Annotated in this window: 55 protein-coding genes, 1 tRNA gene, 3 pseudogenes and 2 riboswitches (2 of these 61 only partly in view); of the genes and pseudogenes, 10 read left to right on the top strand and 49 right to left on the bottom strand. The window is 38.7% G+C overall.

The genetic code is table 11. The annotated features are described in order from the left end of the window. From NSQ71_RS05895 to NSQ71_RS05865, 9 genes and pseudogenes are all read right to left on the bottom strand, one after another. Positions 1 to 463: the 5' end (the start) of a DUF2326 domain-containing protein gene (locus NSQ71_RS05895; protein ID WP_340733304.1), read on the bottom strand. 1145 nt of this gene lie to the left of the window's left edge; the window shows 463 of its 1608 coding nt (coding positions 1–463); its start codon is at positions 461 to 463; its stop codon lies off the left edge, out of view. Continuing rightward, positions 441 to 680 carry an ABC-three component system middle component 7 gene (locus NSQ71_RS05890; RefSeq protein WP_340733302.1) on the bottom strand — a complete coding sequence of 80 codons (240 nt, stop codon included), beginning with the start codon at positions 678 to 680 and terminating at the stop codon, positions 441 to 443. The genes NSQ71_RS05895 and NSQ71_RS05890 overlap by 23 nt, the downstream gene beginning before the upstream one ends. Next, complete coding sequence (locus NSQ71_RS05885; protein ID WP_340733300.1) at positions 680 to 1441, bottom strand: ABC-three component system protein; 762 nt, start codon at positions 1439 to 1441, stop codon at positions 680 to 682. Before NSQ71_RS05885 ends, NSQ71_RS05890 begins: the two co-directional genes overlap by 1 nt. A gap of 117 nt (positions 1442 to 1558) precedes the next feature. Beyond that, the gene (locus tag NSQ71_RS05880; protein ID WP_311066339.1) at positions 1559 to 2740 is read right to left on the bottom strand and encodes an IS701 family transposase; all 1182 of its coding nucleotides are present in this window, start codon (positions 2738 to 2740) and stop codon (positions 1559 to 1561) included. A gap of 361 nt (positions 2741 to 3101) precedes the next feature. Further along, positions 3102 to 3413, bottom strand: coding sequence for an AAA family ATPase (locus NSQ71_RS18495; protein WP_445684705.1), 312 nt, complete (start codon positions 3411 to 3413; stop codon positions 3102 to 3104). Positions 3414 to 3679: 266 nt separating this feature from the next. Continuing rightward, positions 3680 to 3898, bottom strand: a complete 219-nt coding sequence (locus NSQ71_RS18490) for an AAA family ATPase (RefSeq protein ID WP_445684704.1) — start codon at positions 3896 to 3898, stop codon at positions 3680 to 3682. Between the two features lie 88 nt (positions 3899 to 3986). Then, entirely contained in the window at positions 3987 to 4211 is a 225-nt protein-coding gene (locus NSQ71_RS05875; RefSeq protein ID WP_340733298.1) for a hypothetical protein, read from the bottom strand. A 16-nt stretch (positions 4212 to 4227) separates the two neighbouring features. Next, positions 4228 to 5265: a HEPN domain-containing protein gene (locus NSQ71_RS05870; RefSeq protein ID WP_340733296.1), complete on the bottom strand. Its 1038-nt coding sequence runs from the start codon at positions 5263 to 5265 to the stop codon at positions 4228 to 4230. Between the two features lie 390 nt (positions 5266 to 5655). Next, a pseudogene (locus tag NSQ71_RS05865) lies at positions 5656 to 6887 on the bottom strand (IS110 family transposase). A 123-nt stretch (positions 6888 to 7010) separates the two neighbouring features. On the opposite strand from NSQ71_RS05865, the gene NSQ71_RS05860 reads away from it, so the two are divergent. After that, positions 7011 to 8369, top strand: a complete 1359-nt coding sequence (locus NSQ71_RS05860) for a transposase family protein (RefSeq protein ID WP_094245205.1) — start codon at positions 7011 to 7013, stop codon at positions 8367 to 8369. Positions 8370 to 9355: 986 nt separating this feature from the next. Here NSQ71_RS05860 and NSQ71_RS05855 read toward each other — a convergent pair. The 16 genes and pseudogenes from NSQ71_RS05855 to moaA form a co-directional block, all read right to left on the bottom strand. Beyond that, positions 9356 to 10537, bottom strand: a complete 1182-nt coding sequence (locus NSQ71_RS05855; protein WP_063388773.1) for an IS701 family transposase — start codon at positions 10535 to 10537, stop codon at positions 9356 to 9358. A 124-nt stretch (positions 10538 to 10661) separates the two neighbouring features. Then, the gene (locus tag NSQ71_RS05850; protein WP_340733294.1) at positions 10662 to 11237 is read right to left on the bottom strand and encodes an HXXEE domain-containing protein; all 576 of its coding nucleotides are present in this window, start codon (positions 11235 to 11237) and stop codon (positions 10662 to 10664) included. A gap of 51 nt (positions 11238 to 11288) precedes the next feature. Then, complete coding sequence (locus tag NSQ71_RS05845; protein ID WP_340733292.1) at positions 11289 to 11417, bottom strand: hypothetical protein; 129 nt, start codon at positions 11415 to 11417, stop codon at positions 11289 to 11291. Positions 11418 to 12278: 861 nt separating this feature from the next. After that, positions 12279 to 12635, bottom strand: a complete 357-nt coding sequence (locus NSQ71_RS05840; RefSeq protein WP_340733291.1) for a hypothetical protein — start codon at positions 12633 to 12635, stop codon at positions 12279 to 12281. Positions 12636 to 13567: 932 nt separating this feature from the next. Beyond that, entirely contained in the window at positions 13568 to 13873 is a 306-nt protein-coding gene (locus tag NSQ71_RS18485) for a TIGR04104 family putative zinc finger protein (RefSeq protein ID WP_066248242.1), read from the bottom strand. A gap of 408 nt (positions 13874 to 14281) precedes the next feature. Further along, positions 14282 to 15428, bottom strand: a protein-coding gene (locus NSQ71_RS05835; RefSeq protein ID WP_445684684.1) for an IS3 family transposase whose coding sequence is annotated in 2 segments (ribosomal slippage) — positions 14282 to 15158 and positions 15157 to 15428 — 1149 coding nt in all. Because the reading frame shifts where the segments join, the coding sequence is not laid out codon by codon here. Positions 15429 to 15953: 525 nt separating this feature from the next. Then, positions 15954 to 17291, bottom strand: a complete 1338-nt coding sequence (locus tag NSQ71_RS05830; protein ID WP_340733287.1) for an MFS transporter — start codon at positions 17289 to 17291, stop codon at positions 15954 to 15956. Positions 17292 to 17382: 91 nt separating this feature from the next. Further along, positions 17383 to 18171, bottom strand: a complete 789-nt coding sequence (locus tag NSQ71_RS05825) for an enoyl-CoA hydratase/isomerase family protein (RefSeq protein ID WP_340733286.1) — start codon at positions 18169 to 18171, stop codon at positions 17383 to 17385. Between the two features lie 30 nt (positions 18172 to 18201). Then, the gene (locus tag NSQ71_RS05820; RefSeq protein WP_063387540.1) at positions 18202 to 19761 is read right to left on the bottom strand and encodes a class I adenylate-forming enzyme family protein; all 1560 of its coding nucleotides are present in this window, start codon (positions 19759 to 19761) and stop codon (positions 18202 to 18204) included. Between the two features lie 7 nt (positions 19762 to 19768). After that, positions 19769 to 20260 carry a (2Fe-2S)-binding protein gene (locus NSQ71_RS05815; protein WP_063387539.1) on the bottom strand — a complete coding sequence of 164 codons (492 nt, stop codon included), beginning with the start codon at positions 20258 to 20260 and terminating at the stop codon, positions 19769 to 19771. Beyond that, a complete protein-coding gene (locus NSQ71_RS05810; RefSeq protein ID WP_340733285.1) occupies positions 20247 to 21134 on the bottom strand; it encodes an FAD binding domain-containing protein in 888 nt (295 codons plus the stop codon). Before NSQ71_RS05810 ends, NSQ71_RS05815 begins: the two co-directional genes overlap by 14 nt. 586 nt (positions 21135 to 21720) lie before the next feature. Continuing rightward, positions 21721 to 22176, bottom strand: coding sequence for an SRPBCC family protein (locus NSQ71_RS05805; protein ID WP_063387537.1), 456 nt, complete (start codon positions 22174 to 22176; stop codon positions 21721 to 21723). Further along, the gene (locus tag NSQ71_RS05800; RefSeq protein WP_339194778.1) at positions 22173 to 24590 is read right to left on the bottom strand and encodes a xanthine dehydrogenase family protein molybdopterin-binding subunit; all 2418 of its coding nucleotides are present in this window, start codon (positions 24588 to 24590) and stop codon (positions 22173 to 22175) included. The genes NSQ71_RS05805 and NSQ71_RS05800 overlap by 4 nt, the downstream gene beginning before the upstream one ends. Before the next feature lie 520 nt (positions 24591 to 25110). Next, positions 25111 to 26199 (bottom strand): XdhC family protein, encoded by a 1089-nt coding sequence (locus NSQ71_RS05795; RefSeq protein WP_340733282.1) that lies wholly within the window; start codon positions 26197 to 26199, stop codon positions 25111 to 25113. 11 nt (positions 26200 to 26210) lie between these two features. After that, on the bottom strand, positions 26211 to 26963 hold the full coding sequence (locus NSQ71_RS05790) for a response regulator transcription factor (RefSeq protein ID WP_063387533.1): 753 nt from the start codon (positions 26961 to 26963) through the stop codon (positions 26211 to 26213). A 148-nt stretch (positions 26964 to 27111) separates the two neighbouring features. Further along, positions 27112 to 28130 (bottom strand): annotated as a pseudogene (gene moaA, locus NSQ71_RS05785) (GTP 3',8-cyclase MoaA). 467 nt (positions 28131 to 28597) lie between these two features. Here moaA and NSQ71_RS05780 point away from each other — a divergent pair. The 3 genes and pseudogenes from NSQ71_RS05780 (at position 28598) to NSQ71_RS05770 (ending at position 31374) form a co-directional block, all read left to right on the top strand. Further along, positions 28598 to 28670: transfer RNA gene (locus NSQ71_RS05780), tRNA-Val, on the top strand. Positions 28671 to 30007: 1337 nt separating this feature from the next. Further along, a pseudogene (locus NSQ71_RS05775) lies at positions 30008 to 30835 on the top strand (ComEC/Rec2 family competence protein); the annotation flags it as partial. Between the two features lie 323 nt (positions 30836 to 31158). Further along, a complete protein-coding gene (locus NSQ71_RS05770; RefSeq protein WP_094245372.1) occupies positions 31159 to 31374 on the top strand; it encodes a DUF3006 domain-containing protein in 216 nt (71 codons plus the stop codon). Positions 31375 to 32199: 825 nt separating this feature from the next. Here the strand turns inward: NSQ71_RS05770 and NSQ71_RS05765 are convergent. The 8 genes from NSQ71_RS05765 to NSQ71_RS05730 form a co-directional block, all read right to left on the bottom strand. Next, entirely contained in the window at positions 32200 to 34125 is a 1926-nt protein-coding gene (locus NSQ71_RS05765; protein ID WP_340734407.1) for a TRAP transporter permease, read from the bottom strand. A gap of 37 nt (positions 34126 to 34162) precedes the next feature. Continuing rightward, positions 34163 to 34681 (bottom strand): DUF1850 domain-containing protein, encoded by a 519-nt coding sequence (locus NSQ71_RS05760; protein ID WP_340733279.1) that lies wholly within the window; start codon positions 34679 to 34681, stop codon positions 34163 to 34165. A gap of 74 nt (positions 34682 to 34755) precedes the next feature. Continuing rightward, a complete protein-coding gene (locus NSQ71_RS05755) occupies positions 34756 to 35763 on the bottom strand; it encodes a TAXI family TRAP transporter solute-binding subunit (protein ID WP_340733277.1) in 1008 nt (335 codons plus the stop codon). A 169-nt stretch (positions 35764 to 35932) separates the two neighbouring features. Further along, positions 35933 to 37096 (bottom strand): cystathionine beta-lyase, encoded by a 1164-nt coding sequence (gene metC / locus NSQ71_RS05750; RefSeq protein WP_340733275.1) that lies wholly within the window; start codon positions 37094 to 37096, stop codon positions 35933 to 35935. Next, entirely contained in the window at positions 37089 to 38204 is a 1116-nt protein-coding gene (locus NSQ71_RS05745) for a methionine biosynthesis PLP-dependent protein (protein WP_063387527.1), read from the bottom strand. Before NSQ71_RS05745 ends, metC begins: the two co-directional genes overlap by 8 nt. Positions 38205 to 38320: 116 nt before the next feature. Further along, a riboswitch (SAM riboswitch) is annotated at positions 38321 to 38458 on the bottom strand. Positions 38459 to 39792: 1334 nt separating this feature from the next. Then, positions 39793 to 40803 (bottom strand): aliphatic sulfonate ABC transporter substrate-binding protein, encoded by a 1011-nt coding sequence (locus NSQ71_RS05740; protein WP_063387525.1) that lies wholly within the window; start codon positions 40801 to 40803, stop codon positions 39793 to 39795. 17 nt (positions 40804 to 40820) lie between these two features. Next, positions 40821 to 41579 carry an ABC transporter permease gene (locus NSQ71_RS05735; protein WP_094245366.1) on the bottom strand — a complete coding sequence of 253 codons (759 nt, stop codon included), beginning with the start codon at positions 41577 to 41579 and terminating at the stop codon, positions 40821 to 40823. Beyond that, positions 41563 to 42348 carry an ABC transporter ATP-binding protein gene (locus NSQ71_RS05730; protein WP_063387523.1) on the bottom strand — a complete coding sequence of 262 codons (786 nt, stop codon included), beginning with the start codon at positions 42346 to 42348 and terminating at the stop codon, positions 41563 to 41565. The genes NSQ71_RS05735 and NSQ71_RS05730 overlap by 17 nt, the downstream gene beginning before the upstream one ends. Before the next feature lie 175 nt (positions 42349 to 42523). On the opposite strand from NSQ71_RS05730, the gene NSQ71_RS05725 reads away from it, so the two are divergent. The 4 genes from NSQ71_RS05725 (at position 42524) to NSQ71_RS05710 (ending at position 45166) form a co-directional block, all read left to right on the top strand. After that, positions 42524 to 43255: an alpha/beta hydrolase gene (locus NSQ71_RS05725; RefSeq protein WP_063387522.1), complete on the top strand. Its 732-nt coding sequence runs from the start codon at positions 42524 to 42526 to the stop codon at positions 43253 to 43255. A 61-nt stretch (positions 43256 to 43316) separates the two neighbouring features. Next, positions 43317 to 43835, top strand: coding sequence for a YjcG family protein (locus tag NSQ71_RS05720; RefSeq protein ID WP_063387521.1), 519 nt, complete (start codon positions 43317 to 43319; stop codon positions 43833 to 43835). Beyond that, positions 43835 to 44269: a GNAT family N-acetyltransferase gene (locus NSQ71_RS05715; RefSeq protein ID WP_144596591.1), complete on the top strand. Its 435-nt coding sequence runs from the start codon at positions 43835 to 43837 to the stop codon at positions 44267 to 44269. Before NSQ71_RS05720 ends, NSQ71_RS05715 begins: the two co-directional genes overlap by 1 nt. A gap of 222 nt (positions 44270 to 44491) precedes the next feature. After that, the gene (locus NSQ71_RS05710) at positions 44492 to 45166 is read left to right on the top strand and encodes a DUF421 domain-containing protein (RefSeq protein WP_311067052.1); all 675 of its coding nucleotides are present in this window, start codon (positions 44492 to 44494) and stop codon (positions 45164 to 45166) included. Between the two features lie 7 nt (positions 45167 to 45173). Here NSQ71_RS05710 and NSQ71_RS05705 read toward each other — a convergent pair whose 3' ends face one another. The 6 genes from NSQ71_RS05705 to NSQ71_RS05680 form a co-directional block, all read right to left on the bottom strand. Further along, a complete protein-coding gene (locus NSQ71_RS05705) occupies positions 45174 to 45374 on the bottom strand; it encodes a hypothetical protein (protein WP_327874061.1) in 201 nt (66 codons plus the stop codon). 129 nt (positions 45375 to 45503) lie between these two features. Then, a complete protein-coding gene (locus NSQ71_RS05700) occupies positions 45504 to 45761 on the bottom strand; it encodes a stage VI sporulation protein F (protein ID WP_327874060.1) in 258 nt (85 codons plus the stop codon). A gap of 169 nt (positions 45762 to 45930) precedes the next feature. Next, positions 45931 to 46062, bottom strand: a complete 132-nt coding sequence (locus NSQ71_RS05695) for a YjcZ family sporulation protein (protein WP_063387516.1) — start codon at positions 46060 to 46062, stop codon at positions 45931 to 45933. 136 nt (positions 46063 to 46198) lie between these two features. Next, positions 46199 to 46405: a hypothetical protein gene (locus tag NSQ71_RS05690; protein WP_339229405.1), complete on the bottom strand. Its 207-nt coding sequence runs from the start codon at positions 46403 to 46405 to the stop codon at positions 46199 to 46201. Beyond that, positions 46386 to 46538 (bottom strand): hypothetical protein, encoded by a 153-nt coding sequence (locus tag NSQ71_RS05685; protein WP_161939805.1) that lies wholly within the window; start codon positions 46536 to 46538, stop codon positions 46386 to 46388. Before NSQ71_RS05685 ends, NSQ71_RS05690 begins: the two co-directional genes overlap by 20 nt. 73 nt (positions 46539 to 46611) lie before the next feature. After that, positions 46612 to 47079, bottom strand: a complete 468-nt coding sequence (locus tag NSQ71_RS05680) for a hypothetical protein (protein ID WP_063387514.1) — start codon at positions 47077 to 47079, stop codon at positions 46612 to 46614. 252 nt (positions 47080 to 47331) lie between these two features. On the opposite strand from NSQ71_RS05680, the gene NSQ71_RS05675 reads away from it, so the two are divergent. Then, positions 47332 to 48051, top strand: a complete 720-nt coding sequence (locus NSQ71_RS05675; protein ID WP_063387513.1) for a hypothetical protein — start codon at positions 47332 to 47334, stop codon at positions 48049 to 48051. A gap of 336 nt (positions 48052 to 48387) precedes the next feature. Continuing rightward, positions 48388 to 49422 carry a hypothetical protein gene (locus NSQ71_RS05670; RefSeq protein WP_340733265.1) on the top strand — a complete coding sequence of 345 codons (1035 nt, stop codon included), beginning with the start codon at positions 48388 to 48390 and terminating at the stop codon, positions 49420 to 49422. 921 nt (positions 49423 to 50343) lie between these two features. Here NSQ71_RS05670 and NSQ71_RS05665 read toward each other — a convergent pair. The 10 genes from NSQ71_RS05665 to NSQ71_RS05620 all read right to left on the bottom strand — a co-directional run. Continuing rightward, the gene (locus tag NSQ71_RS05665) at positions 50344 to 50685 is read right to left on the bottom strand and encodes a DUF1360 domain-containing protein (protein ID WP_339199969.1); all 342 of its coding nucleotides are present in this window, start codon (positions 50683 to 50685) and stop codon (positions 50344 to 50346) included. A 94-nt stretch (positions 50686 to 50779) separates the two neighbouring features. Then, positions 50780 to 51166 carry a CotO family spore coat protein gene (locus NSQ71_RS05660; RefSeq protein ID WP_339194752.1) on the bottom strand — a complete coding sequence of 129 codons (387 nt, stop codon included), beginning with the start codon at positions 51164 to 51166 and terminating at the stop codon, positions 50780 to 50782. A gap of 279 nt (positions 51167 to 51445) precedes the next feature. Next, entirely contained in the window at positions 51446 to 52222 is a 777-nt protein-coding gene (fabI, locus tag NSQ71_RS05655; RefSeq protein ID WP_063387507.1) for an enoyl-ACP reductase FabI, read from the bottom strand. Positions 52223 to 52320: 98 nt separating this feature from the next. Then, positions 52321 to 53133 (bottom strand): bifunctional hydroxymethylpyrimidine kinase/phosphomethylpyrimidine kinase, encoded by an 813-nt coding sequence (gene thiD, locus NSQ71_RS05650; protein ID WP_340733261.1) that lies wholly within the window; start codon positions 53131 to 53133, stop codon positions 52321 to 52323. 14 nt (positions 53134 to 53147) lie between these two features. Further along, positions 53148 to 54161: a ThiF family adenylyltransferase gene (locus NSQ71_RS05645; protein ID WP_311067326.1), complete on the bottom strand. Its 1014-nt coding sequence runs from the start codon at positions 54159 to 54161 to the stop codon at positions 53148 to 53150. Then, complete coding sequence (locus NSQ71_RS05640) at positions 54158 to 54925, bottom strand: thiazole synthase (protein ID WP_063387504.1); 768 nt, start codon at positions 54923 to 54925, stop codon at positions 54158 to 54160. Before NSQ71_RS05640 ends, NSQ71_RS05645 begins: the two co-directional genes overlap by 4 nt. Positions 54926 to 54931: 6 nt before the next feature. Next, the gene (gene thiS, locus NSQ71_RS05635; protein ID WP_063387503.1) at positions 54932 to 55135 is read right to left on the bottom strand and encodes a sulfur carrier protein ThiS; all 204 of its coding nucleotides are present in this window, start codon (positions 55133 to 55135) and stop codon (positions 54932 to 54934) included. Positions 55136 to 55142: 7 nt separating this feature from the next. Beyond that, entirely contained in the window at positions 55143 to 56255 is a 1113-nt protein-coding gene (thiO, locus tag NSQ71_RS05630) for a glycine oxidase ThiO (protein WP_144596599.1), read from the bottom strand. Next, on the bottom strand, positions 56242 to 56856 hold the full coding sequence (gene tenI / locus NSQ71_RS05625; RefSeq protein ID WP_340733260.1) for a thiazole tautomerase TenI: 615 nt from the start codon (positions 56854 to 56856) through the stop codon (positions 56242 to 56244). The genes thiO and tenI overlap by 14 nt, the downstream gene beginning before the upstream one ends. A 139-nt stretch (positions 56857 to 56995) precedes the next feature. After that, positions 56996 to 57104: riboswitch (TPP riboswitch) on the bottom strand. 54 nt (positions 57105 to 57158) lie between these two features. Continuing rightward, positions 57159 to 57671: the 3' end of a monovalent cation:proton antiporter family protein gene (locus NSQ71_RS05620; protein ID WP_340733259.1), read on the bottom strand. 1341 nt of this gene lie beyond the right edge of the window; the window shows 513 of its 1854 coding nt (coding positions 1342–1854); the start codon falls outside the window, past its right edge; it ends in the stop codon at positions 57159 to 57161.

Raw genomic sequence — 57671 nt, 5'->3', positions numbered from 1 at the left:
TTTCATTACTTACATTATGTAGGGGCCTAGCCACATTATAATTATTTTTTCCCCAAACTCTTGAAAACAAGCTAACTGCTGATCTAAAAGTTAAATTATTTGATTGTAATCTATAATACTCTTTTAAAGTTTTGCAATAATCTTCTAACTTAATACTTGTCAGTATTTTATAATCTTGTGAACACTTAAAAACAACATCTGTTTTTTCTGTATCTCGACAGAAGTAAAAGAGTTCATTATTAAATTCAAATGTAAAAAAGAATTTATGATGTCCCAAATGCTCAACAACATCAATATTATGTCTAATGTAGGTATTACCACCAAAAACAAAATCAATTATCATCAATAAGTTCGATTTGCCAATTGAATTTGATCCCAAATTATCCCCTAACACAACATTTAGACCATCATGAAATTTAATTTCCTTTTCCAGAAAAATTTCACTTTTGATCTCTTTTAACATATTTTACTACTCCTTTATCAAAATCCACTTCAATTGTATAAAGTATATATAAAACATCTAAAGAAAGAATAAATTCATCAATTTCTTCAAAATATTGTTGCGTTCTTCTATATAATTCCGCAATCGAAATATCTTTTTCCTTTAAAATAGTTAGTATACATGTCATCTTACCTATTATTGATTCATTAAAACTAGTTACCTTATTTGGAACAATCATTAAAACACCTCACAGTTCTGTATAAAGAATGAAATGATAATGCCACACACATACTTTGAACTATTCTGTGTTTTTTTAGATAACCATTCCGTCATTTGTTCATAAATTTCTTCTTGGGATTTTACATTTTTTTTTAGTGCTTTATAAAAGGTATTCACCTGCGAGGCTATTAAATCAAAAGAATCTGATTTTGTTTGTTTATCAAGTAACTGGAATTGTTGTTTTATATATATGTAATATTCCCTTATTTCATTTCTAATTTTGTGTTTTGTAAAAGTTTCTAATGATCCATCTGATTTTTCATCAAGGTTTAATGCTTCCATACTAAGTGGGATTATATCGGAGTCTTTGAATTCTACGCTTAGCTTAAAAATAATATGCCTAATTTCATCCTCAATTTGATAATCATGATATTTTTCCCTTGCTTTAGATCTGGCAATTATTTTTTTCTTTAGATTAAGTAAATTCCTATATTCCTCAACAGTTCTAGGATGGTCAAACTCTTTATGGCAATTTCTACAAAGAGCAATGAAATTACTTATGTCATTCACATCTTCGCTTAATCTCGTCTCATTCTTTAATAATTCAATTTCTTCAGAGGTCGGATTTAAAGGATATATGTGTGCTGCTTCCCAACGTTTATGCCATCTCCCTTGTTTCTTATATATTAGAGTTTTATTACAAATGGGGCATAAGCCATCAACCTCAGATAAAAGAATTGCCTCTTCATTATTTGAAGGAGTTCTTCTGGAATTTGACATAAAAACACCTCTATAATTAAAACTTCTAAATTAGGTCAAAAATTCCATAATATTACTGTAGATGAGCAATTTTCATAACAATAATTACCATACCAAAAGAGACAAACAGGGTACCCCTTATGCCACATGGAGCTGTTTTTTGACAACATCAATGGGAATATCTTGCTTCGCTGCATGGTAAATGAACTCGACGAGACTATGCCCTTTCTTCGTTCGGAGAAGATCAAGCCCAGTAGAGAAATCCCGGTTGGACTCGACCATACTGTACACATAAGCGAGTTGCACCAAGATCCAATACCGTTTCACCGCCCGACGTTGACGAACGCGGTACCCATCGAGCTTCAGCTGGTCTTTCGCTTGTCGAAAAAAGCATTCGATCGACCAACGTTGGGCATAGTAGCGCAAGATCTCTTCATCGCTTAGCTCCCGGTCGGTGCTCAAGACGCAGTGAAGATGTTCGGGTGTCATCGGCTGATCGGCTTTCCAAGCCAACAACACAACGGCATCATCGAGACCTTTCAGCGATCCCTCGTAGCGATACACGCGATAACGCTCTTCTCCCACCGTGACGAGATGGGTGTCGTTCGGTTCGATATAGCGGGCAAACTGTTTGGCTTGGATGGCGATGCCTTTCGGATAGAGAATCCGGTTCGTTTTGAGCATCGCGATGACGTGAAATCCTTTTTTCAGACAGGCTTCCACGAGCGCTTGCGATGGATACCACGAATCCATCAGCACATAAACGGGACGGCGTACATCCAAAGAAGAAAGCATCTCGATCGCGAGTTCCCCCTTGCTTTTCCCAGCCGCCTTGTCGTAGAGGCGGAACGCAAAGGGAAAAGCCTGGGTCATCGTATGAACCATGAGCCAAACAAGAGAATGTCCCCAGATCGACTTTTTCTCTGTGTGAGAATAGTGCCAATCACACCCTTGAATGGCGTGCGTTGCCCGTGACGAAGGCTTGATTTTTTGGCAAATCGTATCATCGATCGAAACAAAAAGGGGTTGATTTTTCTGTTTGGCGATCCGTTCGACACGATGAAGCATCCATTGCTGGAGTTTGCGAAGCAGCGTCTCTTCATCCCAAGGGCTTTTCGTGAAAAAATGGCTGAGTGTCGTTCGATGATTGGGGTGAAAGCTCCAATGATGAAGATCGGTCAACGTTCCAGAAAAGCCTTTCGTGATCATCGCATCCACGATATGAACGAGATGCTTCATGACAGGTTTTGAAAAATAAAGTGCCAACCCCAACATCGTGAAAAACTTGTGGATTCCTTGATGATGTGCTAATCTATTCATGAGACATGAACCTCCTTGTGTGAATGGTTTGTTGGCACATCTATTCTAACCAAGGAATCGGGTTCATGTCTCCTTTTTTGTTTCGATGTAAATTTATGTTAGTGATTTTGCTCATCTACAGAATATTACTTATTCCGCCAAACGAAATAATTACCTTTTTATTTACACTTTTAATAAATATTTAAAAGATCATAAATTAGTAAAGATTTTTATAAACCAATAATTAACGGAGAAAAACATCCTAAATGAGAAGTCTTATTATGCAAGCTTATAACTGTCGGTTGGACTTAATTAACCGTACCCCCACTATTAACTGGAATATTTTCCTCTTGTTGATTCACCACATCATGTGGTAATGAATCTATACTTCCCAGAAATGCATAATACTGTTCTTCATCATTTCGTCGAATAGAGTCAAGAATAATAATTGCATTTTTTTGAATTCCGGGATGTCGATTGGTTTAAATAGTTTATCTGGTTGATTCTCCCCATATGAAAATTCATTATTAATTCGATTTAAAAACGAAACGAAATCCAGTTTTCCACCAAAGAACTCGCGTATTCTTTTATCATTTTTCATATTAAAATCAGGGTACTTAAAAAACATATAAGTTTCTATAAATTTACGAGCTGTATTAGGAAATGAATAAAATACTTGATAATTTCGTCTGATTGATCTTCTGTTGCAACCCTATATATTTGGTGGAATAAAAATATAAATTCTGTTGAATATGTTTGCAAATAAGTCGGCATTCTTGTAATAATACTTGTTACTTCACTGCTAGCAGTTAATTTTTTTCAATTAAATTATTTATTCTTATATCTTTTGTTGTTTGTAGGATTTGTAAGTTTCTGTAAATACTTTAAAAGATCTAAATTATGTGTTGATATAAAAAAACTTGTTTATAGTTTTTACTAGCTATTTCAGAATCTATTAAGCTAAAAACATAAAAAATATGAGTCTTGACTTGAAATTAGATCGTCAATGAAAATTGTATATTCTTCAGTATTTGAAATATCTTTTAAGGTTGCAAGGAAATAACAAAATGCTATTAGACTTTGCTCCCCTTCACTTAAATTTTTTACTTTTTGATTATTTCTTTTCACAACAAATTTTGAAATTTTCTCACTAGTTCCTTCTTCAATATCTAAATATATCTCGATGCTTATTTTACCGAAAATAATATTTTTTTCTGCTCACTTTACCTAATTGTTTTTAAAGGAGCCTTCCAATCATTTAAATAGCTTAACCAATCTGCGTAATTCTTTTGACCTCTGATAAAAATTCATCTGCTTTATTTATACAATCTTTGCTTTCTGGTTCATCTATTTTTGCAATATTATAATCTGCTATCCATCTTTTCTGTTTAACATATCTAAATGAATTTAAATAGCTTTGTGATATTATATCATTATTTACCAAAGTTATTAATTTATTCTCTAATTGTTTATGATTTTCTATAACGTTCAAAACACTTGGCTCCCAGTCAGAAAGCATTTTTTCTTTTTCTAAATAATGCTTTCAATGAATGCATCATTGAATAATAAGATCTATTAACAGACTGATTATACAACTGTTCTCCATGTAAGGTTTGAGCAGCCTTCAAGTCATCAGCAGCTGATTGTATTTCCATTATATAATTTACTACTGGTTTAATTAGTGTTTTTTCTAATTGTAGTGTTTGTGCATCTACATTTTTATGGAAAGTCTCTGCACCATTAATAATTGCATTTTTGATCATATCCTTATCATTCATAGATAGCTCGTTATTTTCCAATACAGCAAGTATTATTTCTATTAATTCATCAACATGTAAACCTTTCATATTAAAAAAACTATCATATATAGGTATGTACTTAACTTTTTCCCCAGCTTTTTTGGTTTTCCAAATTCCATACACAAAAGCTATACGTTTTGAAAATTCACTGTTAAAAAATTCATAAAACGAGTTATATAAATGTCTGTTATCTCCATAGAGAAAGCTGACAAGCGTAAAAAGAAAAGCACTTCTAAAAGAATTTAATAGTGATTGATTTTCTTCGTTAAAGTCTGTCTTCCAAGGACCCAAATAAATCTGAATATCTCCAAAATCATATTGTCTTATGATATTGGTGTATAAATCTTTTAAAATATCAAGTACAATGCATTCCCAAGTTTCCTTTTTAATATAAGAAACATAATCCTCAATAAGTTGTAATTCTGTAATACCATTATTATTGATCATTTCTACGCCAAAGTTTGTCAAAAAATCTATGGTTTTACTTTCACTATCGATATCTGGCTTTTTTATATTGTTAAGGAAGAACTTGAACATGGTTTCAAATTCCTTATCACTAAATTTTTCTTTATTTGCATATTTTATGAGAAGGTTTATTCCATTTTTATCTTTAATATTTTCTAGATATAATAAATTAACGCTTCTAGGTAAATGATAAACTTTTGTGTATTCACCATTAATGTCTTTTTCTTGAATACTCATTATCACAGGAAAAATTGATGAATTAATCAATATTTTAGTCCCCATTTAAACCCTCCCTCTATAAACTTTAATTTTCTTCAGAATTCTCACGTTTTCTTTAAATTTCACTAACTTCCAATAGCTTCTTCACCTCATGTTAGTGGATATTAATTGAATATATTCAATATATTTACATGGTAGAGTCCGTCCTATCGAACAGATTTACAATATCTGTAATATCCTGTATGACCGTGCTAGAAGTCTCCACACTTCTCATGGTCGCTCACCCTCCCATGTATCACTGGATGATAAGTTCCATACATTCCTTCGTCCTGTGTATCCATGAGGTGGAGGTTGGATATGCTCCTATACAGGGTCAGGCCCGAATGGTGAAAATATACTCCAACTCTGCACTATTGGTGTTTGTCAGAATCATAAGTCGTTAGATAAAGGTTTTTAAGCAACCTGTAATGCGTTTAATTGAGGTAATCTTTTTAATAGCTTGGATCCATCAAACTCACACTGTTTCTTTCCTATGGCAAATAACACGCGTAATAGTTTACAACACAAGGCAATCAGTGACTGTTGTTTCTTTAATGGCCTGTCTGGTCGATTGGTATAGTAATGGTGCAAGGCTTTCAACACAGGATTATGGGCAACCAGTGGGCGAACGGCTAGATATAATACTTTTCGCAAGCGACGGCGACCTCTTTTCGTTATTTTCGTCTGCCCTTTATACTTGCCGAACTGTGTTCTTTTAACGAAAGCCCTGCCAGATTGACTAATTGTTGCGGATGATGGTACTTGGTCAAATCCCTTACTTCCGCAAAGAACAAAGCGATGGTCGTATGACAGAGTCCCGGGATATTCGTCATTTGCTTCGCACCTGGTATGCTTTCAACCCTGCCTTCTAGTTCCTCGTCTAATTGGGCTAACTGTGTCTTGTAAAGCTCATATTGATCCAATAGACAATCCAATTCTCTTTTGGCGAACTGGATTCCGACTTCAATCCCAACGCTCTTGTTCGCTACCTCTACGAGTTTGGTTGCACGTTTTAGCCCAACCCCACGCTGTACATGCGGTTTCCATTTTTGAAGTACTTCTTCTGGTGTCAACTTTTGAATATCAGAAGGAAATGGAAACATGCGCAAGGTATGAAAGGCGGCTTTCCCTTTCCAATCTCCAAACACATCGAAAAACTCTGGGAAAAAGCGCTGAATGACGTTTTCAATCCGCCCTTCAATGATCATAAGCTGTTTGATGAGCTGATCTCGTAATTTGACGCCTTCCCTTAGTTCAGCGTATACACCCTCTAATAGGTTCGGTACGGAGTATCGCCCATCTTTCATTAACTGTGCAATGACACGAGCGTCTTTTGTATCGTTTTTTGTAGGTGAATTATCATCCAGTTCTTTGCTTTTTTTGACGTGCATAGGATTCACTAGCACTACATCATATCCTTTTGCCTTAAGAAAATAGGCAAGATTTAGCCAATAATGACCTGTAGGCTCCATTCCAAAAATCACGTGATCCTTATGATTGTCATTTTGGTGACGCTTGACACAATCTAATAAGGTTTGAAAGCCGTGTATACGATTTTCAAAGATCAACCTCTTGCCAAATTCTAAGCCTCGATCATCTTGAAAACGGGCTACGTGCTTTTCTTTCGCTACATCAATACCTACAATAAGAGTTGATCAGCCCTGAAGAGTAAAAATTCTTCGAGATAATTCCACCCAAACTTTGCCAAATATGTGATAATAAGGGTATGTAAAAAACCTAATATATTGGCATTTGGGGGGGATTTTTTTATGGTAACGAGGAAGGAAAAGCGTGAAAAGGAAAAAGAGGTAAATTATTTATTCGAGTTGCTAAAAACACAAAATCACTTTTTTAAAAATTTAAACAAATTGCTCAAAACTATTGATGATCCAAGGCACCAAAGCTATATTACCTATGACACGGAAGTCCTTTTGATGATGGTTATTTTGAAAAATGCATGCAACTTAAAAAGTATGCGCGAAATGACAAACGAATTTAATAAGGAAGAGTGCATTAAAAATTTGGGGAAATTGTTGGGGAATGAAGATTTGGAAGAACTGCCCCATTATGACACAATCAATGATTTTTTGGCACGAGTGAACCCGGCAGAACTTGAAAGGATCCGAATCGATATGATCAAGAAATTATTCAAAAAGAGGTGTTTTGAATCCTATCGTATCAATGGGAAATACTGGGGTATTGCCATAGATGGGACCGGTATTTTTACTTTTGACAAAAAACATTGTGAACACTGCCTGAAACGGGAGCGCAAATACATAGACAAGGAAACGGGTGAAGAAAAAATAAAGACCATCTACATGCATCATGTCTTGGAAGCCAAGTTAATTGTGGGAAATATGGTACTAAGTGTGGCCTCCGAGTTTATTGAAAATGAATCAGAGGACGTGGAAAAGCAAGATTGTGAGTTGAATGCTTTTTATCGACTGACTGCTAGACTGAAAGACACCTTTAAAAAACTGCCTATCTGTCTGATTGCCGATAGTCTTTATGCCTGCGAAAATGTATTTAAACAATGCAAGGCGAATAATTGGAACTACTTATTCCGTTTTAAGGAAGATCGTATTAAAAGCATCACCGATGAGTTTCAAGCGTTAAAAAATATGGAAGAGGAGGAAGGCAAGAAAGCCAATGTGGTAAAGATACGTGAAAGCGAACAGCGAGGGGAAATCACCTGGGTGAACGATATTGATTACAGAGGCTTTGGGGTGAATGTTTTCGAATGCGAATTAGAAGATGAAAAAAGAAAACAAAAATTTACCTTTATCACAGATATAAAAATCACAAAAAACAATGCAAAGAAACTGATGAACGCTGGCAGAAGCCGCTGGAGAATAGAGAATGAGGGGTTTAACAGACAAAAAAACCTGCGCTACCACATTGAACACGCAAGCAGCCAAGATTACAATGCCATGAAAAATCACTACCTATTAACCCAAATTACAGAGATTATCATGGTGTTACATGAGCATGGGTCAAAAATATTGAGAAGCATGAAGAAAACGATAAAAGAAATATCCTCGCGATTGTTAGAAGCCTTCCGTGGGCAAACACTAACAGACGAGGATATCGCACAACTGGGAAAACCTATGCAAATTAGGTTTACCTAGCGAATTAATTGTACCAAAGGATGTGATGTTTGGCAAAGAAAAAAAGTTATCCACAACAAACAAAAATAAGTTATCCACATTTTTTAAAAAAATAAGCAAAATTGGTTCTTTTTGACCCTTTTTGTAAATAAATTTAACTGGAAAATTTTACCAACTGTGGATAAGTCGTAATTGCATAATACTACCGAAAATTGATAAATTTACTCCTCATAGCTGAGAGTTGATGGTGTAATTTGAGAGATTTTTTGATTTTGTGTATAATTCATCTTGAGTCCTCCTTGGTTTATTTAATTTCGGGGTCAATGCGCATTGACACCCTGTACTATACCAAGGGGACTTTTTTTTATCAAACCTCAAATTTCTTCATTACAGGAATGCTTCCTTAAAACAAGGTAAATCAGACATCCATTAACCAAAATTCGACATTTGCAACCAAAAACCTTCAAAAAATCAATTCTAAACAAAAAAGAGGCCACCATAAACAAGCGGTCTCTTCATTCGTTCAATCATTCTTTACACAACCTATTGACTTAAAGTCTGCTCACAAATGTTATTCAAGTTTCTCACAAGAAGCTTACTTCTACCAATTGTTTTTTGTATTTAAGGCGATCCCATTGAACAATTCTTCTTTTGGAATAAACGGAAAAACATTAATTTTATTGCCGTTGTTTTCTATTTTAAAAATTTTAAAAATGCAATATTTAGACTTAAATTTATCAATCTCTGCCACAATGAAATGAAATCCTTTTTGTATGAACACACCAATGATGTCTCTATTAAATATTTCAATATCATGTACAACAATTGTATTAATTTGATCTTTCTTAAGTTTTTCGATAAAATACTCTGCACATTTTGGGGTATATTTATATGAAAGTTACTCGCCTACAGTTAATCCTGTAACTTCAAATCTATCTTACATTACTGTAGTTGAGCAATTTTCATTACAATAATTACCATGTAAAAAGAGACAAACGGAGTACCCCTTATGCCACATGAAGCTGTTTTTTAACGACATCAATGGGAATATCTTGTTTCGCTGCATCGTAAATAAACTCCACGAGGCTATGTCCTTTCTTCTTTCGAAGGAAGTCAAGCCCGGTAGAGAAATCGCTGTTGGATTCGACCATACTGTACACATAAGCGAGTTGCACCAAGATCCAATACCGTTTCACCGCCCGACGTTGACGAACGCGGTACCCATCGAGCTTCAGCTGGTCTTTCGCTTGTCGAAAAAAGCATTCGATCGACCAACGCTGGGCATAGTAGCGCAAGATCTCTTCATCGCTTAGCTCCCGGTCGGTGCTCAAGACGCAGTGAAGATGTTCAGGTGTCATCGGCTGATCGGCTTTCCAAGCCAACAACACAACGGCATCATCGAGACCTTTCAGCGCTCCCTCGTAGCGATACACGCGATAACGCTCTTCTCCCACCGTGACGAGATGGGTGTCGTTCGGTTCGATATAGCGGGCAAACTGTTTGGCTTGGATGGCGATGCCTTTTGGATAAAGAACCCGATTCGTCTTGAGCATCGCAATGACGTGGAATCCTTTTTTCAGGCAGGCTTCCACGAGTGTTTTCGATGGGTACCAAGAATCCATCAGCACATAAACAGAACCGTGCACATCCAAAGAAGAAAGCATCTCGATGGCCCATTGACCCTTGCTTTTCCCATCCGCCTTGTCGTAGAGGCGAAACGCAAAGGGAAAGGCTTGCGTCATCGTATGAACCATGAGCCAGACGAGAGAGTGTCCCCAAATCGACTTTTTGTCCGCGTGAGAATAATGCCAATTACACCCTTCAATAGCGTGTTTCGCCTGTGACGAAGGCTTCGTTTTTCGGCAGATCGTATCATCGATCGAAACAAAAATGGGGTGATTCTTTCGCTTGGCCGTTCGTTCCACATGACGAAGCATCCACTGCTGGAGTTTGCGAAGCAAGATTTCTTCATCCCAAGGGCTTTTCGTGAAAAAATGGCTCAGTGTCGTTCGATGGTTGGGATGAAAGCTCTCATGATGCAGATCGGTCAAGGTTCCCACAAATCCTTTCGTTGTCAGCGCATCGATAATATGAACGAGATGCTTCATGACCGGCTTAGAGAAATAAAGGGCCAGCCCCAACATTGCGAAAAACTTGTCGATTCCTTGGTGATGTGGTAGTCTATTCATGAGACATGAACCTCCTTGAGAATGGTTTGGTGACACATCTATTCTAATCAAGGAATCGGGTTCATGTCTCCTTTTTTGTTCGGATGTAAATTTATGTTAGTGAATTTGCTCATCTACAGTTACATTACAAAAAATTCTTGTCGGCACCATCTTCCTCAACTTTTTTTGTAGCTTTATTTCTTTCATACACCAGAAACAGAAATAATATTGGCACGATGATGAAAGCTCCAATAGTACTCCACAATATATCTGTTCCGCTTATGACTTGTTCTTTCAGCAAGCGATAGTAGGTATATGAAGAATAGGGTAGCACTAGAAAGATGGAAGTGATTACACCAGGAGTGTATTTCCTTAGATAGAGTGCTTGCCCTAAATGTGTGAACACATGGGCAAAAAAGATAAACAGTAACATTAAAAAAATACAGTAAAAAGAGAAAATGACGGCTAAACATGTTGCTGTTGTAATGGTAAAGAAAATCCAAAATACATCGTTCGCAAATTGAACAGTTGTCATCTGAAAGCTGCTATAAAAATATTTTCGTATTGATTTAGGTAAAACCGCAAGAACTTGTTCCTTGTTCTGTTTGGTCCACTTCTCCACCGTAAGAATCTCTTCGAAATCATGAAACATAAACAAAATGGGAAATAACCAAAGCACGCTAACCAAATGAAGTTGAGAATCCAACCAATCTAATACCATTTCAATCACCGCTTTTCGAACGATTTTGAATTCCGCCCAAAAACATCTGTCCTACTTTACTTTTTCTCCTGTTAATAAATATTGATGTACCAATCGTTCTATAATAGCAGCGCTGGCCTCTGCTGCCACCCATGTGTCAATTTTTTCTTTTACAATTCCGAATCGCTTGTTATTGAACATATCAATCTTTTTCGAATCTGATCACTGTCTCCTTGTCTGATTTGTTTTTTTCCTAAAAAAGTAAATAATTTGATAAACATGTTGGTTACAAAAGTTTTGACATCCGATAGCGATAGTTCAACAGATTTTTCCAACATCCCTTAGTTTTATTAACTGTTGATCAAAATTTTGAAATATTTGTTGAAAGATATCTTCCTTACTTTTGAAACGCAGCTTGTGTTAAGCTTTCGTTTGCAACAAATTCGCTTCTTTTGGTACTTTGAAAACCCTTTTTCGTAAAAAGCTCTTCTGGCATAAAAATAACTTTCTCTTACTCGCTTCGCCTTTTTTTACAGCCAACAAGAACCCCCTTTTTTATAACTAACTAATTAGTTAGTTGTAATTATAGGAAAAATTTGCTTTGTTGTAAATAGGTTTTCGAACAGTGAAGAATGGAAAGTACCGAAAGTAAAAAGCCTGAGGCGCTTAAAACTAATGTCAGTCTTTGCTTTCGCTGATAGAAAAAATTATTGCATTTATAATAAAAATTAATCAATAAGGTGAAAGCATAACGAGGCTGCCGCAATGGCCGTTAAACCGATGAGACAGCCGCTGTTTTTTGAATGGGGACTTATCCTTTGTTGCGTCTTTTTTCTCACACTGTAGACAGCACAAGCCAGATCCTATTCCGGGGATTATGTGTTAAAACGGGGATAGTATTAATTGGATAATAATAGGAATGAATAAAGCTAAATAGAAAACGGCGAAGAAGTTTGGACATTATTTTGAAGAAAACTGGGAGGCGAAAAGCTAATTTCAGACATCATTTTGTTTTTATCTAACGGTTTTGTCCAAAAAAAAACACTTAATAGATCAGTGCGATTAATATATGTTTAAAATATTTTTGACTCGCTTGATTTCTTTCTTATTTTCAAACAACTCTTCCACAAGAATTTTTTGACCGTTTGCTACATCAGTGAGCTGTTTGTCCATCTCCTCGATCTTTTGTTCAACTTGGTCGAGCCGCTCATTGATTTCGACCAATTGCTGCTTCGTTTGTTCAAACTGCTGATCGGTTTGTTCAAATCGTTGGTCAATTTGTTCAAACCGCCGATCAATTTGTTCAAACCGTTGGTTAATTTGTTCAAACCGGTTATTCGTTTCTTCTGAATGGTTTTTTAGCTGCTCAGCCAGTTCTTTAATCGCTTGTAAAATCATTTCATTTGTAATTTCAGCCATCAGTATGCTCCTTTCTTCATTATAAATATAACTATTATTATACCATATTGCGGTCATTTCGATATAATTCACATCAACTTTCATATAGTCACATGGTAATTGGAGTATGATGTTTAAAAACACTTTAAGCAATGTCTCTCTCAAATAGAGAAAGTTCGACACTCTCTACATTCGCAAGAGCGGTTATAGATACTTTTTGTTGATCTATTAAGAATCTATCACATTATTTCAGAATAATTTTCGCTGATTTTTCCATTTTCGGTTTTTCGAACGATTGTCTTTTGTTGCGTTTCATAATTTAACAACGATGTTTCGCTTATTGATCATTTAATACGATCAAATGATTATTTGTAATCTTTAACCATACTTCTTTTTGCGCAAGTTCAGAAGATGTTGAGTAGAGATTTTTTCATAACGTACTTTGTGTTTCTATCCCTTTTTTGCTCTTACTAATCGGTAGAGATCAAACGATGTCCTCGTTAACAGTCCGAATGTCTTTTCGTCTTCCTCAAAAAAAAAATAGAAATTTCGGAAAAACTCTCTTTCGTTTTTGAAAGGCATCGCTTAAATAGATCCAACCTACTTTCTCATTAATTTCGAAGGAGCAGTTGAGAGATTGAATAGATTTCTGAACTGTTTTCGATCCTCAATTTCCTTATATTATTAGAAAATATTCATTCCTCTTTCATATATCTCTCTTCTCGTAATCGTAAACGACAGCTTCTCTCATTGACACTATAGTTATATGCCGGGATTTTTTTCAGGCGATACGGGGGTACCGGTTCTGACGTCCTTTTGATGAAAAATCGGGATTATTGAATTAAGATGAGAAGCTAAAAACTTTACACACAAATATTCTCCATAAAACTCCTCTCTATCATCAAGATTACGCAAAAACCCTTTTATCATCAGCTTTAACAATACGTCCTTTTTCACCAAAGGGGCTCCTCATGATCGACAAACGAATATAAAAATGGCAGCAATATCATACCCAAAACTGACAACAACAAAAATATCAACATAGTAAACTTGAATGGAAGCCCAAATACCTGTAATGCAAAAGATATGACCAATGGTACAAAAGTTGCTATACCCATTTTTTGTCTTGATTTCATTGTTGGATACATTTTTGTTCCACACTTAGGGCACTTTATTTCTTGGCTAAATTTGAACGAAGCACAAAATATGTTTCTCCAACTAAATGGATGGTTACATTTACAACATTTTGGCAATCCCATTGAAACTACCCCTTTTTACTTTATTTTACCATATGATATATATTTCTCTATGATTGATAACAACAATCTTTTAGAGAATAGCTTTTATTTTACACTGATGTAACCTGTTACAAATCCATGGAGTGTATCATGTTTTCATGAGTGAAATGCTTGGATATTATGTGTGAAAATAAAGGCAGAAATTACACTTATTGTAATGCACCCCTTTGTCAAGACACAAATTGATAATATTTAAGTTATCCATTCTCTCCTTTCGCTATGAATGTGGTGCGTGTGCAAAAAAGGCTTGACATGGAGCCTCTACGGGCACGATTTTTTGCGCTGGAGCGATGGACAGATAACATCGCATGGCTAAAACAGCCTATCATGCCCGTCTCTCCATATAAAGCCTCTCATCACGTTCGATGGTTAGGATGCTTGAGCCATCTTAGGTTGCTTGTACACTGTTGCTGGCGTCAAATAGTCCAAGGATTGGTGAGGTCGGTCTGTATTATAGAACGTAACATAGCGTCGAATGCCTTTTCGCAACTCTTTAGGATTCTCGAATTCATTGAGATAGATACATTCATACTTTAAAGCTCTAAAGAATCGTTCCGTACGACTATTGTCTGTTGCTCGTCCTTTGCCATCCATTGATACCTGGATGCCATACTCTTTCAACAGCCCGAGATAGTCAGCGTTTGTAAAATGGCTGCCCTGGTCACTATTGATGATGGTCGGCTTACCATGACGCAATGCCCGCTTCAGACAGTTGATGACAAATCCTTTCTCCAGCGTACTAGATAACTCGTAATCGATCACTTTGCGGCTGAACCAGTCGATGATGGTAAACAGGTACATAAAGCCCCGTCCCATACGAAGGTAGGTGATATCCACTCCCCATACATGGTTCGGACGGGTGATCTCCAATCCACGGAGCAGGTAAGGCCGGCAGTACTTGGCATGTAGCCTCTTACTAAGGTTGGGTTTTGGGTAAATAGCTTGTATACCCATAAGGCGCATGAGACGGCGTACGCGTTTATGATTCACATCAAATCCTTTCTCACGAAGTTTCGCAGTCATGCGCCTGTAGCCAAAGTAGGGATGAGCTGTATAAAGCATATCCATTTCATGCATGAGCATGATGTTTTCTGAGCTTTCTGTTTGCCCCTTTGATTGGCGATACACGCTAGTACGATGAATACCTAATAACTGTGCCTGACGCTTGATGCTGATCGATGGGTGATTGAATTCGACCATAGCCTTTCGTTCGTCAACAGACTTATTTGAGCCCAGATTTTTTTTTCAGCCAGTCAACTTCAACCGTTAACTGACCTACCAATTTCTCTAAATTTTCTTGTTTGGCCTCATATTCTTTACGGATTTTATCCACTTCGCTTGAGCCTTTTTCAAAGACCATCGAGGATCGTTCTAGAAATTCTGCTTTCCAACGACTGACCATGACTGGGCTTAATTCATATTTGGCGGCTATTTCATTGACGGTTTGCTCTTCACGCAACACCTCAAGAACCACCTTAGCTTTAAATTCTGCGGTATATCGGTTTCTTTTTTTCATGGTATCATTATAACTTATTTATCACGCTCATGTGTCTCACCTTATGGGAGCATTATATATTGTCGGCATATAATAAATAATAAGTGTATGTATTAAGATGAAAAAGAGGAATATTGCAAATAATCAAGAATGATCAATGCCGATCTTTAGGTGAAAAGAGTAATAATAGCATGAAAAAGATATTTTTTATGAGTCAAAAGGATTGATTAAGCAAATATTATCGAAAGTTCGAACAAAATAATTAGGATTTAAACGCGGACTTTACTGTTAAGCTGAATTTAAAAATAATGGGATCGATATGTTTCGCGTTGCAATGAATAAGTTCGGAACATGAAAAATATGATAAAGTAGAGTAAATATTTATGGATAAAATCAATTAACCTCCTTCTTTTTGAACATTTTTAAGAAGGAGGTCTCAAAGCAATCGTACGATAGGCTTGTTCAAAACAGATCTTTTTCCTATCCTGTATGTTGTTTTTAAAGGCTGTTTTCGTAAGCTTTGTTGACTTCCGATTGATTCGCTGTTTATTTAAAATTCCCTTTTGTTTCTGGTATGATGAAGCTGCCCAACAGATACAAAATGAAGAGAGCAATAAAGAAATACCCCAAGGACGATGGAATATTCGACGTTTGACCGCTGACCACTGTTACCAAAGTCGGCATCATTCCGCCTACAGCAAATCCCATATTCCAGGACAGTCCAGTACCCGTCGAACGAATAGATGTAGGAAAACGTTCATTTAAAAAGATCAGCACGGGAGCATATGAGCCATTCCCTAAAAACGACAACCCCATTGCAAAGAGCGTAATCATTGTCAGATTTTGAGCGTGTGCCAATTCTGTATACAAATACGGAAGAGCAAACAGATTTACGATGCCTAGTAAAATGAATGTTTTCTTTCTACCTATAATAGTGCTCAAATGACCGAGAACAACAGCAGCAACCAGTGCAGAAATACTGCTTACCATAAGAATAATTGAGGATTCGGTCTGCGGGATATCATTAATTACTTTTAAAAAGGTAGGCAAATACCCGCAAGTTAGGTAATAGGCTGAGCCGCCGCCGATTACAATCATTAAATTAATTAATAAAACTGACAAATATTTAGTGAACACCGTTTTCACCGGAGACTGCTGATGTTCCGGTTTCGTTTCTTGCTCCTTCTTATGCTGCACCCATACCGGTGACTCCTCAAGCTTCTTGAATACGAACAGTCCGAGAACAGAGCTCAATATGCCGGTAAAGAACATAAAGCGCCAGCCCCATTCGCTGAATTCCGGCCCAGAAAAAATATTTGACAAAACAAAATATACAATGGAGGCCAGCAATGCACCAAGAGCAGCACCGCCCCCGCCGACAAGGCCGGACATCAAGCCGCGCCATTTCTCCGGTACGGATTCCGTCCCAATTGTATGGGTGGAGGCAACAACTCCTCCGACAAATACACCTTGGATTAAACGAAGAATAATAAAGATGATTGATGCAGCGGCACCGATTTGAAGCACTGTTGGCAACGCTCCAAACAGGGCGGTAGAAATCCCTACACCAGACACGGCCACAACCATTGCTCGCTTCCTCCCATGGCGATCAGCATAGGCACCAAAAAGCGCTGAGCCGAGAGGACGCAAAAATAGTGTAACTGCAAAAGAAGCATACACAGCGGCCAATGAAAGTGTCGGTTTATCTGTCGGGAAAAACAACTTTCCTAACTCAGGTGCAACATAGAGAAGAATAAAGAGATCATACAAATCCAACGACCAACCCAACAGAGACGCCATAACGGCTATTATCATTTGCTTTCTACTAGTCGATGCTTCCAATGCTGAAGTTTGCTGAACGGTTGTCTCCATATTACCATTCATACTACTCCACCTTTCTTTTGAAAAATTTTTAATTTTCAGTAAATTTTAACTTTAGGAAACGGCTAGCTCGCCGTTTCCCGAAGTTTCCGTCTTATTTGCCTTTAAAATTCGGCTTTCTTTTTTCGACGAATGCTTCGACTCCTTCTTTGAAATCTTCTGTAGTGCGAAGCAATCCATAGGCTTTTCCTTCTATTTCAATTCCTGCACTAAGCGGTGTTTCATCGGCTGCATTGAGCACTTGTTTACATACTTTTAATGCAAGCGGAGAGAAGTTTACAAGCTCTTCAACGAGTGAATCGACAGCGCTTTCTAGTTCTTCCTTTGGAACAACCTTTGTAATAAGGCCCCATTGATACGCTTCCTCAGCAGGAATTCTTCGTGCACGCATAATCATGTCTTTTGCGCGAGTTAATCCTACTGCTTTGGCCACCCTTTGTGTTCCGCCGCTTCCTGGAATCATACCAAGATTCATCTCAGGCAGTGCTAATAACGTGTCGTCTGCTGCAATTCGAAAATCACATGCCATAGCAATTTCAAAACCGACTCCAAACGTATAGCCTTGAAGCTGAGCAATGACAGGCTTTGGAGAACGTTCTGGTGCTGCAACGTTTACAGCAAGATGTGATAATTCTTCTTGATGCACTTCCAAAAATTCAGGGATATTCCCTCCTGCACTAAATGCCTTATCTCCTTCACCTTTAATAATGATGACGCGAACATCATCGTCTTTATTTAACTCATCAAAAATTTCTGGAAATTGTGAGCGAGCTAGCATGCTAATATAATTCATTTTTTCTGGACGGTTGAAAACAATTGTTGCCGTCTTTTTTTCCGGATTTTTTTCAACTCGAATGTGATCATATTGTTTTACTGCTTCCATGTTTTGGTTCCCCTTTCTTTTTTGAAAAAATTAAACGATTTTTTCACTTTCATTTATATATAGTTCAAATTCTCCCGTTTTGAGTTTACGACGGAGAATTTTCCCAACAGGGCTTTTCGGTACTTCTTGAATAAATACATATTTTCTTGGACGTTTAAAGTTTGAAAGTTTTGTATTATTTTTACAATAATCGTCAAGTTCCTGTATGGTAAGTGACGGATCTTTTGGTACGACATAGGCAGAAACAACTTGGCCCCAGCGCTCATCTTCTTCACCAATTACAGCAACTTCATGCACTTTCGGATGCTTGGCTAAAACATCTTCTACTTCAAGAGGATGTATATTTTCTCCACCGGAAATAATCATATCATCGACACGTCCGACGACATATAAATCTCCATCCTCATCTAATTTGCCAAGGTCTCCAGTAAAATACCATCCATCCCGAATGGCTTTTTTTGTAGCATCTGGTCTATTCCAGTAGCCTTTAAAGCTTTCTGGTGATTCAATATTGACAATGATTTCTCCCAGTTCTCCTTTTTCCACTACATCCTCTGGAGTTGCATTGCCATCAGGATCTGCCTTAACAATACGGATACTCTGATGAAAGCCTGGCTTACCGGCACATCCTGGTTTTTCCTTCACATTATGGTTTATTGTAAATGTGTAAATTTCAGTGCTGCCAAAATGGTTCACAAACACTTCAGGCTTTAACATCTCAATACATTTTTCTGTTAAAGCTGTTGTCATAGAAGCGCCTGCATAACCAATTTTTTTCAACTTAGACAAATCGAAATTATGAAATTCAGCGTGATTTAACATATCGTGATATAACGTAGGTACTAAGTAAAGGCATGTAATTTCTTCACGTTCTATTAATTCCAACGCTTCCTTTGCATCAAAATCAGGCAGAATAACATATTTTCCATTTAAAAACATAATAGATAGAAGGGAGCGCATTCCCATTGTGTGATAAAGCGGCATTGTCCCTAATGTACTTTCCCCATCTTGATATTGGTTTTGGATAATATGGGCTAGCGCTGCACTATATTCATTTTTGTGCGTTCGAGGAACTCCTTTCGGTTTTCCTGTTGTTCCGGACGTATAAAGCATAAGAGCGATATCGTTATCATCTATCGTTGGCTTTTCCAAGCTGCCAGGACTTCTTTCAACAAGCTCATCATAGTAGATATCAGCTCCTTCTACTTCACCGAACCCAATAAGTATCGGTTTTTGGTGCAGATTTGCTTTCAGCACGGATTCTTGGCTTACGCTCTCGTATACGACAGCAGCAGCCTCAGCATCATTTACACAATACTCAACTTCTTTCACCGAAAGCCGAAAATTAATTGGAGTGTAAATTGCTCCAATTTTTTGCAGCGCCCAATAAATCACCGTATTTTCAAGACGATTTTTTAAAAGAATCATAACGCGGTCATGCTGTTTAATGCCGATTTTTTGAAGTGAAGCAGCGACTTTTTCCACTTCGTTATGATATTGCCTGTACGTATACCTTCTGTCTCCTTCTACAACAGCAAGTCGATTTGGATGACGCTCAACAGCAAATTCAAAAAGAGTTAAAAGGTTCATATCATCATCACCTTTCCACCCGAGCATGATTACTATTTTCTTCAACTGTTTTTTGAATTGCTTCTATAATTCCAACATAACCCGTGCATCGGCATAAATGTCCTGATAGCATTTCTTTTATTTCTTGAACGGAAGGATTCGGATTTTTTTGTAAATAGTCAGTTGCTGACATTAAGATTCCAGGTGTACAGAACCCGCACTGAAGGCCGTGGCATTCAATGAAATTTTTTTGTAATGGAGTTAATTGACCGTCTTCTCCCAAACCTTCTACTGTTGTGATCTCCTGCCCATCCACTTGAACCGCAAATATAAGGCAGCTTCGAACAGCTGAACCATTTAAATGGATCGTGCAAGCGCCGCACACACCATGTTCACAGCCGACATGCGTGCCAGTGAGACCGCACGTTTCTCGTAAAAAATCACTTAACAGCAATCTTGACTCAACTTGTTCTTTATACTTTTTCCCGTTGATCGTCACTTCAATTTCATGAACGCTCATTGGCTTCACCCCTCGCTCGTTCGTAGGCTGATTTCACCGTACGCACTGCCAATTTTTTCGAAAGATGTCTTCTATATTCAGCAGTTGCGTGTATATCTGACTCTGGATCTACCATTTCATCCACTATATCCTCGACTTTTTGGAGAAGGGAGTCAGATAAAACCTCTCCTTTCATCCATTCGTTTGCCCCTTCTATTAACAATGGCGTTGCTTCAACACCGCCTAATACAAGTCTTACATTTGTAATGCGATCTAAATGATCAATCGTTAATTGACAAGCAGAGGCAACGAGTGCAAAATCACCGTGACGACGAGAAATTTCATAAAATGAATATCCATTTCTTTCTTGTTCTATAGGAATGTGAATTTCCGTCAGCATCTCATTTGGCATTATGTCAGTTGTTAAATAAGTAATAAAGAAATCCTCGACGTTTACTTCTCGCACCTCTTCTTTAGAAGCAATATGAAGGGTCCCTCCGAGCGCCATCAATGAAAGAGGAATTTCAGCTGTTGGGTCAGCATGAACAAGACTTCCTCCAAATGTTCCCCGATTTCTCGTTTGAACGTGCCCAACAAAGGGAACCGCTTCACTTAGAAGCCCTAAATGCTTCTGAACTACATCTGATCTTTCAACTTCCGCCTGCCTCGTTAACGCACCAATTTTAACTTTGTCACTATCAAACTCAATAAATTGCAAATCATGAAGCTGATTAATGTCAATTAAACATTCTGGCGATGATAGTCTCATGTTCATTATTGGTACAAGACTTTGACCACCGGCAATGATTTTCCCGTCAAATCCTGCTTCTTCTAAAAGTGTTAAAGCTTCATCAACTGTTTTCGGGGAATAATAATCAAATTTTACGGGTTTCATATACTCCCCTCCTCGTTTAGTATTTTTAGAATCCTCTTTAGAGAGAGGCATTTTCCAGTTAGACTCTTTGATAACTTTTTCAGATAGTGTTGCTAACTGGCACTATCTGAAAAAGTTCCATTTTAGGGGTAGACTTTTCGTGATGCCCCTAGATAGTAGTATTAAGGATCATTGGGAGAAATCCATCAGCTATGACTACTTATAAAGTCTGTTTCTCCAGCTCTTGTTCGAACTTCTAACCCGCAATCTTGTTCCCTCTTGCCACCAATGCTGAATGTGACAGCTTCCAGACAGCATGGATTAGAGCAAGTTCTCGTGATTGATCAACAAGTGGACTGGGGACATCCCGAATAGTCCTTTCCACAGATCCTTACATGAAAGGGGTTATTTTCAGGAAAAGGGCAAAAATCGCTTTAAAGATACTAAATGTAGCAAACTCCATTCAAAAGGCAGCCAGATTTTCTTATCAGTGCAGAAGACTCAATCGACCTTTTCATTTCGTCCACTCACAGTATGATCTAGCAGTTCAAAGGATTTGGAATTTCCAATTCCTTTGATTTTTGTGCTTGACTAGTATTTTCTCTATTTAAATAGATTGTTCGCTTTTCGCTAGTTCTTTATTAAACTTTTTAAAGAAGTCCTGAATGATTAATTTAGCTACACCATTTAGCATTCTTTGCCCAACCATTGCTACTTTTCCGCCAACTTCCGCTTCATACGTATAGTTCAATTCCGTCTTGTTATCGTCAATTGGAACAAGATCAACAACTCCTGCTGCTTCAACACTTCCTGGTCCGCCTTCCCCTTTTACAACGAGCTTATAATGGTTCGGTTTTTGAACATCAGCAATTTCAATGGTTGATTCATATTTTCCTTTCACAGCAGCAATTCCAATAGATACTTCCGCTTCATATTTGTTTTCATTGACAGGCTCTAATTTTTTACAGCCCATAATGCAATTTTTTAATGCCTCTGGGTCCAGCAGCACTTCCCATGCTTTTTCAATTCCTGCATTTAATGTTACGCTCCCTTTTCCGTTCATGATGAAACCTCCTGTTTTTTAGACTGATTCAAAATGTTCCATACTTTATTTGGTGTTACTGGTAATGAATCAATCGTCACACCATATGGCTTCAACGCATCATTTACTGCATTTGCAATGACAACAGGTGCACTCATTGTATTTCCTTCTCCAAGACCTTTAGCGCCTAATGGTGTAAGTGGTGACGGGGTCTCGATATGTTTGATCGTTACATTTGGTACTTCAGGCGCTGTTGGACATAAATAATCCATAAACGATCCAGTTAAAAACTGACCTTTTTCATCGTAGACGAGTTCTTCATACATGGCGCCGCCAAGCCCATGGACTAGGCCTCCCAATATTTGTCCATCGACAATAAGCGGATTTAATAGTTTTCCTGCATCGTGAACCGTGAAATAATCAAGAATGTGAATGTCACCCGTCTCTGGATCAATTTCAACTGTCACTAAATCAGCAACAAATCCATACGTAACCGATGAATTAATTAAATCCTGATCATCCGGCGGTTCAGCCTGGGCTGTATAATAGGCTGTTTCATAAATTCCAGGCTCCATCCCTTCTGGTAAAGAAAGCGGATTCCAATGGGCTGATCCAACAACCCTTTTTATAGAAATAGATTTAGATGGATCGGTTTTGGAAACAATGTTGCCTTTTTCAATTGTTAAATCTTCTTCCTTCGCTTTTAAAAAATGTGCAGCAATTTTGATAAGCTTATTTTTTACCTTATGTGCTGCGTAGTACACTGCACTTGATCCGAGTGACGCAAACCGGCTGGAATAGCTTCCAGAAGCAATGGACCATGCACTTGTTGCTGTATCAAGTTCAGCTACAACATTAATTTTGTCATGCGGAATTCCGAGAATTTCCGATACGATTTGGCTAGCGACCGTTTCATGCCCTTGTCCGGACGGTGTTGTACTAATGCGCACATTCACATTTCCCATAGGATCCATCGAAATCGTCGCCGCTTCTGAACAACCAGATTTCGGCAATCCTGCTTTTCTTTCCTCTGGAGTTAAGGCGATCGTAATGTATCCCATATTCGAACCGGATGGTTCAACGATCACAGCGAGTCCAACACCAAGAAGCTTTCCCCTCTTGCGTGCTTCAGCTTGTTTTTTTCTGAATTCATCATATTTACCGATTTTTAATAGCAGGTCAAATGCTTTTTCATAGTCGCCGCTGTCATACACTCCACCAGATGCCGTTCTGTATGGAAATTGTTCTTTTTTAATTAAATTCCGTCTGATCACTTCAGCTGGCTCTAATTTTAATTCATCTGAAATGATTTGCATGATCCGTTCAAGAGGGAAATACGTTTCTTGTCCCCCATATCCGCGTATAAGCCCTGTTGGCAATTTATTCGTCATAACGGCATACGCATCAATCATTAAGTTGGGAATATCATAGGCACCGGTTGTGTTAGCATGATTCCGGTACAGACATGCCGGCTCTGGTGCCCGGATATATGCACCAACATTGTCAATCATTTTCATTTTTAATCCGAGTATTTTTCCGTCATTTTTTACTGCTGCTTCAATATATGTGACTCGATCCGTACAGCTTGAACTAGCTGCTAAATGCTCCTGCCGGTCCTCGATCCATTTCACTGGACAGCCTACGAGACGGCTTACAACGGAACAAAGAACGATATACGGGAATATTCCTGCCTTAATTCCATAACTGCCGCCAATATCTTTTGGTATAATAATCCGCAACCGATTGCTTGGAATTTTTAATGCACCTGCCATAATCGAATGAAGTACAAACGGCCCATGAAAGTTCGCGTGAACTGTATAACTATCAGAGCTATGATCGTATTGGGCGACAATACCATATGTTTCAACTGGTGTTGCAGAATATTTCGGAAAATGAAAACGATGCTTGATGATTTTGTCAGCCTGCTCAAAAGCCTTCTCTACATCTCCATAATGAAAAGTTCGATGATTAGCGATATTTGAACCAACATTTTCATGTAAAATAGGTGCTCCATCTTCTATTGCACGTTCAATATCTACAATTGGTTCAAGATTTTCATATTTCACCTTAATTTTTTCTAACGCATCCTCCGCAATATAACGGTTTTTGGCCACGACAACTGCTACTGGCTCACCTACAAAACGAACTTTATCAATAGCAATTGGATAATAGTGTACTGGAGCACTGACGCCAACACTAAAAGGATTTAATAGAGGATGTACATCCTTACCTGTTACAACACCCTTTACTCCAGGAATTTCTAAGGCTTCCGAATAATCGATAGACACAATTTTGGCATGCGGATAAGGGCTCCTTAAAATGGCCACATGACCAGTATTCGGCGGGGTACCGATGTCATCAATATATTTTCCCTGACCAGTCAATAATCTAGCATCTTCAACACGCGTCACTCTTTTCCCAATCACTTTACTCATTTAACTTACCTCCTTCCGAAGAAATCTCTCATAATTTTGTGGTGACTCAATAACTTGAGGATATTGCGATCGCAGCAAAACAAATATCATTACGAATTTTTGCCCTTTTGGCTCATCCCTTTAAAGAACTGGATGACCTTTTTAATTCGATATTTTGCTTGAACAATAAACAGGTTCCCATTTCTTTCATAGCATTGAATCACGGCACAATAACGCAACAACGGTGTCAGTCTTGTCAGATGCATTTTTTAATCTTATTTTTAGCAATGTAATCAGCCTTGATTGGTAATATCTCCTAAAACCAATCGGTTTACTTATTTCAGAGAAACTTCAGTTCAGAGTTAAGTCAGCAGCAATACCGCTTAACTGAGATTTTTTACTTTCATCCACGGTATTTTGGTCAATACCTTTCCAATAGATGGTATTAATAGATTGTGTTTGACCATCCGCTTTGAAAAAACTGCAGCTGATATCACTCAACAAAATATGTTTTTTCACCTTTATGACTGATGTATCTTTTTTAGGAATAAGCCATTGCCGCCAGCTCTGATAATTTCTTTCCTGTTCCGCCTCTGTACACCGTCATAATTTCAGCCAAAATACTAAAGGCAATTTCTTCCGGTGTTTTCGCTCCAATATCAAGACCGATAGGACTATGAATTTGCTGAATAGAAGGATAAGCCTTCAGAGTTTGGCTGCTTTCAATTAATTGGGCAGTTCTTTTTTTCGGACCTAATAGACCAATGTAAGCCGCATTTGAATGAATGATGGATTCTAATATTTCTTGATCGTGTAAAAAATTGTGTGTCATTATAATGACATATGTGTTTTCATTAAACGAAACGTCAGGAACAGACCCTTTAGGATAAACTTGGATAAAATCAGCATCAGGAAAATTATTTTCATTGCAATGAGTAGGACGATGGTCAAGAACAGTCACAATCCATTTCAAGCTTTTCGCCATTTTGACAAGCGGAATGGCATCAGGACCTGCGCCAAAAATCTTTAAGTGTGGTGGTGGACTTAATGATTCATAATATACGTACAATTCTTTTTCACCACCTAAATAAACCATTTCATTTTTTAAATTGTTTTTCCGATCTTGATAATCATGAACAATTTCAGAAACGGTAATAAGTGAGTCGTCATTACTTTGCAAAGGGTCTAGGATCCACATTTTTCCTTGAAGATTTTCATCTTTCGCATTCACGATCGTGACAGCGTGTAATTGTTTTTGGAGGGATTGAGAAAAATATTGATCAATCACTTCTGTCCTTTCAGGCTGCTTTTTTGGCAGATATGGTTGTAAAAATATGTTCATTTTCCCATTACAGCCGACACCAAGTCCCCAAACAATATCCTCTTCTCCGTAAAAATCATAGTGGAGAACTGCCGGCTTACCCGTTTCGAGCACTTTTACAGCATGTTCTACAATATCTGCTTCGACGCAACCTCCGCTTAAAAGACCTGTTAGCTTTCGATCTTCTGATACGAAGCATTTTGCCCCTGTCTTTTGGTAGGTAGATCCTTTTGTAGAAATAATGGTTCCAATAACACCTGATAACCCTTCCTTTTTGCAGCGTTCCAATTCCTTTTTAATCGTAATCACGACTTCACCTCCTATTCTTTAAAATGAAACTGCTCCCGATACTCTCTTGGCGTCTTCCCAACCAATTTTTTAAAAGCGGTTGCAAAATAGCTTGCATTTGAAAAACCGGTATTGTTAGCGATAATTTCAATCGGAAGACTCGAAACTCTAAGCAGCGTTTTAGCTTTTTGAACTCTAACAAACGATAAATATTCCACAAATGTCATACCAACTTCTTCTTTAAACAATCGGCTGAAATAAGATGGACTTAAATATACTTGATTTGCCACTTCTTTTAGAGTAAGAGCATAACCATAATTCATTTGAATAAACTGAATGGCACTTTCGATCGGATTTTTTAAGTCAGAGGAAAAATGACTTTTACCATTGATGGTTTGATTAATTTCTTTATTTAATCCTTGGGGCAAAATCCGCTCAAATGTATCAAGCAGTTCATTTTTGGAAAGCGGTTTCAACAAATAAGCTGAAAAACCTGAGTTGATCGCTTCCTGAACAAACTCGAACATTTTTAACTGAGTCACAACAATCACGGGCAAATCTGGATACAGTTGCAACGCTGATCTCCCTAATTTGATACCGTCTATATCTGGCAAGGAGATATCCACAATGAGTATAGTCGGTCGATTTTGCTTTAAAAGGATCATACCTCGTTGAGATGTACTTGCTTCATAAATGGAAAGAAAGCTGAATTTACTATCTTCAATAATTGACTTTAAATCCTTCCGAGCAGATTTATCATTATCAACAATTAATACATCAGCCAATTGCTCCCCTCCTTGTTTCTATATATTAGATAAAAATGTATTTTAATGGTTTAAAAATTTTGCGATTTCAATTTTAATTTTTTCTCTTTCGAATTTTCTAAAAAAAATAAAAAAAACAATCAGCATTTCATCACCAAACGCCGATTGTTTATCCTCCTATATATGACATCTCAATTTTATTTTTGTTCAACATACCTTTGTTTTCTGTACGTTCAACAGAATATTGATCTTTACGATTTTGCCAAACACGTTCAATAGCCATTTTGATTTCTTCTGGACTTTTTCCTGAACGAATGAAATCCCGTAAATCAAATCCTTCATGAGCATATAAACAAGTGTACAGCTTTCCGTCTGATGAAATACGCGCCCTCGTACAGTTTGAACAAAATGGTTCTGATACTGATGTAATAAATCCGATTTCTGAACCTGTGTCTTGATGACGATATCTCTTGGCTACCTCTCCAAAGTAGTTTTCATCAATTGGTTCAATGGAATAAACAGAACTAATCATCTTTACAATATCTTTTTTTATCAAGACATCTTTCATATTCCAGCCGTTTGTACTGCCTAATCCATAAATTCAATAAATCTTAATGGAATCCCCTTGTTTTTAAAATATTCCGTCATCGGCAAAATTTGGTGATCATTTACTCCTTTTTGTACAACCATATTTACTTTAACCGAAAATCCGACTGATACAGCATAATCAATATTTGCCAAGACCGTCTTTGCTGATACATCTCGGCCATTTAAACGGCGAAACGTATCGTCATCAATCGCATCAAGGCTGATGTTCAATCGGCGAAGACCTGCTTCATATAATTTTGAGCCATACTTTTTTAAATACACGCCGTTTGTTGTCAAACCAATATCATGAATTCCTTCAATTTTTGAAAGCATGGCAATTAGTTTATATACATCCTTTCGAAGAAGCGGTTCGCCTCCCGTCAGCTTAATTTTCTTCACGCCAAGCTCAACAAAAATTTTCGTGAGCTCGACAATTTCTTCAAACGTCAACAAGTGATCCTTCGGAAGGAATTGATAATCGTCTCCGAATATCTCTTTCGGCATACAATACGTGCACCGGAAATTACATCGGTCGGTTACAGAAATACGCAAATCGCGCAAAGGGCGGTGCCTCTGATCCAAGACTTGGTCTTTTTTCATTTTTTATCACATTCCTTTATAAGGATTTTCAAAAATGATCGATATTATAAATGTTATCCTATCAAATTATTAAAACGATTTCAAAAATATTGCATAAATGGCAAAAGGACACTCCTGTTTTTCGTTTTTCTTTCCTATCATTTTGTATAACAAAGAGGACTCCTTACAGATTATTTAGATAAAACGAAAAAATAACTACTGTTACACTTTGTCGTCAATCAGAAACAAAAACCGCCCGGTAATCCGGTTGGTCGTTTCGCATAATTTATAATTCTCAACATTTGTGCTTCTATTAAAAGCACTTCCTTTTATCAATTTAGATTCTAAGACCAGAAAGAGCTTATCAATGATTAAAAACTACAGCAAGTAAAAAAACTTGCATATTGAGGCTTGACATATTTTTATAACAACATTACAATAGGTATTGTCAAAAAAACGCATTAGAAATTCATCTGTTTTGTTAATATGATTCCGTAGCTCAGCAGGGAGAGCGCCACCTTGACAGGGTGGAGGTCGCTGGTTCGAGCCCAGTCGGAATCATCATTAAAAACCTTAGTATGACGTGGTTCTTGTGAAATACAAGAACCGCGTTTTCTTGTGCGCCCGGCATGGGTGTAATCTATAGGGTGAAAGTCCCGAGCTGCGAAGGCAGAAGTAGCAGTTAGCTTAACGCAAGGGTGTCCGTGGTGACGCGGAATCTGAAGGAAGCGAGCGGCAAACTTCCGGTCTGAGGAACACGAACTTCATATGAGGCTAGGTATCACTGGGTGAGTTTGCAAGACAAAACAAAGCCCTTTCTGCCGAAGGTGATACAGAGTAAATGAAGCAGATGGATGGAAGGAAAGATTACACTCTTACCCGGGGAGGTCTGGCTGGCACGCCAAGTAACCTTGGTAACCTATCTAGTGATAGATAGCTGAACAGTCAGAAGTCAGCAGAGGTCATAGTATTAGTTGGTCTAGAACAACTAAGAAGGACCGAACAATTAAGAGAGAATAGCCCTTGGCATTCAGTGAGTCATGATGAACACAGAAAACGTAGTACCTCACTTGAGGGAGGAAGCGGTGAATCCCGTGGGAGATCTCTTGGAGGGTGGAGTGACCACTGGCATAAAGAGAACAGCTATTCACGGAAGTTATAAAGACTTGCGTCAATTATCTTAATTGAACCGCCGTATACGGAACCGTACGTACGGTGGTGTGAGAGGACGGGAGTTAATCGCTCCCTCCTACTCGATTTTCTCTTTTTTTGCCGACTTTTTAACGGCGAAACATTAAAATATCAGGTTTATTCAACAGACTATTTAACTTGTAATTTTTTTTAAATGTAAATTTTGTTTACGCCTTTTATATCGTTCAAATTTTCCATTTTCTCGCGGCCATATTGTATTTTTTAATAATTTTAGTTATATTCACCTTTTTTGACTGTGCAATATGTTTTTACGCTAAATAAAGTTAGGTACAGCGAGCTAATTGGCGACAACAATAATTAGCAACACAAAGTTTTATTTAATCTTCTTATCAATTGTTTTTAACAAATTACGTTTCTCCTTGTTTTAAAATATGCAAACTAGTTTTTTTACTTAAACTTTTTGATTCCTCCATTCACCAAAAGTTACGTTTGAAAAATTAAATTTTGGAATGACCAGATTTCAACAAAATTAAAAATGTACAGACCTTTGTCTGTTTAGGCCGATCCAAGCCTTTTGGGTCGGCTTCTTTTTTCGGCATGAAAAAATCGGATGAGACTTTAGTTCAATTAGACTAGAAAATTTAATTTTCTGTAAAAAAAATAAAATTTTCTAAATTAAATCTTGTAAATTTTTCCTACCACGCTGTATAATCAATTTGATCTATTCAGTACTCGGAGGGATTTTGATGAAATTACGTAAGCTATTGTTTTCGATAGTGTTTGCATTTTCTTTTCTGTTGATCCCGTTTCACGAAACAACAAGCGCTCAGGCAAAAAATATGTATGTTCATTTTATTAATGTCGGACAAGGAGACGCAATTTACATAAAAGCTCCGAATGGAGAAGATATTCTCATTGATGGCGGAAATAACAGTTATGGAGATGACGTTGTTAATTATTTGAAAAAGCAAAAAGTGGATGATATCGAAATAATGATTGCAACTCATCCGGACGCAGATCATATTGGCGGTCTGGACACTGTGCTATCTGCTTTTCGAGTAGAGCAGGTGTATGCGCCAAAAGTCAGCCATACGACGGAAAGCTACAAAGATTTTTTAAATGCTGTTAAGCGTGAAGGCAAAAAAATAAAGACCGCTCAAGCAAATGTTGCTTTGCCGATCAAAGGAGTTACCGCAAAATTCGTTGGGCCTGTCAAAGCATATCCAAAAAGCGACTTAAATAACTGGAGTGCTGTTTTAAAGCTTACTTACGGTAAAAAATCATTTCTTTTCACTGGCGATGCGGAACTTAAAGCAGAATCGGATATGATTAAAGCTAAACAAAATTTGCGAGCTGACGTCCTAAAAGTAGGACACCATGGTGCCAAAACATCTACAAGCACAGCGCTGTTAAACTCAGTAAAACCGACATATGCCGTCATTTCCGTCGGCAAGAACTCATACGGCCATCCTACTCAAGATGTGATCAATCGGCTGAAAGCATACAAAATAAACACTTTTAGAACGGATAAACAAGGCCATATTGTGGCAACAACGAACGGCTCCAATCTTTCCTTTAATGTAAAAGCGGCATCGTCCGGCACAGTAAGCAAACCAACTAGCTACAAATTAACAGCAAGTGTCGATAACAAAACTCCAAAGCAAAACTCTACAATAATACTGAATGTAAAAGGGCTGCCAAACGGAACAAAATATAAAGCTGTTTTTAAATACAAAAGCAAAAACACCACTTATACCGGTACTATTGGTAAGCCATTGTCGGTAAAAATCGGCCGTGCTGCAAAAGGTTATACTGTTAAAATCGATGTATCAGCCACTTATAAAAACAAAACTTATAAAGCACAAACATCTTTCACTCCTAGATAAGGTGGGACATTATGAAATTTATTATTGATCGATTTGAAAATGACATCGCAGTCTGCGAAGATGAAAACGGCAAAATAATCGAAATTTTAAAAAGCCAGTTGCCTAAAAATGCAGAAACGGGAGATGTTATTATTCAGAAAAATAACCGTTATTATGTCGATAAACAAGAAACAAGCAAACGAAGACAAGAAATTGAAGAGTTAATGGACGAATTGTTTGAAGATTAATCGTTTTTTCAATTAAGATTTCAAGCAAATATGATTTAAGTGGAAGTGTCAAATGATGCTTCCACTTCATTATTTTTTGCCGTTTTAGAATCGTGCCTATAGAGCTGATCATTCATTTTTTCCTCTATGCTTGGTTTTTATAGATTTAAATTTTCGTGTTCTATCGGATTTCATTTTGCCGTCTAGGTTGAAATGCCACTCCATTTCCCACCTATTCGTGACATAAAGTGGTTTTTCTTAAACAACATTTTGAATTTTGCAGCATAAAAATAAATCGGACTCACAATGTTCGTACCGAAAAGGGACGATCTAACTGGATTGATAGAAAGTTTGCATACTCAACAATTGGAAAAAATCATGCTATAAAATGATCGTTATGAACCAACAAAACTCGCATTTCAAATCATGCAGTCTAAAACAGAAAAATAAGTTTTCTGCATGCTCTTTTTTTATTTATGATATAAAACTTTCCCGCTATCAACCGCTTACACACGAGCAGCCGTTCCCCAAAAGATTTTTTAGAAGCTTGCTGTATTTTCAATTTTGTTTGCCCCTTTTTCATTTTTACAAGCAATTCAGCCTGTCAAAAAACCAGTTTTATTTTTCACATAACAAAACAAGCTGAGTCATATCATCCTTTTGGAGAACGTCTTCTGCAAATTAATGGATTGATTCCAACACATCCTTTCTGTCTCTCCGACATTTTATCCTGATTTTGTTCGTTCCAATGTGAATTGCTCTCCGCGTTTATTCTGCGTCTCAATGATTCCGCCTGTAATCATGTTCTAATCAATGGATCGATTCTTCCATGACAACCTGTCTTCTTTAAATGCTCTCACCCTTCACTTTTTGATCAGCTTTGTATTTCCATATATATTGAAACGCATATAATGCGATGAAAATGATGAGACCTGAAATGTCTGAAAAACGTTCTGGATAAATCAGCAACAGCCCGGCCACGACTGCGGCAATTCGTTCAATCAAATGCATGTTTCTCATCCAATATCCGATCATCCCGGCTCCAATTGCGATCATTCCGCAAAACGCCGTAAAGACTACCCATAAAATTCCAAGCCATGTCGTATCAATCATTAACATTTGCGGAGACAAAACGAAAATATACGGAATGATAAAGGCGGCGATTGCCAATTTTGAAGAGTGAATTCCCGTTCGGATCGGTTCTCCTCCTGATACACCGGCTGCGGCAAAGGCTGCGAGGGCAACTGGCGGTGTAATGTCGGCAATAATCCCGAAGTAAAACACGAATAAATGTGCAGACAAATCAGGTACCCCCAACAAAATAATCGCTGGTGCAGCAATCGTTGAGGTAATAACATAGTTCGCTGTAGTCGGCGAACCCATTCCAAGAATCAACGAAGCTATCATCGTCAGCATTAATGTCGGAATGAGATTGCCCCCGGCGATATCAAGCAGCCCGTTGGCAAGCTTCAAACCAAGCCCGGTTTTCGTCACAACGCCGACAATAATTCCAGCAGCGGCTGTTGCTGCCGCAACCCCTAACGCTGTACGGGCGCCGTCGACGAGCGCTAATACAATATCCTTAAATGTCATCCGATTCTCACGATTTAAAAATCCAGCGACAATCGAAATACATATCGAATAAATGGCAGCATGTGTAACGGTCACTCCTGACATTAGCAAAATAATAATAACAACGATCGGGGCTAACAAATGCAGTTTTTTCAAAATTTCTTTCCGATTCGGCATTTCTTCTTTTGACAAGCCTCTTAAACCGATTCGCTTTGCTTCAAAATGAGTCATGATCCAAATCCCTGCAAAATATAGAATAGCCGGAATAGCTGCCGCTTTGGCAATGTCCCAATACGTAATGCCGTTCCCGATAAATTCAACCATTAAAAACGCAGCTGCTCCCATAACCGGCGGCATTAACTGACCGCCTGTAGATGAAGAAGCCTCCACCGCTCCTGCAAAATCTTTGTTATAACCAAGCTTTTTCATCATCGGGATGGTAAACGCGCCGGATGTGACGACATTGGCAACTGAGCTTCCGCTGATCGTTCCTTGAAGGGCACTGGAAAAAATAGCTACTTTTGCAGGACCGCCAATTCTGCGCCCTGCAACGGCAACGGCCAAATCATTAAAATATTGACCAATCCCAGTTCTAATTAAAAAGGAGCCGAAAAGGAGAAACAAAAAGATAAAGGTTGATGACACGCCTAGCGGAGTTCCTAAAATCCCTTCGGTTGTAAAGAACATAGTTTGAACAATTCGTTCAGAACTAAGACCGCTATGCTGGAGAAAGTTAGGCATGCTAGGACCAAAATAGGCATACGCCAAGAAAAGCAGCGCGATGATCGTAATCGGCAGCCCAACCGCCCTCCTTGTTGCCTCTAAAACTAGTAAAATAGCTAAAATTCCGATATAAAAATCCGTTTCTGTCAATATTCCGACGCGCATTACAATGTCATCAATGAACAGCGGCCAATATGCTCCAACGCCAATACTTAAAAGCGCAAGGATGATATCATACCAGGCCACTTGAAATTTATATTCTTTCCTCTTTTTTCGATTAGCCGGAAACAAAAGAAAAATCAAAGCAAGCGCAAAACCGAGATGGACAGAGCGCTGGATTTGCGCCGTAAAAACACCGAAAATTGATGTATACAACTGAAACAGCGAAAATGCCAATAATCCGGCAAATGCGATACCTCCCAACACGCCTTTTAGCTTCCTCGTTCCTGCTTCAGGATCATATTTTTCAAGCAGCATTTGCTGCTCTTCTTCTGACAGTACGTCAAATTTCTCTTTACTCACGAATATTCACTCCTTTCACCTGCTGCCAAATACTGATTTTTGCCGGTTTTATTCTTACCCATGAGCCGGGTCCAAAAAAATCCGCCAATTTGTAGCTGTTACCTTGATAAACGATTCGGTGATCGGCCTGTACTTGTCCAATTCTCAAATCAATATAGGAAAATTCTCGCTCCATGTTTTTTATAAAAAATTTTCCATCCTTTTCTAAAAATTTCCCCTCCCCTTCCACATTAGAAGGCATTCCAACAGCAAAATTTTCATACTCAAGTTCTGTCTGAATGATTTTGTTATTGCGTAATATATATGTCTCCTTCACATCCGTAAGATGGATGGAATGGGTGTACTGAATTTGAAACAAGTCATTATCACGGACAGGCAGATAACCTAATAAGTCATTCTGATCTTCATGATAAAAAGCGATGGCATTTACAATAGGAAGGAAAAATAAAAAAACGTTGATTGTCATAAAAAGGGGAAGACAGATGAACAAAGCTTTCATCCTAGCTCTCATGAAAATCCCCGCCTAAAATGGAGTTACATATAATGAAATCGATAGACCGTTTAAAACGGCCTATCTTTGATGCGTTATGGCTGGATTCCTTTTTCTGAAAAATACGTTTCAGCCCCTGGATGAAGCGGCAAATTGCCTATTCCATCAAGGGCTGCCTCCGCTTTGATTAATTTGCCTTTTGCGTGAGTAATTTTATTTGTATTTTCAAAAATCGCTTTTGTAATATTGTATACGGCATCTTCATCCAATTCGCCGCGGACGACCAGCATCGCTTTTACAGCGACTGTTTTTACGTCCTCAGGAATTTTATATGTCCCCTTTGGTACTGTATCTTCAGCATAGTAGGGATATTTTTCGATCAATTGTTTGATTTTGTCATCCGCAATCGGAATTACTCTAATTTCTCTTTGTGCTGAGAGCGATTCAACTGCAGCCGTCGGTGTCCCCGCAGTAATGAATGCAGCGTCTATGCTTCCGGATTGAATGCCGTCCGTTGATTCGTCAAAAGATAAGCTTTGCGCTTTAATATCATCAAAGCTTAATCCATGAATTTCTAAAATTTGCTGTGCGTTTGCATTCACTCCAGACCCAGGGGCACCAACGGAAACCGACTTGCCTTTCAAATCTTCAACAGAATGGATGCCGCTATCTTTTGTTGTAATAATTTGTACCGTCTCCGGATATAAAGTCCCAATTGCTTTAACATTGTCGACTTTATTGTCTTTGAACATCAATTCACCGTTTAATGCATAAGCAGCAATATCAGTTTGCGAGAACGCAATATCAGCTTCACCATTTTTTAGCGCTTGCATATTTTCTGCTGATGCTCCTGAAGATTGTGCATTTGCATTAAAGTCCGTTTCTTCCGAAATAATTTGCGCCATCGATCCGCCGAGCGGGTAATAAGTTCCTCCTGTGCCTCCGGTTAAAATGCTTAACGTCTTGCTTCCTGCCTTTTCCCCGCTTTGATTGGAGCCATCACTTTTGCTGCTTCCTCCTTCGCTGTTATTTCCACACGCAGAAATGATCATTATGAAAAGAAGAGCTGTTAAGAATATAAGTCCGCTTCGCCATTTGATCATTGATACTCCCCCTTTTTAAATTCGTTTGACTTTGGGTGCATTACTATCATATTAAAGAACAAATGAAAAAATGTGGGATAATATGTCAGCTAGATTATCAACATAAAAAAAAGACAGGAATTGTCGGTATTCGACATCTCCCTGTCTTCTATTTAAGGTAAGAAAAAATTTATTGATAGGCCAAAACAGTAGAAAGACCAGACTCCAAATCATTTTTTAAGTCTTCAAAATTTTCTAGCCCTACGCTTAATCGAAGAAGACCATCGGTTATCCCTCTTTTGATCCGTTCTTCTTTCGGCATCGCGGCATGGGACATTTTAGCTGGATACGACAAGATCGATTCAACTGCACCAAGGCTGACTGCAAAAACAGGCAGCTGAACATGATCAGCAAGAATCTTGACCGCTTTTTCATCTTCTAGTTCAAACGATAAAACCGCTCCACCGTTGACACTTTGCCGCAAATGAATATCTGACCCTGGGTGATCGTGAAGACCCGGATAGTACACTTTTTTAATGGCAGGGTGTTTTTTCAAAAATTCTGCTAATTGAGAAGCTGTTTTGACGGATTGATCCAGCCGCACATGAAGTGTTTTTAAGCCTCTTAATACAAGCCAGCAATCATGCGGGCCGAGAACAGCGCCGAAGGCATTTTGAAGTTTGTAAAGCTCTTCGCCAAGCTTTTCATCTTTCACAACTGCCAGTCCTGCCAAACAGTCGCTATGACCTGCCAAAAATTTTGTTGCACTATGTAAAACAATATCGGCCCCTAAATCGAGAGGCCTTTGCAAAGCCGGAGTCATAAATGTATTATCAACAAATGTTAAACAGCCATTTTCTTTTGCAAGCTGCACAATTGCTCGAATGTCCGTCACTTTTAACAGCGGATTCGAGGGCGTTTCAATGTAAATCACTTTTGTGTTCGGACGTATATTTGCTTTTACGGCATCAAGGTCCGTCATATCGACAAACGTATATTCAATGCCAAAGCGCGATAAAACATCGGCAACGATCCGGTATGTTCCGCCGTACACATCTTCTGTGACCAAAACATGATCACCGGAAGAAAGTAAAAGAAAAGCTGTTGATATAGCGGCCATCCCAGAAGCAAACGCAAAGCCTCTCACTCCGCCTTCCAGTTCGGCAATCGCCTCTTCCAACGCTTTTCGTGTTGGATTTCCTGAACGGCTGTAGTCAAATTCAGGAGATTCATCCAATGTTTGCTGATGAAATGTTGACGCTTGCTGAATCGCCACGCTGACAGCACCGGTTGTCGTGTCAACCTTATGTTTATTATGAATCAATTTTGTTTGAAAGCTCCATTGGTCATGCATTTAGTAAATCCCCTTTCGCAGCTGCTTGCAATGCCTGCTTGAGATCTTCCTTCAAATCCTCCACGCTTTCAATCCCTACAGAAAAACGGAGAAGCCGGTTACATACACCGTTTTGAATTCGGATTTCTTCCGGAATGTCCGCATGTGTTTGGGTAGCTGGATACGTTATAAAGCTTTCTACCCCTCCAAGGCTTTCCGCAAAACAGATTAATTTCAGATTCTGCAAAAACGGGTTGACCCATTCTTCTTTTTTCACGCGGAAGGAAAGCATTCCGCCTCTGCCAGGATATAATACATCATCAATTTCAGGAAGCTCTTTTAAATATGCCGCCAGCTCCCTTGCATTTTCCTGATGTTTGGCCATTCTCAATGATAAAGTTTTCATTCCTCTAAGCAGCAGCCACGAATCAAAAGGAGATAATACCGCACCAATTGCATTTTGATGCATGGCTAATTTTTCGCAAATTTCTTTCCCTTTTGCACAGACCAGGCCGGCAAGGACATCGTTGTGACCGCCTAAATATTTCGTTGCGCTGTGAATCACGATATGCGCTCCTTCTTCAATCGGACGCTGCAAAACAGGTGTGTAGAACGTATTGTCAACGATCAGCAGCAAATTGTGCTTCCGGACCAATTCCGCCAACGAGGAAATCGATGTTTCCTGCATAAGCGGATTAGTGGGGGTTTCTAGAAAAATCGCTTTAGTATTTTCGTTTATTAATGATTCCGTATATTCGCGAGACGTAAAATCGTCATAGTGGAAGGAAAGACCGTATTTGCGCCACTCTTCTTCAAACAAGCGGTATGTCCCGCCATATAAATCTTTTGAAACGATCAGTTCATCTCCACTTTTAAATAAAGCCATAATCGTCTGAATCGCTGCCATTCCGGAAGAAAATGCAAATCCTTGATCGGCTCCCTCCAATTTGGCTATGGCGTCCTCGACAAGCTCTCTCGTTGGATTTTTTGTCCGAGTGTAATCATAACCTGTTGATTCACCTATTCCTTTATGCCGATAGGCTGTGGACAAATAAATGGGGGCGCTTACTGTTCCTGTAAGAGCTTCACTTCGATTTCCTAATTGGGCCAAAACTGTTTCAATATTCATCTTTGACTTTCCTCCTTTTTTAGTTAGTAAAAATGTGCTGCTTTCATTGCCTGTAGAGGAGGCTTTAAAAATAAAACGCCCTCTTCATAAGAAGAAGGCGTTTATTGTTTGGCTCCTTCTTATCTTCCAAGCATATCTTACGGCAAAATGCTTGCTGGATTTAGCACCTTGGTACAAAGGTTATCATGCCGCCGTCCTTGTACCGGTTGCTGAGACTTCTTCGGGCCAGTTCCCTCCGCCTCTCTCGATAAGAATTCCGATATGAACTTTTGATAGGTATAACTTTACCTCAGTTTTAAAAAAAATTCAAGACGTTTCCTGCCAACAATTCCGATAACTTTGATTTATTTTCAGTAAAACTAAAGAAAAATAAGAACATTCTTTAAATAATCCGTCGATTCTTGAAATGTTTTTTGCGAAAGCCAAAAGGGAAATTTTTTTGTATGGATCACCTTTGATCCTCCATCATTTCAATGAAGTGGTTTTATTTTCCCCTGAGGCTTCCCAAATTTTAATAGATTTTAAAATGCAAATATCCAATTCGGAAGCTGTCGTATTTGGAGAAAAATTGTGAACGAGGTGATCTTCTTTAGAGGAATTGGAAAATTTTAAGAGTATTTAATAAACAGTGAATGAAACGATTGAATTAGCAAACTAATCATTTGATAAATTTTTCGCCAACTTCTGTCAAACGAACCCGTACTCCATAAAGCAGCTGAACAGAAAACGAAGATGCGATATTTGTTTTGCAGGTGAAGCTGGGAAGCAAAAAAGATGAACATAAACGTGCCTTTGGAAAATTTGCTGAACATTCTTTACTGATGCGCCTTCTCTTTTTTATCAATATTATGGAAAGGAAAGACTGTTTATGATGCTGTATATAATCGACAGCATACGAACCAATAATTTTCATGACGAGCAAATGATGGGGCAAATCAAAATTATGTGAGAAAACGCTTTCTAAAAACTGGAACATCATCAAAACAATGTGTACGGAATTTATTATGATTATGAAAGCGACTACAGAGGAGATTATTTATTAAGCATTGCAATTGAAGAAAATAATGGGGAAGCTTTTAATTGAAATCCCGAGGAACATGAAAATAAAGTTTTTCAAGTAGATAAAACGGACGAACAAGGCATTTTTAAAACTTGGAGTAAGATTTGGAAGCAAGAAGAAACTGGTTTAAGTAGAGCGTGCTTACACATATGATTTTGAAAAATACGGCCCAAATGGAGAAATTGAAATTCATATAGGCGCTGTCTAATAAGTCGATTTTCCGGCTTATAGACGCCCCTTTAATGTTTTAGAAATGTTGATATATCAATGTTTATAATCTTTCGTTTTCAATGGATTTTGACTTTCTGGACAGCTCCAAACAATGTGAAAAAACGGGAGCTTATTCGAGCGATTTGAATAAAAAGCTCTCACAACAACAGAATCCCAATATACAGGCATAGTCATAAACAACTTTTGGGATAAGCCCTGTTTTAACAACTGCTTCATCTTGAATTTACATCAACAAAATAACCCCCCTATCCAGAAGCCGCATAATATCAAAAAGCTTCTGTATAGGGGGTTTATTACTTAATTCAAAAAGCTTGTATCTACAAGACCTTTAAGATCCGGTTTTTCTTTTAAAAATTTCAAGTCATAAGAAGAGTTAGAAAAGTCTTGAAGAACTTTTTCATCCACTTCGGTTGTATAGCGGACACGTTCCCAAGCGCTGTCGATAATTTCTGGGTCAAGCTCTTGATTTGTTATTTCTTTAATCGATTGAATGGCAATATCGCGTGCTTCCTCTTTGTTTTTATTGATGAAGTCGACTGCTTTTTTGTGGGCTTTGACAATATTTTGAACTAAATCTTTATTTTCTTTAATAAATTTGTTGCTCGTCACTAAAACAGTGTTCGGAAGCGTTGTGCCATAGGCGATATCTTTCGTATCGACAATCACTTTCGCCCCGTCTTTTATTAATAATGAAGCCCAAGGCTCAGGCACAGCGGCTAAATCCACTTTTCCCGATTCAAAGAAAGCTTGATATTGTGCCGGGTTTCCAGTTGTATGCTTTAATGTGCCGCCGATTCTTGATGAAGCAATGTCGTAATCTTGCAAGTACGTTTCAAATTGGACATCGTGAGTGCAGCCGACACCAGGAGTAATGAATGTTTTATTATGAATATCATCTAAGCTTTCGATTCCGCTTTTTTTGCTTGCTACGACGACAGTACCCCCAGATGACGCACCGGCAATAATTTTCACGTCTGCACCATTAGAATAGTTATTCATGACAGGAGCTGGACCGACAAGCCCGGCGTCAATTTCGCCGGTTTTCAACGCTGTCATAAAAGCACCGCCATCCGGAAAAGTTTTATATTCAATCTCTACCTGATCCCCTAGCGCTTCTTCATAGTAGCCCTTTTCCTTCGCAATCATTGCCGGAACATGGTCAATATTTGGGAAATAGCCGATGACTACTTTATTTTTTCCGCTTTTCTCTTTTCCTGATGCCTCATTCCCTCCGCCGGCTCCGCAGGCAGATAAAATCCCAATTAACAACAAGGTGATAAATGATAGCAGCAAACCTTTTCTCTTCATAATCTCAACTTCCTCCTTTATTGTTCAAGCAATCCCCATTTTTTCATCACTTTCTTTTCAATTCTGCTGAAAAAAACTAAATCTACTAAAATTCCAATTAAGGCAATGATAAATATAATGCCCATCACTAACGCCATATCGCCAAAATCTGATGCGAATTTTAACGTATAGCCTAAACCCGGGCCGGTGCTTAACAGTTCGCTACCCATCAGTCCTCTCCACCCAAACGCCCAAGCAAGCCTTGCACCAGTTACTGCATGCGGGATGGCTGCTGGAAAAATCACGTGTGTAAACAGAGAAAATCCGCTGTAATCCATTGTCCTTGCCGCATTTGTATATATTGGAGGAACGCTTTTAATCCCTGTCCGCATATTCAATGTCATCACAAGCGTTCCACCGAGCACGACAATAAAAATGATCGCTTTTTCATTTAAACCGAACCAGATGATGGCTAGAGGCAGCCAAACGATGCTCGGCACGCTTTGCAACGGCAAAATTAAAGAGCCAATGGTATCATCAATTACTTTCGATTTTGCAAAAACGACGCCTAACACTGTTCCAAGAATAAGAGCAATCACAAGCCCGATTGCCAGCCGCTGAAAACTTGCCAGCAAATCATAAACAAGAGTTAGATCAGCAAAACCGTTCCACAATGCCTGAAAAATATCGCTCGGAGCCGGAAAGACGACAGCCTTAATATTTAACAGCTTGACGATTGCTTCCCATATACCCAGTGCGGCTGCATAAAAAATGATTCGTTTAACGACCTGCTGCATAACTTTCTTCCTCTTTCACTACTTTATCAATTTCTGACTTCAACAGCTTTTGAATGCGCTCTTCATATTCAGCAAGCTGCTTTCTAAATTCATCACGTGGTCTCGGAAAAGACACTTCTATTTCATCAATAATTCTCCCAGGCCTTGTACCCATGACGATAATACGGTCCGATAATTTTAACGACTCTTGGATGCTGTGCGTAACAAAAAGAATTGTTTTTTTCGTATCGATCCAAATTTTTTCCAACACTTCGTGCAGGCGTGATCTCGTTTGCTCATCCAACGCTCCGAACGGCTCATCCATTAAGAGCACCTCAGGATCCATCGCCAAAGCTCTTGCGATCGATACGCGCTGCTGCATGCCGCCGGAAAGCTCGTGCGGAGAATGCTTGGCATATTGGCTTAATTGAACCATGGCCAAATATTCGTACGCCTTTTTTTTCGCTTCTTCCTTCGGCATTTTTTTCTTCAGCGGAAACATGACATTTTCCTCAACTGTCAGCCATGGAAAAAGGGCTGCCTGTTGGAACACTACTCCCCGGTCGCTTCCAGGTCCCTTTACTTCCTTCCCGTTTACCAGCACTTTTCCCGATGTGGGGGCTGTTAACCCGGCAACAATCGATAATAACGTCGACTTGCCGCAGCCGGAAGGGCCAAGAATGGAAACAAATTCTCCTTTCTGCACAGTCAAATCAATTTGGTCAAGAACCGTTTGGGAGACGCCATGATGTTGAAATGTTTTTGAAATATGCGCAATTTGGACAGACAAAGTAATTCCCCCAGTATATGATCATTCTTACCTATCTTATCGGATTAGTCGTTATCATTATATAAGCATTTTTTATTTTGTCAACCTTTTTATTTGTTGGAGACTTTTCAAAAGAGTGATAAAATAATGAGAAGTCCAGCCTAACTGGTAATTAGTCAATTTTGGAGGAATTGGTATGGCCCAAAAAGTCGCACCTATAAAAGAAGAAACGTTTTTTAGCGAAGAGCTGGGGGAAGAAGTTTCTTTGCTCATGTATTTGCCGACTTCCTTTTCTCCATTATCTCATCATCATCTTCTCATTGCTCAAGATGGCGGAGACTATTTTAAACTGGGAAGGATCGCGCGTTTTGTTGAGGAGTTAACGGAGGAGCAAACGATTGAAGATTTGATTGTCGTTGGCATTCCTTATAAAGACATTCAAGATCGAAGAAGAAAATATCATCCCGATGGAAGCCAGTTCAACAGTTATATCCGTTTTTTAGCTCATGAATTAATTCCATTTTTAGAAGAACGTTTTCCGCTTTTGCCAATAGGAAGAGGCCGCGCGCTTATCGGCGATTCTCTAGCTGCAACCGTTTCGCTTATGGCAGCGCTTCATTATCCGCATACATTTGGAAAAGTGATCATGCAATCACCATATGTGGATGGAAAGGTGTTAGAAGCGATCGATGCTTTTTCACAGCCCTCTTTACTATCTATTTATCATCAAATCGGGAAACAGGAAACGGCTGTAAAAACGACTGATGGGAAAATAAAAGATTTTTATACAATCAATCAAAAACTTCATGAACAAATGGTACATAAAGGATTCGAATGTATTTATGAAGAATTTGACGGCGATCACCGCTGGACATATTGGCAGCCGCTGCTAAAAGACATATTAAAAAAAATGTTTGCTATATCATGAAAATTGATTCTTTAAGTTGTTATAATAAAGAATACGAGTAAATATCAAGGAGGCAAAAAAAATGAAGTACGGAATTGTGTTATTTCCTTCAAAAAAGCTGCAAGACATCGCCAACTCATATAGGAAACGTTACGATCCGAATTATGCGCTTGTCCCTCCTCATTTAACATTGAAGGCACCGTTTGAAGCTGACGAAAAAGAAATTGGCGACACTGTGAAAGAACTTAGGAAAATTGCGAAACAGGTTAAGCCTTTTAAACTCTCCGTCTACAAATTCAGTTCATTTGCTCCTGTCAATAACGTTATTTATTTAAAAGTTGAACCAAATCCAGAATTAACAAAATTGCATGAGCTTCTTCATCAAGGAAAATTTAAAGAGGAGCCGGAGTACGCTTTCGTCCCTCACATTACAATCGGACAAAATTTATCGGATGATGAACATTCTGACGTTCTCGGCCGCTTAAAAATGTTAAAAATTCAACACGTGGAAACGATTGACCGATTCCACATTTTATATCAATTAGAAAACGGCTCATGGACTGTTTATGAAACATTCCTGCTTGGGGAAGGACGAGACTGATGAAGGCAGTCAAAGCTATTAATGAAAAACAACGAAATGATGCTTTATATGTAAGAAAAAAAGTATTCGTAGAAGAGCAGAACGTTCCGATAGAAATAGAGACCGACGAATATGAAGCCTTTGCCGAGCATGTCGTGCTTTATGACGATCATCAGCCTGTTGGAGCTGGCAGATTTCGTGTCATTGGCAACACCGGAAAGCTCGAGAGGATCTGTGTTCTGCCACAATACCGCGGAAAAGGAGCGGGAAATATCATTTTGGAAACACTTGAAAAACTCGCGGCCGAAAAAGGATTAAAGAAAATAAAATTGAACGCCCAAGTACAAGTAGAAAATTTTTATAAAAAGCATGGATATCAAACCGTTTCCGATATTTTTATGGATGCGGGCATTCCCCATGTCACGATGGAAAAAACGTTACATCCACATTCATAAATAAAGACAACCAAACGAGGCCGCGGATTGCGGTCTTTCATTTGGAATGGTCAGAAAGCGTGTTAAAGAGGTTAAAAATCTCCCTGTATTACATTCAGATCAATTCGAATGTTTCTCCATTTTCTCCACCGCACGACTTCCCATAGTTTTTTAAAAGAATGTACATGAATTTCGGCAGTTGGGACAACCTAACCATTACCGATCTTAGCAAAGGTGATGGAAATGGAATTTGTAGCAATTGCCACTGAACTGGTCTTCGGTTTCTTTGCCCTTTTTCTATTGACAAAAATACTAGGTAAAACACAAATTACGCAAATCACGACGTTCGATTTTATCTCTGCGCTCGTTTTAGGTGAGCTAGTTGGCAATGCTGTATTTGATGTAAAAATGGGCGTTGAAAAAATATTATTTACGGTCGTGATATGGGGAATGCTAATCTATTTATTGGAATTCATCACACAAAAATGGAGAAGAACCCGCGGAATACTGGAAGGAGCTCCGTCAATGGTCATCCACAAAGGAAAAATTATTCGTGATCAGCTGAAAAAAAACAAGCTTGATATGAACCAGCTTCAACATTTACTAAGAGCAAAAGGAGCTTTTTCGATCCGCGAAGTGGAATACGCAGTTCTTGAAACGGACGGCACGATCAGCGTATTGAAAAAATCGGAATTTGATAAGCCGACCCGAAACGATTTAAATATTTTATCTTCGCCAGCTACCATCCCCTACACGATTATTGTTGACGGCGAAGTGGTTAGTGAAAATTTAAAAGAAGCAGGTTTTGATGAAAAATGGCTTCAGCAGCAGCTTCTCGCTTACAGTGTGGAAGACGCGAAAGATGTTTTTTACGCGGAATGGGATCAAAACAACGGATTATTTGTCCAAAAATATTAGCTTGTTTCTAAACATATTCATGAAATCTTTTTTTGCTATATTTGCGCTTATTTGCGAATAAATCTTGCTTTCGCTGGAAATGCAAATATTTTTCATCCATCATAACATTGTTTCGCTGTTTGACTTTCGCATAATCTTCCTTTGGCTGAACAGCTCTGTTGACATATTCATAAAAGGCAGGAGTCTGAACGGAAAAAATATACCCCATGTTTCTCTCTCCTTTCTTGATTTGCAAAAAATTATTTTCTAAATCGATCTGTCATTCATTTTTACCCGTTTTTCTAAAAATTGAAACATCATGTAAAAAAACATCAGCGGGAGCACACCCGCTGACGCGCTATTTTTTCTTATTGTCCAACATATTGGCGATGGTGTTAAAATCCATATTTTCTTTTCCGTTTACAATCGCATTGACAATTTTATTTTCTAATTCTTTTGGAACCGGCCGATTTGCCAATTGCGCAACCCGCTTGATCACTTTTCTGACAGTTGCTTCATCATTGAAATTGGAATTTTGCAAAGAATTGGCCAGTTCGAGTACATCCTTCATATTGACGCCGGTTTTTTTCTCAATATTTTTAAAAATATGATCCATTCTGAAATTCGTCCCCTCCTAAATTGTCGAAATGTCCTGTATAACAGGCCTTAATATTTTATGAAAATGAAATGAAAACGTGATGAAGAAAAAGTACAGTCCGCCTTGTAAAAGGCGGACATCCATCCGTGACCAGCACTCACCATTAGTATTGTAAAAGACTTACAGATTAGTATTTAAAACAGGAACAACCAACAATAATCAACAAGATGAATAAAACGACGATTAGCACAAAGCTGTTATTATGAAAACCGCCGCTATAAGGATAGCTGTATCCACCATATCCGCAACCAAAGCTCATTTTTCTGCACCTCCTCCTTTATTCATCACTATACTGTATGAAGCAATTCCTCATTTGGAGTGGACACACAAGATGGGCAAGTGCGGATTTTTTAGGTGGGGTTTCAACCTGTTTTGATTCCCTTTTCATTTTCCTATCAAATTTGTTTTTCAATCCTTTCGATCTCTTTTTCAAATTTTGCCGCCGTTTTTTCAAGGTCTAAAAGCTCCCTGTCTTTTTTCATCATCCAGCTTGAACATTTTTGCTGCACTTTGTCATGTTCTTTGTACATACCTTCGATCCATTTGACGAATTCCTTTTCGAGCTTGTTCATATTTCCCTTTTTAAAACCCTTTTTTCCCACAGCCGCAGCCACCGGAAGTCGTTGAATTGTAAATTTTTATTCCGAATGGATGTATTTTCTTTTTCATCATCTTCTTTTTGATCGCATTTTCTTTCGTCGATGAACTGGAAAAAACTTTTATGTTTTCTTTCAATAGGTTTCTCCCCTTTCCCTCAAAATAAGAACCTTATTCATCGTATGAAGAATAAGGTTGATCTGTGTTCTTTCTAATCGTTTTTGACCACATCGTCCATCATCCAAAAATGAAATTCCTTTTGGTTGTTCTGTTCGTTTTTTTCCTTCACAAAATATTCCTTCCGTTCCTGAGGTTCAACTGTTCCTTGAATGGCTTGCGTTTCCTTTAAAATTCGGAAAAACCAATCTTCCTGTTTTTGTTCGTCCTCCTTTTTTTCATTTTCATCCAGATGATGATTTTTTTCAGCTAATTTTCTTTTTAACACTTCGATTTTTTCTAAAAGCTTTTTTCGTTCCTCCCACTTTAAATTTCGATCATTGCTCTGGCGGTGCTTTTCGATCGTTTCTTTTAGCTTTTCGTTTTCTTTGATTGCTTTTTCAAGCTCCCGCTCTTTTTCCTGCAATAATATTTCCAATTCTATCGATTCTTTTGCCTTTTCTTTATAAAACGCAAGCTCCGCTCTCATCCGTTGCAAAAATTCTTTATTGATTTGCGCCATCTATCTCACCTCTCACTGTAAATGTATGAGCTCAAATAAAAAATGTTGACAGAAGCCTACTAAAAAGATACAAATGGCTTTTTAAATGAATTTTTAAAACGGGGCAAAACCATTCTTTTAATGGAAAGAGAATTTTTTAAAAAATTAAATTTTCCGCTCCTGTCACTGCACATTTAACCAGTTTGCTCATAATATACAGTAGTCCGACACCTAAGAAGGTTTTGGAAATCAGAATGATTAGGAGGTAACAGCATGAGCCATTTGGGACATGATACAGAGAGATTATGTATTCGCGTTCCGAAAGTTTATGACTGGGTGAACCGTCAAATTGATCTTCCTCAGTTAAGCTTTAGAAAATTATCATCCATCGGTTTTAATTTCGATGGAATAGCAGGGACATCGGAAGATCCGTTTTCACTGTTTGAAGATGGGCTTTTAAATGTCAATTGCTACTTATCAGACAGCTTGGGAAATCCTGTTGATCCAAATTCACCAAATTCTATAACGGTGACAGAAATCGTTCAGCCGCAAGGTCGTCAATCAGTAGTCGTTCATTTACCAAAAGGAGGAAAAATTACCCTTCAAAAAGTAAAAGTTCTCATCAGAGGGTATATTGTCGTTGCGATCTCCGATTTGCAAGGTACTGTCACTAGTGTGTCAGATGCTATTCCATTTGCAACGGTTCAAACTTTCTTCCTATGCGCGCCGCCCGGCACAACATTAAACAGCCACGTTTCCTATTTTGAAACTGACGCTAACTTGATTTGGGATAATAAATCATTCAGCCAATTAGACATTTCTATCACGATCTGTCTAGATGTGCAAATGGAAGCCCAAGTGAAGCTTGAGGTAGAAGGAAAATTTTGCAGACCTCGTCGGGAACTTCCTTCATCTCTTACATGCGCAAACCCGCAAATTCCGCCGCAATGTCCGGAAATTTTTCCAAACGACGATTACGCCTTGGAGGAATAAATTAATTGCAAAAGGGGACGCTCTCCCCTTTTTATTTTTCCTCTCATTTTTCCGGGAAAGTGTTAAATGAAGGAAACATACATATGTATAGTAAAACTGCTCTTTCAAAGCTGGCGGTAGCGGCGCTTTGTGAGTTTCCATCCTTTTATAGCAAATTGGGCTGTTTTGAAACGCTTATCAGCCAAATTCCGTACATCACGCTTATTAATGATCTGAGGTTTTATCATTTATACTATTTTCCTGTTAAATCGTTAAATAAAAATTCTTCTGTTTGGAGGAAATGGCAACAAACTGTTTTCCACTTATATTTTTTTATTTGTCCGAGGAGGAGATTCAATGAACAAAATAAACCGGAACAAACAGGATTATTTACAGCTTCAGCAGCAGCTTATCCACTATAAATCCGAAATTTCGAAATACAAAAATGAATTGGCAAGCATGCAAAATAAGCTGCTGCAGGAACAGGAAAAAACGGAATATTACAAAGCAGTCATCCGAACCAGCGAGCAATATCGCATCGCAAAAGAACAATTTGAACATGAAATCCTTTCCGTTCAATCCCAATTAAAAGAAGCTGAGAAACATGTTGAAAAGATCAGCAATCAGCTTTCCATTGTTGAAGAGGAGCGAAACGACCTATTAAAACTGCTGAAAGCAGCTGTCACTGGTTTATTAAAGGAAAAGCAAGCCGCTGACAAAAAGATTCAAGACCTTTTGTTTGAAATAAAGGAAAAAGAACGATTGATCACCGAATCGAAAAAAGAGCAGCTTCGGATCGATTTATTAACTGCTGAACGAAATGAACTTTTAGATGTCTCTCAATTTTTATTCCAATCACTTTACGAAAAAAATGTCCAACGACAAGAGAATGAATCTGTCCAAAATGAAAAAAACGCCTCCATAAACGATCCGATTCGCGCTCAATTTTCGTATTCGATTGTTCTTCCTCGTGAAAGCGATGATCCGGTAACGATTCTTGGCAATGCCTTGATGGAAAACATCACAGAACAACCTTTGCATTATCCTGTATTATGCATTCACATTCATCCCCATCAGCACGTTCAATTCAGCGGAAAAATCATTACAACCAAAAATCAAAACGAAAATGATTTCAACTATAATACTCATTCTTCCTTGGAATGGGAGTATTTGCACCCGGAATGGCGAAAGCAAATTCAAGAAAAAGGGGAATACTGGCTGAAACCTAGTGAAAAATTATCGATCGAACCAAATGAAAAAATCTCTTTTGAAGGCTTTCACATTACTTTCCCATTCGATGTCTTCGATGAAGCGCTGGTGATTGAAGGGTTTGTATATTGCCAGGAGAAGAAAGAAGGCATTCCGTTTGAAAACAAAATTATTATCAATTAACAGACGGTCAAGTTTATGAAAGTTCTTTATATTCCTTCCGGTTATAAAAGAACTTTCATTTTTTGACCGTTTCTTTTTTCACGACTTTAACAATCTGTCCTTTACACACAATCATTCGAAATTGGCTGCTTACCTTTCAGCTATAGGCGGCAAAATTCGTTACAGGGTGCTAGTCAGAATAAGAACTTTGCCGCCAGAAAAACTTTTTGACGCCGAAACTTCTCGTAAAGAAATGCAGCCGCCATGTCAATCTCATAAATCAATGAAATTGAGATGAACGGATCGAATTCGTAAAAAATTCAGGTTTTCTTACACTTTTCCGTTTTTTTGAATCGTCTATTGCTAAAGCTTCGACTTAGGGGACATGCTCCACAGTGATGTTTGAAATCAGCAAGAAATTATTAAAGCTTCCGGCTGTAAATGTTTATTTATTGCGTTCATAAATGGGGTCAAATTGCTCCTTTTCGTTCCTGACAAAACGGCAACTTTCATCCCCTTTCCCTTTCTTAACACCCAATTCCGAGAGTGAGCCGATTCCGCTTGAGGGGCATTTTAAGCTGTAAAGGTTCATAGGTTCTATATCGTCCTGTCGTTTCTGGCCAAAATGAACCCCTTTTATTTCCTTACACCCAATTCCGAGAGTGAGCGATTCCGCTTGAAGATCATTTTAAGCTGTAAAGGTTCATAGGTTCTATATCGTCCTGTTCGTTTCTGACCAAAATGAACCCCTTTTATTTCCTTTTATTTCCTTAACACTCAATTCCCAGAGTGAGCAGATTCCGCTTGAGGGGCATTTTAAGCTGTAAATCGTTCATGGGTTCAATATTCGTTCCTGACGAAATGAACGCTTTTCATGTCTTTAACAAACCATTCCCTTAGTTTATTCAATTCATGCTTGAGGGACATTGTAAATGGCGGCAATCAATCAAGTAAATGTTCAATAATTCCTGCCAAGCCTGAGATCGCTAATATGACCGTAATTGGATGGAAAATGGCGTATAAATATTCATTTCCAAAAAATAAAATGGCGGCACACCATATTCCTGTGCACCAATAACAGCTTAAAAGCTCACCGATCCACAATCGAAGTCCTTTTCCTTTCGGTCTGAAAAAAGAAACGGTTTCTCCTGTCTCCCCTTTTTCCTCCACAATTGTTAAAAAAGGAGCCCGCAAAAATGAAGCGATTTTATCAAACACTATAATTCTCGTTAATCGAAAAGATGCCAATGCAGTGAGAACAAATGAAAACCAATACCACTCCATGGAATCAATTCTCCTTTCCTTCACCAACATATGTTTTGAATATTTAAAGCGTTCAAATAAAATTAAAAAACCCGGCATAACCGAGTTCTCCATTTTAATTCCCTAACACTTTTATGTCTAAAATACTTTTCGATTTTATTTTCAAAGGTTCATTTTGATCAAATGTACGGATTTGAACGACATCGTTTTCCTTTGACAAAATAATTCCTTTGTATGTTTTCTCTACTGTTTTAATTTCACATACGTTTTTATACACATGCTCCGGAAGACTTGAAAAGAAATCAATCTTTTCATGAATCGTCATATTTGCCAATTCTCTTCTTCTTTTATAAATTTCTTCCTTCGTCCATGAGCTCTTTACCGCTTGCTTAGAATTATTTGCAATTTTTTTTAATAACGTCGACTGCATGGTCACTTCAGGTTTTTTTATATTCGGCTGGACAATATACATCAAAGGTTCTAATTTTTCTTTTTTAATCAAGTTTGATCGCCACCCTCTAATATGATTTCTCTCATTATTTTATGACACGATAGAATGAAATCATGACGGAAATCTAACTTTTTCTTATGACAAAAGAGCATTTGAAAATCGCTGCACATTGACACAAAAAGTCGTAACAGAACATCAACAATAAATCCAAGCTTCACGGCTTGAAATAGTGGCACCTTGAAGCTGACAGCAAAATTTCATTTTATCCTGCCATAAAAAAAGATTAATCTTGTGCGAGTAACGCACACAGATTAATCTTTTTCAGCTAACTTAATAACCTAAAATATGAAAACCTGAATCAACATGAATCGTTTCCCCTGTAATGCCGCGGGAAAGATCGCTGAACAGGAACAACGCCGTGTCTCCAACTTCTTCTTGTGTTGTGGTTCGGCGCAGCGGAGCACGTTCTTCTATTTCCTTCAGAATTGAATTAAAATCACTGATACCTTTTGCCGAAAGCGTACGAATCGGACCAGCGGAAATGGCATTGACGCGAATATTTTCTTTACCTAGATCGTTCGCCAAATATTTCACGCTAGCATCCAATGACGCTTTCGCAACTCCCATTACGTTGTAGTTTTGAACGACCCGTTCACCGCCTAAATAAGTTAATGTAACAATGCTTCCGCCTTCTGTCATCAAAGGACGGGCTGTTTTCGCAACCGCCGTTAAAGAATAAGAACTGATGTTGTGGGCCAACAGGAAGCCGTCTCTTGTTGTGTTCAAATATTCACCGCTCAGCTCTTCCTTATTCGCAAAGGCGATACAATGAGCGATACCGTGAATCACACCAACCTCGCTTTTAATTTTTTCAAAACACTGCTCGATTTCTTCATCCTTTGTTACATCACAAGGCAGCACGAGATAATCTTCCCGTCCTAACGAATCTACAAGCTCTCGAACCGATTTCTCCATTCTTTCGCCAACATATGTAAAGATCAATCTTGCTCCTGCTTCATGCAAAGAGCGGGCAATTCCCCAAGCAATGCTTCGCTTGTTAGCAACACCCATGACCACAATGTTTCGGCCTTCCAAATTCAATTTCATGGAAAATCCTCCTAAACATTATTACAAGTTATTAATACCTGATCATAATTATAAAGGACAAAAGAGAAAAAAGCCAGAACATATATGTCCGGCTTATGTTATTTCGAAGCAGCTAAATTTCTTTTATATGCCCAATGATTGGTAGGACCGTGGCCGCCTCCAATGCCTAGTGCATTTTCTACAGCAAGATGGATGAACTCTTTTGCGGTTTTTACGGCTTCGATAACGTCTTTACCTTTGGCGAGCTCAGCTGTCAGCGCAGCAGAAAAAGTGCAGCCTGTTCCGTGCGTATGCTTTGTGTTGACATAGTTGCCTTTAAATTCATAAAAATCATGCCCGTCAAACAACAAATCAATGATTTCGCTGCCCGACGGCTGATGTCCTCCCTTTATGATCACATGCTTTGCTCCCATTTGGCAAATTTTTTTCGCAGCTTCTTTCCGATCATCAAACGATTTTATCTCGATGCCCGTGATCGCTTCCGCTTCCGGGATGTTCGGCGTCACAATAAACGAAAGCGGAATTAAGTCGTTGATGAGCGCGTTGATGGCAGACTCTTCAAGTAATGGATGTCCGCCTTTTGCAATCATTACTGGATCAACGACAATTTTTTTCCACCCATACGTTCGAATTTTATTTGAGACGATTTGGATGATTTCTTGATTAAAAAGCATTCCTGTTTTGACCGCATCTGGCGATAAATCTTCAGCAATTGCATCAAGCTGACTGATCACCCCTTCAATCGGAACAGGGTAGACGCCATGAACACCTAATGTGTTTTGAGACGTAACGGCCGTGATCACGCTCATTCCGTATACATCCAACTCCTGAAAAGTTTTCAAATCTGCCTGAATTCCCGCGCCTCCCCCTGAATCGGACCCGGCAATCGTCAACGCTTTTCCAATGGTCATAAACACACCTCCATTTAAGCTCCGAAGTAACGTTGATAAATAGCTTTTGCTTTCTCTTCTTCCTTAGTGCCGTGAATTAATGCTCTTCCGTCTTGAAAAAGCACAACGCGGAAATCATCCGCCTGAAAGGAAATTAAATAAGCATTTCCTTTTAAGTCTTTCACGATCGGGCGCAAACGATTGGTAATTTCTGATAGCGAAATCTTCTGTTTTTGCTGCGGACGTATTTGTACGGTATTCCTTCCGCACAAAACCGCTGTTTTTAATCCATTTTCAACCGACAAATATGGATATGTCGGGTGATGTCCGCACGATGGGCAGTCGGCCTTTTTTAATTTTGTCATGTCCACTGCAGAATGCTCCCTTGTCCAAACATCAAATGAAACTAACTGCTTGGACACCTCTCCGCTGACTAAATATTTCAGTGCCTCTGCTGTTTGATAAGAGGCGACGATTTGCACCGCCGGGCTGATCACGCCAACTGTATCGCACGTCATTCCGTCAGACGGAATCGCTTGGAGCATACAATGGAGGCATGGTGTTTGTTTCGGAACGATGGAAACGGTCATTCCATAACTTCTCACTACTGCCCCATAGATCCAAGGTATTTCGTGCTTCATTGCTAAATCATTGATGAAAAATCTCGTTTCAAAATTGTCAGTTCCATCGATGATAAGGTCTACATCCTTTACATGTTCAATAAAATCAATTGAGAAATCGCCCACAATCGCTTCAATCGAAATGTTCGAATTGATTTCCTGCAAATGTTTTTTGGCAGCAACCGCTTTTGGCAGCTTTTGTTTCGCATCCTCTTCTGTATACAGCTGTTGACGCCCGAGATTGCTCCAATCGACATAATCACGGTCAATGATGGTTATTTTACCGATTCCAGCACGGGCTAACATTTCAGCGCTTGCGCAGCCGAGTGCTCCAGCTCCAACAATGAGCACATGGCTTTTCAGCAATTTTTTTTGTCCCTCTTCTCCAATAGGAGAAAACAAGATTTGGCGAGAATATCGTTCCATTATGTCGTTAACATTCCTTCCGTTGGACTGCTTGCTTGTGCATACCGTTTTTTCGGAATGCGTCCTGCTTCATATCCAAGTCTGCCTGCTTCAATCGCCAGCTTCATTGCCTTCGCCATTTTCACAGGATCTTTTGCACCAGAAACAGCTGTATTTAATAAGATTCCATCTGCTCCCATCTCCATGGCGAGTGCGCAATCTGCCGGCGAACCGATTCCGGCATCAACAATGACTGGAATATTAGCTTGCTCAATAATAAATGATAAATTGAGAGGATTGACAATTCCTTGGCCTGATCCGATCGGAGATGCTCCCGGCATGATGGCATGAACCCCTAATTCTTCAAGCTTCTTCGCCAGAACAACATCGTCTGAAGTGTATGGAAGAACAATAAACCCTTCTTCCAATAACATCTCTGATGCCTTCAATGTTTCAATCGGATCAGGGAGAAGCGTTTTATCATCTCCAATTACTTCCACCTTAATCATATCACATAATCCTGATGCCTTCGCAAGCTTGGCGATTCTGACTGCTTCCTCAGCAGTTTTTGCCCCGGCCGTGTTCGGCAGAAGCGTATATTTCGATAAATCCAACATCTCCAAAAAATTTGGCTGTGAAGGCTCGTAAATATTCATTCTTCTGACGGCAAATGTCAAAATTTCAGCACCTGAGGCTTCCACCGCTTCTTTTTGTATCTCAAAAGATGGATATTTTCCAGTTCCTAACATTAATCTCGACTGAAATGTTTTATCACCTATTTTTAACATGAATCATCATCCCCCTCCAACAAAATGGACAATTTCAATTTGATCACCATCATTTAATGTCTGGATACTGTATTGTTCTTTTGAAACAATTTCACCATTTCGTTCAACGACAACAATTCTTTCCTGCAATTGAAAAAAGTTCAGCAAATCTTCTATGTTCCGAACACTATTCTCCACTTCCATCTGCTGGCCGTTAATGCGAAGTTTCACTGTTTAATCACCTCCCTTTCGCATCAGAAAGCAATCTGTTTAAAGAAAAGCTATGAACATAACGCTCATATTGATTCGTTTTCAAAATCATGTCTTTTACGATCAAGCTTGTAATCGGCGCTAGAAGAATGCCGTTTCGATAATGGCCGGTCGCAAAAAAGATTCCCTCATGCTCCGGGTGCTCGGCAAAATACGGCCAGCCGTCAGCTGTTTGCGGCCTGAGCGACGACCAAGCACTAACGACCGGTTCAGACCCGATTTCTGGCATAATTTTCTGAACCTTTATCATTAATTCGGATACTCCTTTGACTGTCGGATGCGTATCCCAGTCGTTTTCATAAGAAGTTGCTCCAATAATAACGGTGCCGTCTTTTTTCGGTACGATATAACAGTGCTCGTAAAACACTGTTTTGTTGATCACCAGTTTTTTCGGTTTTATGGCTAAGCATTCTCCTTTAACGGGCTTCATTGGATTTCTCAGCCCCAGCTTTTCAAAGAAAAAGCCACTCCAAACTCCGCTTGAAACGACGACTTTTCCACATATAAAAACTCCTTGGGAAGTGACAAGCTTGTATGCTTTTCCCTCTTTAATCACGTCGAAAACAGGACATTGTTCAAAAATAGATGCACCATATTTTCTAGCGCCTTTCGCATATGCGTGGCAAACAGATGAACCTTTCACTTGGCCGTCATGCTTAAGCCAAAGAGCTCCCGCAATGTCTTCAGAAACATGTGGCTCATTTGCCAGTACGTTTTCCCTTGAATGCCATTCTAGTTCATCCTCATCTGCAAGCGATTGCAGGGAGCGGCCTTCTTCCTCAGTAAATGCAAGCCGATACATGCCTTCCTGCACAAGCTCAATATCCACACCAGATTGCTCCAATAATTCTTTTGCAAGGCTCGGATATAAATTTCGGCTCTCTAAGCATAGCTCAAAAAATATGTCTCTTTTTTCATTTTCAGAATGGGCACCCAGCATTCCTGCTGCAGCGGATGTCGCTTTACCTCCGATTTCGCCGCTTTCAAACACGGCGGTCTTCAGCCCAGCTTTTGATAGCTCATAGGCGATCCCTTGGCCGATGACCCCTCCCCCGATGATTCCAACATCAAAAACGTTCATTTGAAAAAGCTTCCCCTTTCCTGAAAAGTTTGGCAGCGCTCCCTGGATCTTTCGAAGAAAAGATATAGGACATAACGGCAATACCGCTTGCTTTTTTTTCTAAAACCTTTTGCATATTATCAGGCGTGATCCCACCGATGGCGATAATAGGAATATTGACGTGTCCAACGATTTTCCCAAGCAAATCTGTTCCCTTTGCCGGAAGTCCTTTTTTACTGTTCGTTTCAAAAACGTTTCCGAAAAAACAATAGTCTGCTCCGTCTTTTTCTGCTTTTACCGCTTCATCTAATGAATGGACGCTGACACCGGCTTTTATTTGTGGAAAAGCGCTTTTCACTTTTTTTATCGGCAGGCCGGTTCCCGGAAGATGAACATTTTGAACGCCTGTTAGGAGCGCAACATCGAGCCGATCGTTGATAACAAGCTGTTCTCTCCTTATCCCTTTTGCCAAAAGCTGTTCTACGAGATGAATGATCTCACATGGTCTTTTATTTTTTTCTCGTATATGAACGTAATCAACATGTTCTGATATGGACAAAATTATGCGTATTAGCTCGTTGACCGGTTTTGTTCCGTCTGTTACGGCATGAAGTTCCAACATTGTACATTCCTTTCATGAGAAAGACGCTCACACTCGTCTTTCAAGGTTCAAAACTGGAAAGCAGCTGTCCAAGGGTGAGACTGGAAACAATAAAAAACCACCTTCCTTGCTGGAAAGTGGTAATGGAATATCAGACATATGTTTCAAATTCCCACTTCCCTACGCTGGCATCATCCAGATCAGGTTCAAAGGGTCTTAAAGTCAACACTTTAATCTCAGCCTTTTCAAAGGCTCCCCTAGTGGATGCTTATTAAATTTTCATACTAATTTCATGCTATCACAATTTGTTTTGTTTGCAAATATTATTTGCTAAATTCCAGCTCATCTTTTAACTCATTTACATATTTGCGGGAACCCGTTACAATCAAGCGGTCCCCTTTTTTCAATTCGGTATCGCCGTGAGGCACAATGGAATCTTCACCTCGAAAAATCCGGACAAAGATACAATCTCCTGTAAACGGAAAGTATCGAAGCTTCATTCCATCATATTTTCGGTTATTCATATTAATTTGATAAAGAGAGTTGTCTTGGTTTGTTAAGATCCGCATAACGCCAGGCGATTCGATCAAAGCCCTGAGCAGCGTTTTTGTTGACAGCATGACGGAAAATACGCTGATCCCCTTTTCTTTTAATGCTTGATCCAACTCCGGGGAAGAAATGGAGGCGATGACCTGTTCTACGCCGCATTCTTTTGCATATGTCGCAATTTCCGCATTTCTTTCTTCATCCCCAGTAGCCACTATTACTATATCAGCTTCCATTATGTGGTGTTCATTCAATGATTCTATCGAATAGTCTTTCAATTCTTCTATTTT

Source organism: Aeribacillus sp. FSL M8-0235 (assembly GCF_038000355.1).
GTDB lineage: Bacteria > Bacillota > Bacilli > Bacillales > Aeribacillaceae > Aeribacillus > Aeribacillus composti.
This window is presented reverse-complemented; position numbering and strand designations above follow the sequence as displayed.

Excerpts from the sequence above, each read along its gene's own strand:
- NSQ71_RS05805 (WP_063387537.1), bottom strand. The coding sequence starts at position 22,176 with ATGAACGGAAAAGGGAGCGTAACATTAAATGCAGGAATTGAAAAAGCA.
- NSQ71_RS18485 (WP_066248242.1), bottom strand. The coding sequence starts at position 13,873 with ATGGGATTGCCAAAATGTTGTAAATGTAACCATCCATTTAGTTGGAGA.
- NSQ71_RS05855 (WP_063388773.1), bottom strand. The coding sequence starts at position 10,537 with ATGAATAGACTACCACATCACCAAGGAATCGACAAGTTTTTCGCAATG.
- NSQ71_RS05700 (WP_327874060.1), bottom strand. The coding sequence starts at position 45,761 with ATGGATCATATTTTTAAAAATATTGAGAAAAAAACCGGCGTCAATATG.
- NSQ71_RS05860 (WP_094245205.1), top strand. The coding sequence starts at position 7,011 with ATGGTAACGAGGAAGGAAAAGCGTGAAAAGGAAAAAGAGGTAAATTAT.
- fabI (WP_063387507.1), bottom strand. The coding sequence starts at position 52,222 with ATGAAATTGAATTTGGAAGGCCGAAACATTGTGGTCATGGGTGTTGCT.
- NSQ71_RS05885 (WP_340733300.1), bottom strand. The coding sequence starts at position 1,441 with ATGTCAAATTCCAGAAGAACTCCTTCAAATAATGAAGAGGCAATTCTT.
- NSQ71_RS05840 (WP_340733291.1), bottom strand. The coding sequence starts at position 12,635 with ATGGCTGAAATTACAAATGAAATGATTTTACAAGCGATTAAAGAACTG.
- NSQ71_RS05850 (WP_340733294.1), bottom strand. The coding sequence starts at position 11,237 with ATGGTATTAGATTGGTTGGATTCTCAACTTCATTTGGTTAGCGTGCTT.
- NSQ71_RS05725 (WP_063387522.1), top strand. The coding sequence starts at position 42,524 with ATGGCCCAAAAAGTCGCACCTATAAAAGAAGAAACGTTTTTTAGCGAA.
- NSQ71_RS05720 (WP_063387521.1), top strand. The coding sequence starts at position 43,317 with ATGAAGTACGGAATTGTGTTATTTCCTTCAAAAAAGCTGCAAGACATC.
- NSQ71_RS05705 (WP_327874061.1), bottom strand. The coding sequence starts at position 45,374 with ATGGGGTATATTTTTTCCGTTCAGACTCCTGCCTTTTATGAATATGTC.
- thiO (WP_144596599.1), bottom strand. The coding sequence starts at position 56,255 with ATGAACGTTTTTGATGTTGGAATCATCGGGGGAGGGGTCATCGGCCAA.
- NSQ71_RS05845 (WP_340733292.1), bottom strand. The coding sequence starts at position 11,417 with ATGTTCAATAACAAGCGATTCGGAATTGTAAAAGAAAAAATTGACACA.
- NSQ71_RS05715 (WP_144596591.1), top strand. The coding sequence starts at position 43,835 with ATGAAGGCAGTCAAAGCTATTAATGAAAAACAACGAAATGATGCTTTA.
- NSQ71_RS05830 (WP_340733287.1), bottom strand. The coding sequence starts at position 17,291 with ATGAATGGTAATATGGAGACAACCGTTCAGCAAACTTCAGCATTGGAA.
- NSQ71_RS05670 (WP_340733265.1), top strand. The coding sequence starts at position 48,388 with ATGAACAAAATAAACCGGAACAAACAGGATTATTTACAGCTTCAGCAG.
- NSQ71_RS05675 (WP_063387513.1), top strand. The coding sequence starts at position 47,332 with ATGAGCCATTTGGGACATGATACAGAGAGATTATGTATTCGCGTTCCG.
- NSQ71_RS05880 (WP_311066339.1), bottom strand. The coding sequence starts at position 2,740 with ATGAATAGATTAGCACATCATCAAGGAATCCACAAGTTTTTCACGATG.
- NSQ71_RS05755 (WP_340733277.1), bottom strand. The coding sequence starts at position 35,763 with ATGATCAAATGGCGAAGCGGACTTATATTCTTAACAGCTCTTCTTTTC.
- NSQ71_RS05890 (WP_340733302.1), bottom strand. The coding sequence starts at position 680 with ATGATTGTTCCAAATAAGGTAACTAGTTTTAATGAATCAATAATAGGT.
- NSQ71_RS05640 (WP_063387504.1), bottom strand. The coding sequence starts at position 54,925 with ATGTTAAAAATAGGTGATAAAACATTTCAGTCGAGATTAATGTTAGGA.
- NSQ71_RS05825 (WP_340733286.1), bottom strand. The coding sequence starts at position 18,171 with ATGGAAGCAGTAAAACAATATGATCACATTCGAGTTGAAAAAAATCCG.
- NSQ71_RS05810 (WP_340733285.1), bottom strand. The coding sequence starts at position 21,134 with ATGAAACCCGTAAAATTTGATTATTATTCCCCGAAAACAGTTGATGAA.
- NSQ71_RS05765 (WP_340734407.1), bottom strand. The coding sequence starts at position 34,125 with ATGCTGCTTGAAAAATATGATCCTGAAGCAGGAACGAGGAAGCTAAAA.
- NSQ71_RS05760 (WP_340733279.1), bottom strand. The coding sequence starts at position 34,681 with ATGAGAGCTAGGATGAAAGCTTTGTTCATCTGTCTTCCCCTTTTTATG.
- NSQ71_RS05745 (WP_063387527.1), bottom strand. The coding sequence starts at position 38,204 with ATGAATATTGAAACAGTTTTGGCCCAATTAGGAAATCGAAGTGAAGCT.
- metC (WP_340733275.1), bottom strand. The coding sequence starts at position 37,096 with ATGCATGACCAATGGAGCTTTCAAACAAAATTGATTCATAATAAACAT.
- tenI (WP_340733260.1), bottom strand. The coding sequence starts at position 56,856 with ATGTTGGAACTTCATGCCGTAACAGACGGAACAAAACCGGTCAACGAG.
- NSQ71_RS05870 (WP_340733296.1), bottom strand. The coding sequence starts at position 5,265 with ATGGGGACTAAAATATTGATTAATTCATCAATTTTTCCTGTGATAATG.
- NSQ71_RS05740 (WP_063387525.1), bottom strand. The coding sequence starts at position 40,803 with ATGAAGAGAAAAGGTTTGCTGCTATCATTTATCACCTTGTTGTTAATT.
- NSQ71_RS05820 (WP_063387540.1), bottom strand. The coding sequence starts at position 19,761 with ATGAACCTTTTAACTCTTTTTGAATTTGCTGTTGAGCGTCATCCAAAT.
- NSQ71_RS05680 (WP_063387514.1), bottom strand. The coding sequence starts at position 47,079 with ATGGCGCAAATCAATAAAGAATTTTTGCAACGGATGAGAGCGGAGCTT.
- NSQ71_RS05695 (WP_063387516.1), bottom strand. The coding sequence starts at position 46,062 with ATGAGCTTTGGTTGCGGATATGGTGGATACAGCTATCCTTATAGCGGC.
- NSQ71_RS05800 (WP_339194778.1), bottom strand. The coding sequence starts at position 24,590 with ATGAGTAAAGTGATTGGGAAAAGAGTGACGCGTGTTGAAGATGCTAGA.
- NSQ71_RS05665 (WP_339199969.1), bottom strand. The coding sequence starts at position 50,685 with ATGGAGTGGTATTGGTTTTCATTTGTTCTCACTGCATTGGCATCTTTT.
- NSQ71_RS05735 (WP_094245366.1), bottom strand. The coding sequence starts at position 41,579 with ATGCAGCAGGTCGTTAAACGAATCATTTTTTATGCAGCCGCACTGGGT.
- NSQ71_RS05710 (WP_311067052.1), top strand. The coding sequence starts at position 44,492 with ATGGAATTTGTAGCAATTGCCACTGAACTGGTCTTCGGTTTCTTTGCC.
- NSQ71_RS05815 (WP_063387539.1), bottom strand. The coding sequence starts at position 20,260 with ATGAGCGTTCATGAAATTGAAGTGACGATCAACGGGAAAAAGTATAAA.
- thiD (WP_340733261.1), bottom strand. The coding sequence starts at position 53,133 with ATGACCATTGGAAAAGCGTTGACGATTGCCGGGTCCGATTCAGGGGGA.
- NSQ71_RS05770 (WP_094245372.1), top strand. The coding sequence starts at position 31,159 with ATGAAATTTATTATTGATCGATTTGAAAATGACATCGCAGTCTGCGAA.